General features: G+C 35.7%; 50 protein-coding genes. 28 read left to right on the top strand and 22 right to left on the bottom strand.

All coding sequences use genetic code 11. The annotated features are described in order from the left end of the window. The first annotated feature begins 76 nt into the window (after positions 1-76). From ACFFU9_RS04845 to nadB, 3 genes are all read left to right on the top strand, one after another. Complete coding sequence (locus tag ACFFU9_RS04845) at positions 77-1,900, top strand: hypothetical protein (protein WP_379860254.1); 1,824 nt, start codon at positions 77-79, stop codon at positions 1,898-1,900. A 334-nt stretch (positions 1,901-2,234) separates the two neighbouring features. Further along, positions 2,235-3,161: a quinolinate synthase NadA gene (gene nadA / locus ACFFU9_RS04840; RefSeq protein WP_379860253.1), complete on the top strand. Its 927-nt coding sequence runs from the start codon at positions 2,235-2,237 to the stop codon at positions 3,159-3,161. Position 3,162: 1 nt separating this feature from the next. Beyond that, on the top strand, positions 3,163-4,722 hold the full coding sequence (gene nadB, locus ACFFU9_RS04835; protein ID WP_379860252.1) for an L-aspartate oxidase: 1,560 nt from the start codon (positions 3,163-3,165) through the stop codon (positions 4,720-4,722). 13 nt (positions 4,723-4,735) lie between these two features. On the opposite strand, the gene ACFFU9_RS04830 is transcribed toward nadB, so the two are convergent. Together ACFFU9_RS04830 and ACFFU9_RS04825 are read right to left on the bottom strand one after the other, a co-directional pair. Beyond that, a complete protein-coding gene (locus ACFFU9_RS04830) occupies positions 4,736-7,099 on the bottom strand; it encodes a 7TM diverse intracellular signaling domain-containing protein (protein WP_379860251.1) in 2,364 nt (787 codons plus the stop codon). Positions 7,100-7,262: 163 nt separating this feature from the next. Further along, complete coding sequence (locus ACFFU9_RS04825) at positions 7,263-7,595, bottom strand: single-stranded DNA-binding protein (RefSeq protein ID WP_379860250.1); 333 nt, start codon at positions 7,593-7,595, stop codon at positions 7,263-7,265. Positions 7,596-7,780: 185 nt separating this feature from the next. Here ACFFU9_RS04825 and ACFFU9_RS04820 point away from each other — a divergent pair, with 185 nt between their 5' ends. Continuing rightward, positions 7,781-8,131 (top strand): hypothetical protein, encoded by a 351-nt coding sequence (locus ACFFU9_RS04820; RefSeq protein ID WP_379860249.1) that lies wholly within the window; start codon positions 7,781-7,783, stop codon positions 8,129-8,131. Positions 8,132-8,190: 59 nt separating this feature from the next. On the opposite strand, the gene ACFFU9_RS04815 is transcribed toward ACFFU9_RS04820, so the two are convergent. Next, a complete protein-coding gene (locus tag ACFFU9_RS04815; protein ID WP_379860248.1) occupies positions 8,191-8,655 on the bottom strand; it encodes a CBS domain-containing protein in 465 nt (154 codons plus the stop codon). A gap of 232 nt (positions 8,656-8,887) precedes the next feature. On the opposite strand from ACFFU9_RS04815, the gene ACFFU9_RS04810 reads away from it, so the two are divergent. Further along, a complete protein-coding gene (locus ACFFU9_RS04810) occupies positions 8,888-9,607 on the top strand; it encodes a tetratricopeptide repeat protein (protein ID WP_379860247.1) in 720 nt (239 codons plus the stop codon). A gap of 112 nt (positions 9,608-9,719) precedes the next feature. Here ACFFU9_RS04810 and ACFFU9_RS04805 read toward each other — a convergent pair whose 3' ends face one another. After that, a complete protein-coding gene (locus tag ACFFU9_RS04805) occupies positions 9,720-10,241 on the bottom strand; it encodes a hypothetical protein (protein ID WP_379860246.1) in 522 nt (173 codons plus the stop codon). Between the two features lie 150 nt (positions 10,242-10,391). On the opposite strand from ACFFU9_RS04805, the gene ACFFU9_RS04800 reads away from it, so the two are divergent. The 3 genes from ACFFU9_RS04800 to ACFFU9_RS04790 all read left to right on the top strand — a co-directional run bounded on the left by ACFFU9_RS04800 (position 10,392) and on the right by ACFFU9_RS04790 (position 13,127). Continuing rightward, a complete protein-coding gene (locus tag ACFFU9_RS04800; protein WP_379860244.1) occupies positions 10,392-10,982 on the top strand; it encodes a HupE/UreJ family protein in 591 nt (196 codons plus the stop codon). 115 nt (positions 10,983-11,097) lie between these two features. Beyond that, the gene (locus tag ACFFU9_RS04795) at positions 11,098-11,529 is read left to right on the top strand and encodes a deoxycytidylate deaminase (RefSeq protein ID WP_379860243.1); all 432 of its coding nucleotides are present in this window, start codon (positions 11,098-11,100) and stop codon (positions 11,527-11,529) included. Further along, positions 11,529-13,127, top strand: coding sequence for a S41 family peptidase (locus ACFFU9_RS04790; RefSeq protein WP_379860242.1), 1,599 nt, complete (start codon positions 11,529-11,531; stop codon positions 13,125-13,127). The genes ACFFU9_RS04795 and ACFFU9_RS04790 overlap by 1 nt, the downstream gene beginning before the upstream one ends. Positions 13,128-13,228: 101 nt before the next feature. Here ACFFU9_RS04790 and ACFFU9_RS04785 read toward each other — a convergent pair whose 3' ends face one another. The 3 genes from ACFFU9_RS04785 to ACFFU9_RS04775 are packed head-to-tail and all read right to left on the bottom strand — an operon-like array spanning position 13,229 to position 14,650. Then, on the bottom strand, positions 13,229-13,837 hold the full coding sequence (locus ACFFU9_RS04785; RefSeq protein ID WP_379860269.1) for an FAD-dependent oxidoreductase: 609 nt from the start codon (positions 13,835-13,837) through the stop codon (positions 13,229-13,231). Continuing rightward, positions 13,837-14,040, bottom strand: a complete 204-nt coding sequence (locus ACFFU9_RS04780) for a hypothetical protein (protein WP_379860241.1) — start codon at positions 14,038-14,040, stop codon at positions 13,837-13,839. Before ACFFU9_RS04780 ends, ACFFU9_RS04785 begins: the two co-directional genes overlap by 1 nt. A gap of 28 nt (positions 14,041-14,068) precedes the next feature. Further along, positions 14,069-14,650 (bottom strand): MarC family protein, encoded by a 582-nt coding sequence (locus ACFFU9_RS04775; RefSeq protein WP_379860240.1) that lies wholly within the window; start codon positions 14,648-14,650, stop codon positions 14,069-14,071. Between the two features lie 198 nt (positions 14,651-14,848). Between ACFFU9_RS04775 and ACFFU9_RS04770 the strand changes: the two genes are divergently transcribed. Next, entirely contained in the window at positions 14,849-15,418 is a 570-nt protein-coding gene (locus tag ACFFU9_RS04770) for a DUF3109 family protein (protein ID WP_379860239.1), read from the top strand. Positions 15,419-15,655: 237 nt separating this feature from the next. On the opposite strand, the gene ACFFU9_RS04765 is transcribed toward ACFFU9_RS04770, so the two are convergent. From ACFFU9_RS04765 to ACFFU9_RS04755, 3 genes are all read right to left on the bottom strand, one after another. Next, positions 15,656-16,696, bottom strand: coding sequence for an NADP(H)-dependent aldo-keto reductase (locus ACFFU9_RS04765; protein WP_379860238.1), 1,041 nt, complete (start codon positions 16,694-16,696; stop codon positions 15,656-15,658). A gap of 195 nt (positions 16,697-16,891) precedes the next feature. Next, positions 16,892-17,848, bottom strand: a complete 957-nt coding sequence (locus ACFFU9_RS04760; RefSeq protein WP_379860237.1) for an OmpA family protein — start codon at positions 17,846-17,848, stop codon at positions 16,892-16,894. 36 nt (positions 17,849-17,884) lie between these two features. Further along, positions 17,885-18,655 carry an exodeoxyribonuclease III gene (locus ACFFU9_RS04755; protein WP_379860236.1) on the bottom strand — a complete coding sequence of 257 codons (771 nt, stop codon included), beginning with the start codon at positions 18,653-18,655 and terminating at the stop codon, positions 17,885-17,887. A 252-nt stretch (positions 18,656-18,907) separates the two neighbouring features. Here ACFFU9_RS04755 and ACFFU9_RS04750 point away from each other — a divergent pair, with 252 nt between their 5' ends. The 4 genes from ACFFU9_RS04750 (at position 18,908) to ACFFU9_RS04735 (ending at position 28,309) form a co-directional block, all read left to right on the top strand. After that, entirely contained in the window at positions 18,908-22,327 is a 3,420-nt protein-coding gene (locus tag ACFFU9_RS04750) for a DUF8818 domain-containing protein (RefSeq protein ID WP_379860235.1), read from the top strand. 50 nt (positions 22,328-22,377) lie between these two features. Then, entirely contained in the window at positions 22,378-22,770 is a 393-nt protein-coding gene (locus ACFFU9_RS04745; protein ID WP_379860234.1) for a hypothetical protein, read from the top strand. Between the two features lie 77 nt (positions 22,771-22,847). Then, a complete protein-coding gene (locus ACFFU9_RS04740) occupies positions 22,848-27,161 on the top strand; it encodes a CusA/CzcA family heavy metal efflux RND transporter (RefSeq protein ID WP_379860233.1) in 4,314 nt (1,437 codons plus the stop codon). A gap of 2 nt (positions 27,162-27,163) precedes the next feature. Further along, positions 27,164-28,309 (top strand): efflux RND transporter periplasmic adaptor subunit, encoded by a 1,146-nt coding sequence (locus tag ACFFU9_RS04735; RefSeq protein WP_379860232.1) that lies wholly within the window; start codon positions 27,164-27,166, stop codon positions 28,307-28,309. Positions 28,310-28,352: 43 nt separating this feature from the next. Here the strand turns inward: ACFFU9_RS04735 and ACFFU9_RS04730 are convergent, their stop codons facing one another. From ACFFU9_RS04730 to ACFFU9_RS04710, 5 genes are all read right to left on the bottom strand, one after another. Continuing rightward, on the bottom strand, positions 28,353-29,276 hold the full coding sequence (locus ACFFU9_RS04730; RefSeq protein WP_379860231.1) for a M28 family peptidase: 924 nt from the start codon (positions 29,274-29,276) through the stop codon (positions 28,353-28,355). A gap of 83 nt (positions 29,277-29,359) precedes the next feature. Next, positions 29,360-30,103 (bottom strand): succinate dehydrogenase/fumarate reductase iron-sulfur subunit, encoded by a 744-nt coding sequence (locus tag ACFFU9_RS04725; RefSeq protein ID WP_379860230.1) that lies wholly within the window; start codon positions 30,101-30,103, stop codon positions 29,360-29,362. 15 nt (positions 30,104-30,118) lie between these two features. Further along, positions 30,119-32,134 carry a fumarate reductase/succinate dehydrogenase flavoprotein subunit gene (locus ACFFU9_RS04720; RefSeq protein ID WP_379860229.1) on the bottom strand — a complete coding sequence of 672 codons (2,016 nt, stop codon included), beginning with the start codon at positions 32,132-32,134 and terminating at the stop codon, positions 30,119-30,121. A 2-nt stretch (positions 32,135-32,136) separates the two neighbouring features. Further along, positions 32,137-32,817, bottom strand: a complete 681-nt coding sequence (locus tag ACFFU9_RS04715) for a succinate dehydrogenase cytochrome b subunit (RefSeq protein ID WP_379860228.1) — start codon at positions 32,815-32,817, stop codon at positions 32,137-32,139. 260 nt (positions 32,818-33,077) lie between these two features. Beyond that, on the bottom strand, positions 33,078-34,943 hold the full coding sequence (locus tag ACFFU9_RS04710; protein ID WP_379860227.1) for a T9SS type A sorting domain-containing protein: 1,866 nt from the start codon (positions 34,941-34,943) through the stop codon (positions 33,078-33,080). Positions 34,944-35,133: 190 nt separating this feature from the next. Here ACFFU9_RS04710 and ACFFU9_RS04705 point away from each other — a divergent pair, with 190 nt between their 5' ends. Then, positions 35,134-36,426 carry an aminopeptidase P N-terminal domain-containing protein gene (locus ACFFU9_RS04705; protein WP_379860226.1) on the top strand — a complete coding sequence of 431 codons (1,293 nt, stop codon included), beginning with the start codon at positions 35,134-35,136 and terminating at the stop codon, positions 36,424-36,426. Positions 36,427-36,490: 64 nt separating this feature from the next. Here the strand turns inward: ACFFU9_RS04705 and ACFFU9_RS04700 are convergent, their stop codons facing one another. Beyond that, the gene (locus tag ACFFU9_RS04700) at positions 36,491-37,813 is read right to left on the bottom strand and encodes an aspartate kinase (RefSeq protein WP_379860225.1); all 1,323 of its coding nucleotides are present in this window, start codon (positions 37,811-37,813) and stop codon (positions 36,491-36,493) included. Between the two features lie 109 nt (positions 37,814-37,922). On the opposite strand from ACFFU9_RS04700, the gene ACFFU9_RS04695 reads away from it, so the two are divergent. Next, a complete protein-coding gene (locus ACFFU9_RS04695; protein ID WP_379860224.1) occupies positions 37,923-38,579 on the top strand; it encodes a hypothetical protein in 657 nt (218 codons plus the stop codon). 62 nt (positions 38,580-38,641) lie between these two features. Here the strand turns inward: ACFFU9_RS04695 and ACFFU9_RS04690 are convergent, their stop codons facing one another. The 3 genes from ACFFU9_RS04690 to ACFFU9_RS04680 form a co-directional block, all read right to left on the bottom strand. Then, positions 38,642-39,004: a cupredoxin domain-containing protein gene (locus ACFFU9_RS04690; protein WP_379860223.1), complete on the bottom strand. Its 363-nt coding sequence runs from the start codon at positions 39,002-39,004 to the stop codon at positions 38,642-38,644. A 32-nt stretch (positions 39,005-39,036) separates the two neighbouring features. After that, positions 39,037-39,582, bottom strand: coding sequence for a carboxymuconolactone decarboxylase family protein (locus ACFFU9_RS04685; RefSeq protein WP_379860222.1), 546 nt, complete (start codon positions 39,580-39,582; stop codon positions 39,037-39,039). A 166-nt stretch (positions 39,583-39,748) separates the two neighbouring features. Next, entirely contained in the window at positions 39,749-40,588 is an 840-nt protein-coding gene (locus tag ACFFU9_RS04680) for a helix-turn-helix domain-containing protein (RefSeq protein WP_379860221.1), read from the bottom strand. Between the two features lie 107 nt (positions 40,589-40,695). Between ACFFU9_RS04680 and ACFFU9_RS04675 the strand changes: the two genes are divergently transcribed. Both ACFFU9_RS04675 and ACFFU9_RS04670 read left to right on the top strand, forming a co-directional pair. Further along, a complete protein-coding gene (locus ACFFU9_RS04675) occupies positions 40,696-41,508 on the top strand; it encodes an alpha/beta fold hydrolase (RefSeq protein WP_379860220.1) in 813 nt (270 codons plus the stop codon). Positions 41,509-41,566: 58 nt separating this feature from the next. Then, a complete protein-coding gene (locus ACFFU9_RS04670; RefSeq protein ID WP_379860219.1) occupies positions 41,567-41,833 on the top strand; it encodes a DUF1660 family phage protein in 267 nt (88 codons plus the stop codon). A 176-nt stretch (positions 41,834-42,009) separates the two neighbouring features. Here the strand turns inward: ACFFU9_RS04670 and thiL are convergent, their stop codons facing one another. Further along, the gene (gene thiL, locus ACFFU9_RS04665; protein WP_379860218.1) at positions 42,010-43,050 is read right to left on the bottom strand and encodes a thiamine-phosphate kinase; all 1,041 of its coding nucleotides are present in this window, start codon (positions 43,048-43,050) and stop codon (positions 42,010-42,012) included. A 538-nt stretch (positions 43,051-43,588) separates the two neighbouring features. Here thiL and ACFFU9_RS04660 point away from each other — a divergent pair. From ACFFU9_RS04660 to ACFFU9_RS04615, 10 genes are all read left to right on the top strand, one after another. Then, positions 43,589-43,918: a HesB/IscA family protein gene (locus ACFFU9_RS04660; RefSeq protein ID WP_379860217.1), complete on the top strand. Its 330-nt coding sequence runs from the start codon at positions 43,589-43,591 to the stop codon at positions 43,916-43,918. A 15-nt stretch (positions 43,919-43,933) separates the two neighbouring features. Then, positions 43,934-45,382: a Fe-S cluster assembly protein SufB gene (gene sufB / locus ACFFU9_RS04655; RefSeq protein ID WP_379860216.1), complete on the top strand. Its 1,449-nt coding sequence runs from the start codon at positions 43,934-43,936 to the stop codon at positions 45,380-45,382. A gap of 35 nt (positions 45,383-45,417) precedes the next feature. Beyond that, the gene (locus tag ACFFU9_RS04650; protein ID WP_379860215.1) at positions 45,418-45,795 is read left to right on the top strand and encodes a hypothetical protein; all 378 of its coding nucleotides are present in this window, start codon (positions 45,418-45,420) and stop codon (positions 45,793-45,795) included. 83 nt (positions 45,796-45,878) lie between these two features. After that, positions 45,879-46,637, top strand: a complete 759-nt coding sequence (gene sufC / locus ACFFU9_RS04645) for a Fe-S cluster assembly ATPase SufC (protein ID WP_379860214.1) — start codon at positions 45,879-45,881, stop codon at positions 46,635-46,637. Between the two features lie 132 nt (positions 46,638-46,769). Further along, positions 46,770-48,083, top strand: coding sequence for a Fe-S cluster assembly protein SufD (gene sufD, locus ACFFU9_RS04640; RefSeq protein WP_379860213.1), 1,314 nt, complete (start codon positions 46,770-46,772; stop codon positions 48,081-48,083). 145 nt (positions 48,084-48,228) lie between these two features. Beyond that, complete coding sequence (locus ACFFU9_RS04635; RefSeq protein ID WP_379860212.1) at positions 48,229-49,443, top strand: aminotransferase class V-fold PLP-dependent enzyme; 1,215 nt, start codon at positions 48,229-48,231, stop codon at positions 49,441-49,443. A 28-nt stretch (positions 49,444-49,471) separates the two neighbouring features. Beyond that, positions 49,472-49,894: a SufE family protein gene (locus ACFFU9_RS04630; protein ID WP_379860211.1), complete on the top strand. Its 423-nt coding sequence runs from the start codon at positions 49,472-49,474 to the stop codon at positions 49,892-49,894. A gap of 65 nt (positions 49,895-49,959) precedes the next feature. After that, entirely contained in the window at positions 49,960-50,283 is a 324-nt protein-coding gene (locus ACFFU9_RS04625) for an SUF system Fe-S cluster assembly protein (RefSeq protein WP_379860210.1), read from the top strand. A 116-nt stretch (positions 50,284-50,399) separates the two neighbouring features. Beyond that, on the top strand, positions 50,400-50,906 hold the full coding sequence (locus tag ACFFU9_RS04620; protein ID WP_379860209.1) for a DUF2480 family protein: 507 nt from the start codon (positions 50,400-50,402) through the stop codon (positions 50,904-50,906). Between the two features lie 101 nt (positions 50,907-51,007). After that, entirely contained in the window at positions 51,008-51,943 is a 936-nt protein-coding gene (locus tag ACFFU9_RS04615) for a DUF3078 domain-containing protein (protein WP_379860208.1), read from the top strand. A gap of 78 nt (positions 51,944-52,021) precedes the next feature. On the opposite strand, the gene ACFFU9_RS04610 is transcribed toward ACFFU9_RS04615, so the two are convergent. After that, positions 52,022-54,265, bottom strand: a complete 2,244-nt coding sequence (locus ACFFU9_RS04610) for a transglycosylase domain-containing protein (RefSeq protein ID WP_379860207.1) — start codon at positions 54,263-54,265, stop codon at positions 52,022-52,024. A 15-nt stretch (positions 54,266-54,280) separates the two neighbouring features. Then, entirely contained in the window at positions 54,281-55,495 is a 1,215-nt protein-coding gene (gene hflX, locus ACFFU9_RS04605) for a GTPase HflX (RefSeq protein WP_379860206.1), read from the bottom strand. A gap of 308 nt (positions 55,496-55,803) precedes the next feature. Between hflX and ACFFU9_RS04600 the strand changes: the two genes are divergently transcribed. Then, complete coding sequence (locus ACFFU9_RS04600) at positions 55,804-56,775, top strand: endonuclease/exonuclease/phosphatase family protein (RefSeq protein WP_379860205.1); 972 nt, start codon at positions 55,804-55,806, stop codon at positions 56,773-56,775. Positions 56,776-57,671: the final 896 nt, after the last annotated feature.

Here is a 57,671-nt window from a genome sequence, read left to right as displayed (position 1 = left end):
AGAGGTTTTAAAGTATGATAATTATCATATTCTAAAGCTCTAGCCCATTGTACTTTCGCAAATTAATTTAATAAGTATGGAAAAAATACATTCGTTTCACATTCCGGTAATGGGTATTGGTTTTACAATAGATACACCATTAAAGGTAGCGCAATTTGGTATGGATTCTGTTGTTTCTTTGGTTGATGATATTTTAATCGAGAAATTAAGGAAGATGTACAGTGAGAAATTCGAGAAACCTTATAACGAGATTACAGATAAAATAGATGATTTTAGAGCAAAAAGGATAACCTCTTATTTGAATTTGATAAATGAAGTGGTTCATGAGAAATTCGAATCATTAAAAAATGTAACCACAGAAAAAAGTGATGAACTTTTGGCATATATCAACATGTTGCCAAATGCTTCTAGCTTAAAAACAGACTTTAAAAATCTTACAGAAAGAGGTTTTGATGCTTCAGAAATAAAAAAGTGGGCTTCAAAAAACCTAAAAATGGGTAATATTGATGTTAATATTATGACCAAAGTAGACAAGGATAACTATATAAAAGATGAAAAGTTACCGGTGCAATATAATGATGCGCATGCTGCGCTTAGGGGTTTTGCAAAAAGCGTCTTGAATTCTTCTGTTGTGCTATCGGCAGGAATGAATCCGAGATTGTATGCATACATGGCAGAATTTGATGATTTTTATCCAGATGAAAATGGCGTGTTTAAAAAGAAAATTATTTTAAAGGTAAGCGATTATCGATCGGCATTAATTCAAGGGAAGTTTTTGGCAAAAAAAGGCCTATGGGTCTCAGAATATAGAATTGAATCTGGTCTTAATTGCGGCGGACATGCCTTTGCCACAGACGGCTATCTTTTAGGCCCTGTTTTAGCAGAGTTTAAAGAGAAACGTGAAGAACTGAGAAGTTCTATCGAAAGTATGATCTATCAGGAGCTGGAAAATCAAGGACGTGTCGTTCCTGATAAAGCTTTAACTTTAAAAATTTCTGCGCAAGGTGGTGTGGGTACTCAAGAAGAACATGACTTTTTAATGCAAGAATACCACCTAGATTCTATAGGGTGGGGGTCTCCTTTTTTATTGGTTCCTGAAGCTACAACAGTAGACGATTTAACACTTAGCAAGTTAGCAAAGGCTACAGAAAAGGATTTGTATTTAAGTGATATTTCCCCGCTTGGCGTTCCTTTTAATAACCTTAGAGACAATACTAAAGATCTTGAAAAAGAAGCCTTGATCAATAAAGGCAGGCCAGGGAGCTCTTGTCCTAAACGCTTTATTGCCCTTAACAAAGAATTTAAGGAGCAAGGTTTATGTACGGCGTCTAGAGAGTATCAATATTTAAAAATAAAAGAACTGGATACTCAAGAATTGGATTTGCCAGAGTATCAGGTTAAATTTAATAAAATTACAGAAAAATCATGTGCATGTGTAGGTTTAGGAACCTCTGCATTGTTGGCCTACGGCTTAGAAACTAAAAAAGAAGGTCCGGGTGTTTCTGTATGCCCTGGTCCTAATTTGGCTTATTTCTCAAAAGTGATGAGTTTGAAAAACATGACCGATCATATTTATGGCCGCGATAATGTAATAGCGCGTACAGATCGACCCAATTTATTTGTAAAAGAACTGTCTATCTATATTGATTTTTTAAAGAAGAAATTTGAAGAGACTAGTGCTGTTATGAGTAAAAAAGAAGAAAAATACTTCATTACTTTTGTCGCTAATATGAAAGAAGGTGTGGCTTACTACCGAGATATGTTTTCTAACGTGAAAGGCGCCTTTAATGAGATGAAAGAAACCGTATTAAAAGAGCTAGAGGCTGGAGAGCATGTGCTTGATCAAATGAGCTTAGATATTAAATGCCTTTTAGAACAACGCGAGCGTGTCGTGCTTTAAAAATATATTGGTATAAACATCATGGGCTAAGAAGAAGTTGGCCCATGAATTTAAATAAGAAACAAGGTGTTTGCCGCGAAGGTTAAGCACCTTGTTTTGTTAAACGTGTTTTTTTCTTCTGAAAAAGCAGACAAACATGCGTATCTTTATAAATGTAACATTTTATATGTTATTCTGATTGAGATTTTGATATAAAAAGATAGCTTTTCTGACTTTGTCTGTAATTTTTTAAACAAAAAAATAAACCAAAAAGTTATTTGTTAATTTTGCACGATATTTGCAGAGTCAAAAATTTGGAGGCCCTTTTTTTAGGATTTAATAATTTTAGTTTATTATGGATTTAGTTAAAGAAATAAAACGACTTAAAAAAGAAAAAAATGCGGTTATTTTAGCGCATTATTACCAAGTCGCAGAAATACAGGATATTGCTGATTATGTTGGCGATAGTTTACAGTTGTCGCAACAAGCGGCTGAAACGGATGCCGACATGATTGTTTTTGCTGGGGTTCACTTTATGGCAGAAACTGCTAAAATATTAAGCCCAGATAAAATTGTGGTGCTTCCTGATTTAAAAGCAGGTTGTTCGTTGGCAGACTCTTGTCCGCCAGAGGTTTTTGAGAAATTCACTAAAGCGCATCCAGACCATGTCGTTATCACTTATGTAAACTGTTCCGCAGAAATAAAAGCGTTAAGCGATATTGTTTGTACATCGTCTAATGCCATAAAAATTGTAAACTCTGTGCCAAAGGATACCCCCATCATATTTGCGCCAGATAAAAACTTAGGGAAATATATTATTAGCCAAACCGGTCGGGATATGTTGCTCTGGGATGGTAGTTGCATTGTACACGAAGCCTTTTCTATAGATAAGCTAATCGCCTTGCATAAAAAATATCCAGATTATAAAATCATTGCACATCCAGAATCGGAAACCCATATTCTAGATACAGCGGCTTATATTGGGTCTACATCGGGGATGATAAATTTCGTAAAGGCCCATCCAAAAGAGAAATTTATTGTGGCCACAGAAGCAGGGATTCTTCATAAAATGCAACAAGAAATGCCTCATACCGAACTGATTCCTGCGCCCGCTAAAGAAGATAATACTTGTGCGTGCAGTGAGTGCCATTTTATGAAAATGAATACGCTTCAAAAGCTATACGACTGTATGTTAAATGAATCGCCTCAAATTGATGTTCCCGAGGAGATAAGAAAAAAAGCATTAATTCCTATTGCGCGTATGTTAGAGTTATCAAAATAATATGATCGAAACAAATTATTTAGTAATAGGTTCAGGCATTGCAGGCCTTACTTTTTCTGTTAAAATTGCAGAACGTTTTCCAGAGAAAAAGGTCGTCATCATTACCAAATCGAATGAGGAGGAATCCAATACTAAATATGCCCAAGGCGGTATGGCAGTGGTTTTGGATGGCGGAAAAGATTCATTCAAAAAACATATCGAAGATACTTTAATCGCTGGCGACGGCCTTTGCGATGAAAAGGTAGTGAAAATGGTGGTTACCGAAGGGCCTAAGCGGTTGCGAGAGCTTATGGACTGGGGGGCTAGTTTTGATGTTGATAAAGGGGGGCACTTAGATTTAGGAAAGGAAGGCGGCCATTCTGAATATCGGATTGTTCACCATAAAGATATAACAGGTTACGAAATAGAGCGTGCATTGCTCAATCGCGCACATCAATTGCCTAATATTTCTATTTTACCCCATCATTTTGCTATTGATTTAGTAACTAATCATCATATAAAAGATAGCGAATCGCATCCGTTGACCTGTTATGGGGCTTATGTTCTCGACCAGATTACAGGAGATATTTTTACCATAAAAGCAAATAGTACACTGTTGGCTTCTGGGGGTATTGGTTGTGTTTATGGACATACTACAAATCCTATTATTGCAACTGGAGATGGTGTAGCTATGGCTTATAGAGCAAAAGCAATTATCCAAGACATGGAGTTTGTTCAATTTCATCCCACTGCTTTATATGAGGCTAAAGGGGAGTCTTCTTTTTTAATTTCGGAAGCGGTAAGAGGTTTTGGAGCTTATCTTCGAGATAAAAAAGGATACCGTTTTATGCCTGATTATGATAAACGTGCGGAATTGGCTTCTCGAGATATCGTATCGCAAAGTATTGATAATGAGTTAAAAAAATCGGGAGACACTCATGTGTATTTAGATTGTACTCATTTGGATATGGAAGCTTTTAAAAACCATTTTCCCAATATCTATAATAAATGTTTGGAGCACCATATCGACATTCGAACCGATTGGATACCTGTAATCCCGGCATCTCATTACTTGTGTGGTGGTATTCAAGTGGATATGGAAGGTAGAACAAGTATTGCAGATTTGTTCGCTTGTGGAGAATGTACACGAACAGGGCTGCATGGTGCCAACAGGTTGGCTTCCAACTCTCTTCTAGAGGCTTTGGTTTATGCCCATAATATTTTTAAGCACCTAAGCGAGAATGAGTACAACTACTTAGATGTTAATATACCTGATTGGAATGATGAAGGCACAACGATTGCCAAGGAGCATGTTTTAATACAACATAACCTTAAGCAAATGCAAGCTTTAATGCGGGATTATGTAGGTATTGTTAGAAGTAACAAACGGATGAGGAAAGGCATCAAGCATTTAGATTTAATTTATAGTGAGGTAGAAGATCTTTATAAAGAGTCTAAAATAACCACGTCGTTATGTGAGTTGAGAAATATGATTAACGTAGCGCATTTAATTATTAGGCAATCTCTGGAAAGAACAGAGAACAAGGGTGGCTATTTTAATGTAGATAATGTAAAGAATTAAAGTGTTTTTAAATTTATGAACTGAAACTATAATGCGGTTTATTAAAATTACACGTATGTATTTTTTTCAATAGAAGGTTTTTATTAACCGGTTTGGTAATATAATCATCCATTCCTAGTTTTAATACCCGTTGTTTGGTTTCTTGTAAGGCATCTGCTGTTACGGCAATTATGGGAACCTTACTAATGGTTTTTCCTAAGGTTCCGCTTCTAATAATTTTCGTGGCCTCATAGCCGTCCATAATGGGCATCTGCAAATCCATTAAAATAAGATGGTATGTGTCCTTTTGTAGAGCATCAATAGCTTCCTGTCCATTATTTGCTACAGTGAAGCTCATTTTTGAGAAACTCTTTAAAATTTTCTGCATAACCATTTGGTTTATTTTATTGTCTTCCACAATAAGGATATGTAGAGCTTTGTTTTTGTTTGTATCCAAAAGATCAATCAGGCCTGGTTCTGGAATATGGTTTTTTAATATTAAATCGATAAACACATCTGTACCTCTACCTGGTTTGCTTTCTACTTTCATAGAGCCTTCAAACAATTCAACAATGTGCTTTACAATAGATAAACCTAATCCAATACCTCCAAATTTTCTTTTGTGATTGTGTTTCATTTGACTGAAACTATCAAAAATGCTGTTTTGAGATTCTAAGGGAATCCCTATGCCTGTATCTGATATTTGGATAGAAAACCGATAGGAATCGTTAGGCTGTTTAAAACAATTTATTTTGAACAATACCCCTCCTTTCTCAGTGTATTTAATAGCATTTGACAATACGTTGTTTATTATTTGATTAAACCGTTCCCCGTCTGCAAATAGGCTTGTGGGCATTTGGGGGTCTACATCAAATCTGTAATCCAATCCTTTTTTTTCAGCTTCAATTTTCCAATTGTTGCTTATTTGGTCCAATATTTCGCAAGGATTGAAATCTTCAGCATTGAGTTCGAGTTTATTGTTTTCGATTTTCTCAAAATCTATAATATCATTGATGTTGCTTAATAAACTTAAAGATGCATTTTTTATAGTTTGGTAGGATTTACGTTCTTCATGGTTTTTTATAGTTTCAAGCTCGTGCTCCACAATTCCCATAATAGCATTTAAAGGAGTTCTTAATTCATGGCTCATATTAGACATGAAATAGGTTTTTATGGCACTGATTTCTTCAGATTTTTTTAAGGCTTCCAGTTGGGATTCTTCTTTTTCTAAACGGAATTGTTTTATAAGTTTTGTCATGGACAATGATAAAAAAACGACTTCCAGACCAGAGCCAATTTTAGCACTGTTCATGGTATAAAAATTACTGGGCAAGAGGCTTAGGTTATTCATAACAAAGGCTATAAAACCCGCAACTAAGCACAAAATCCCTAATAAAAAACAGGGGTCTATCTTAATTCGTTTATGCCACAAGATAAATATGGTACCAAGAATTAGCAGCAAAGTGATAAGACCGTTTAAATGGCTTAAGGGGTATGCTATTTCTAATGTTTTTTCATTTATAAAGAGCATTGTAAAAAGCATGATAATAGCTCCGTAAATTATGTAAACAGCTTTTTTAATTCGTTTTAAATGTATTTCTAATTTTAAAAAATGTTCACAATATTTAAGTAAAAAGAAGTTGGAGACCAATGCCGTTATCAACACAGCTCGCTCGTTAATATAGCCGCCATGGGGAAAAGCGTACTCATGCAAAAAACCATCTAGAGCTGCTTGCATAAAAACAATTGAGAACACATAAAGGCCATAGTACAAAAATGTCTTTTCCTTTAAGCTAGAATAGAAAAAAAGATATATAATTCCCCCTAAAAAGAGCAAGCCATAAAAGAACCCTAAAAACAGCTGGTGCTTGTAGTTTGCAAACCAAAAAGAAGATTCGTCGTAAAGTTTTAAAGGAAGATTAATGGTTTCGCCATCACTTTTAAGGTGTATGTATATGGTATGGGTAGTGTGGGGAGCTAAGGCTAATTTGAATATAGTGGATCTGTGTTTAACCTGTTTGGCGTTAAAAGATTGCTTGTCTCCGCTCTTAAGTTTTTGAATGTTACCATGGCTTATGTTGTATAAGTGTGCCATATCTGTTACAGGTCGTGCTGTTTCTAAATAATAGGTCGTGGGATGTTCTAGGCTATTAGTTAGTTTGAAACGGATCCAGTGGTGGTCTGACGTAAAACCGACATTATGGTTCTCAGATTTTAATGCTTTATATTTTAAATAAGGGCTATCAAGAATTTCTTCGATGGCAAACTCCGATTTTCCTACGTTGGTATATTCAGCATACTCATATAAATTGCCTTTGTTTTTTTGGGGGTCAAAAGCATCGTTTTGACTATATATATTTACAGTAAATATATATATTAGAAGTAAAATATGTTTCATTATGCTTGGTTGGTATATCCAAACATAAGGAAAAATTATGTTAAATTTAACTTATTAGTCGTAATAATACTACTTTAGTCTATTAAACGTGCGTTTTGTCGATTAAATTAAGATAAGAGAAGGGTGGTTCTCCTCTTATCTTAACGATTTGTTTAATAGCTTGTTATTTTCCAAGCATTAATAATTCATTACAAAGTATTTCCGTGGCATAGTGTTTATTGCCCTCTTTGTCTTCCCAACTTCTATTGGTAAGCTTGCCTTCAATGGCAATTTCTTTTCCTTTAGTCACGTAATTTTCAACAACATTAACTAGTCCCCCTTTTACAATAATGTTATGCCAATAGGTGCGCTCTACTTTATTTCCTTCTTTGTCTTTGTAGCTATCGTCTGTGGCAATCGAGAATTTAGCCATTTTATTACCGTCTTTAAAGTTTACAATTTCAGGATCTTGTCCTAATCTGCCAATCAACTGTACTTTGTTTCTAAGTGTGTTCATAATTTAAAAATATTTAATGTTAAACAGTTAATACTATTGAATATCATTTGGTCAATTCAACAGGGCAAAGATGCAGCAGCTTCTAAAAATTATTCGGTTATTACTTATTTAAAATCGTTTGTAAATGTTTGTAGTCGTTTGTAAACGTTTTTATTGTATATTTAACCATCTAAAAATCAGTTTTTATGGCTAAACAATGTTTAGAGTGTGAGGATAAAATTGTAGGGAGATTAGACAAGAAGTTTTGCAGTGATGCCTGTCGTAACGCCTACAATAACAACGTGAATAAAGACAGTAAAAACTTAATACGAAATACCAATAATAGGTTACGGAAAAACTATAGAATTTTAGAAGTTTTAAATCCAGAACAAAAAACAAAGACTTCTAGGGCAAAACTTATCGAGGCGGGATTCGATTTTAATTACTTTACAAGTATATATACAACTAAGGCTGGAACCGTGTACTATTTTGTGTATGATCAAGGGTATTTGCCTTTAGAAGGCGATTATTATGCCTTAGTAAAAAGAGAGCGTTAAATTTTAAACCAGGCACTATACGATAGAAAAGATATGGAATATTCGTGTAATATTAATGTTTACCACGTATGCCCTTTAAAATTCATAGCTGCTTTTAAAACATCTTTTTGGCTTATCTGGCCTACTAGTTTGCCATTTTCAACAATAGGGAAGCGTCTGTGTTTTGTTTCTAAAAATTTGCTGGCAGCATCAAAAATATTCATATTGCCATCAATAGTATCTACTTCTCTTACCATATAATTTTCTATGGTTTCGTTTTGCATAGGCATGTTGTAGTAACGGCTTTCGCTAATTTGTTTAATACAGTCCCCTTCAGAAATAATCCCGATTAATTCATTCTTGTCATTTACAACAGGGCCTCCAGAAATTCTGTTTTTAATTAAGGTTTCCATTACGCTGTCTATAGATTGGTCTGCAGTGAAGGTAATGAGTGTGGTGCACATGTAATCACTTACTTTTATAAGCTTTTCATCTCCTGGATTTATCTGTGCTCTTCGTGGTCCTTGAAAACTTTTTATTGCCATGGTTTTATTTTTTTAAGATTAATAATATAAGGAAAACCTGTTCAAAACTTAAGTAAACTATCTTGAAAGTACGCCCAAACTTCTAAATATAGTGTTTTTTTTCTGAATAAAAAAATTAGCAATGTTTTAAGATATTAAATGTTAATTTTCTTTAGCTTTAGCCTATTGTTAATAAATGGGGTTTAAGTGCTGCTCTTTCAGCTCATAATCCTTTTAAATAAATGTAAAATAAATGAAAAGATTTTTAGTGTTAGCTTTGTTGGTAAGCGGTTTTCAAATGGGGGCCCAAAACCATTCAGAATTGTTGAAGCATTTTGAGGCTTATTATAAACAAATGAATATGCAGGGAGATACGCAAGGGATTATAAACGGGTTAACCCATTTAATTGTATTGCAGCCTTCGCAAGCACGAAAAGACACCTTGTCTTATATTTATATGAGTGAAGGAAGAAATATAGAAGCTTTAAACGCCATAGGTAGTATCGAGAGCATGCCTACAGATTCTGATATCGCTGTACAAGTGAAGGCTGTGAGCCTAAAAGCGTTAAGGCAGCCGAAGCGGGCATTAGAGCATTTTGAAGAGCTTTTTAAAAGGGATTCCGATCCGTTAATAGCCTATGAGTTGGCCGAGCTTAATATGCAGCTCCAAGATTATGCTGAAGCCGAAAAACACGTAATCTACGGATTGGCAAATTCTAAAGCCGATATGAAAAAAGCATATTACGAACAACAACAACCTTATGAGGTGTCTTTAAAATCTGCTTTTATGTATTTGAATGCTTTAGTGGTATACAATAAAGATACGAAAGCTAATATTGATGCTGCTGTAGATATTTTAGATGCGGCACTAAAAGAGTCGCCTAATTTTAATCTAATTCAGATTACCAAAAGCGAATTGTTAAGGCAAAAACAGTTATTACAAGCCCCGGCCGCCCCGCAGCCTGAAAAATAAACCCACACTTTTTTAAGAGATGTGGCAATAAAAAAGCAAGTTTCTTTTATAAGAAAGCTTGCTTTTTTTTATAATATTTGTTTTCTGGAGGTAGACTTGTTTGAATGCTTAACTAGGGCTTTTCAATAGTCTGAGAATCTTTTTCCAGTTTTTTATTCATTTGAAGTGTAAGATTGGAGAAGGACACCAAAAATTCCTTAATGGTTTTGTTTAGCTCCTCTTCACTGGTAGTAGATAGGTTTGCAAAACTCTCCAGTTTATGTGTTTTAGTCTCTAAAGCCAAAATCCTTGCAGAGATGGCAGGAGTGTTTATCGTATCTGGAATAGCTTTTCTAAACGCAATAAAAAAATTTCTTATAGTGTTTTCCCTATCGCTATCATGAAAATAAGAGAGGTCCCCTTCTTTTACTTGGTGAATCACCTGTTCAAATTCCTGATATTTAAGCCAGCTCTCGGTGGCGGTTTTGGTTTTTGAATCTAAAACATATTCGGTGTAGTTTATTTTAGAAATATCCACTTCAGAAACAGGTTTGATAGTAATGTCTTGTGTGTCTTCTGTAGTGTTTTCTTCTGTTTTTTTACATGAAAACAGTAGGGATGATAGTAGTATAATGCTTAAAAGCCTTAAAGCCATTTTTAGTATTGTTTTTTATAGGATGATACAAATATATGGCAATAGTTGATTTGTTGTAATGGTTTTTTGGAAGAATAATTTTAGAAACGACTACATTAAAAGAATTTGATAAATTGTATATTTGGTGCAATCCCTAAACACTTAACAATTATGCTCGAAAATTTTTGGTTTAATGTAGAGTATGGCATGAACCATGTACTTGATATAAAGGCCTATGATCATGTTCTTTTTTTAATTGTACTAACAGTGCCTTATGTGTTTAAAGACTGGAAACGTGTGCTGTTATTGGTTACTCTTTTTACTTTAGGACATACTGTATCCCTTATTTTAGCAGCCTACCATGTGGTTAGTGTAAATGGCCAGTTAGTCGAGTTTTTAATTCCTGTTACTATTATGGTGGTAGCACTTTTTAATGTGCTTACGGCAGGAAAAGGGGCGCAAAAAGAACGTGTGGGGGTATTATTTTTCTCTACCTTGTTTTTTGGACTAGTGCACGGATTGGGTTTTGCCCGTGAGTTCCATATGTGGGCAGGGAAATCTAATAATAAGTTTTTATTATTGCTAGAGTTTGCTTTAGGCATAGAATTAGCACAAATTATAATTGTATTTATGGTGCTGTTTTTGGCCTATATTGTACAAACTATTTTCAGGTTTTCTAAGCGCGATTGGGTAATGGTCATTTCGGCCATTGTTGTAGGGTTAGTAATTCCCATGATTATTGAAAACAATTATATAAATTGAACAACGGGACATAAAGATGGGTTAAACTTAGGGGCTTCTACATCCCGCATGAAGCGATGGTTTGTGGCCTGTATTTTAGCTTGTTTTAAACACCCAAAAAGAATAATATATACGAATGCCAGATAAAAAACAATTAAAATACGATAAAGCTTATTTAAGAATTGCTGAAGAGTGGGGAAAACTATCTTATTGCGAACGCAAGCAAGTAGGTGCAGTAATTGTAAAAGATAGGATGATTATATCGGATGGCTATAATGGTACGCCCACAGGGTTTGAGAATTTTTGTGAAGATGAGGCAGGTTACACAAAGTGGTACGTGCTTCATGCCGAGGCTAACGCGATATTGAAAGTAGCGGCCTCTACACAGTCTTGTAAAGGTGCTACATTATATATTACACTGTCTCCTTGTAAAGAATGTAGTAAGTTGATACATCAAGCGGGAATTGTAAAAGTGGTATATCATCAAGCATATAAGGACGATTCTGGACTTCGCTTCTTGGAAAAAGCTGGAATTGAATTAAAGTTAATTGAAGATTTAAAAGCCTAATGCAAAACCTTAGAAAATATTTGCCACTTATTATAGGTGTTGCTATGGCGATGGGCATATTTATTGGGAGCAAGTTGAATTTTGCAGATGCTTCGGATAGATTGTTCTCTAAAAATAGTAATAAAGATAAATTAAACAGGCTAATTGATTATATCAACTACGAGTATGTCGATGATGTAAATACCGATAATATCGTAGATGTTACGGTTAATGCCATATTGGAAAATTTAGATCCACATTCGGTATATATCCCCCAAGCCGATATGGGGCGCGTTGCAGAGAATATGAAAGGTGATTTTGTGGGCATTGGCGTTAGTTTTTACACCTACAAAGATACTATTGCCGTTATTAGAGCCATTGAAAATGGTCCGAGCGACAAAGCGGGGATAAAAGGAGGTGATAGGATTATTATGGCAGACAACGATTCGCTTTTAGGAAGTAACCTGGCCGATGAGCAGGTTGTAGAGAAACTTAAAGGGCTTATTGATACCCAAGTTAAGCTGAAAATTTATAGAAAAGGAACTCCAGAGCTTTTAGAGTTTACGGTAAAGCGTGCGCACATCCCCATTAAGAGCGTAGATGCAGCATATATGCTTACCGATAAGTTGGGTTATATAAAGATAAATCGTTTTGCCGAGAGTTCTTATAGAGAGTTTAAAGAAGGCCTACGAAATTTAATTAACCTAGGAGCTACAGAATTAGTGTTAGATTTACGTGATAACCCTGGCGGATTCTTAACTATAGCCGAACAAATTGTGGATGAGTTTTTGGAAGATGAAAAGCTTATTTTGTTTACAAAGAACAAGCGAGGCAATATTGAGAAAAGCTACGCGACTAGTAAAGGGGATTTTGAAGATGGGGCCATATTTGTGCTTATAAATGAGAATTCGGCTTCTGCGAGCGAAATTGTAGCTGGAGCACTTCAAGATAATGACAAGGGGACTATTATTGGCAGAAGGTCTTACGGGAAAGGATTGGTACAGCGCGAAATGGGTTTGGGAGATGGTAGTGCCGTGCGATTAACCGTATCTCGCTATTATACACCCACAGGAAGATCTATTCAACGCTCTTATCAGCATGGAGACAATAAAGATTATTTTGACGATTATTTTCATAGATTGGAAAGTGGGGAGCTTTTAGACCCTGATAAAATTGAAGTAGCCGATTCCTTAAAATTTACAACCCCAAAAGGGAAAGTTGTATACGGCGGTGGAGGCATTATTCCAGACGTGTTTGTGCCTATAGATACCAGTGTACAAAATGAAACCTTGTCCTATTTACTTCGACGGGGCTTTATCGGGTTTTTTGTTTTTGAAATCTTGGAAAGAGGCCGTGCAAACTATGATGGCATTTCAAAACAAGCGTTTATAGACGATTTTATAGTAGATGACCGATTGGTTCTGGAGTTTCAAGACTTTTTGAATATAAGAGCAGATTCCCAAGTAACTTTCGTCGCGTATCACGATGTTATAAAACACTATATAAAAGCAACTCTTGGCGATCAGCTTTTTGGAAGTGGTGCTTTTGAAGAAATTTTAAATCAAAGTGATATCATGATCGATGAAGTTATTAAGCTTAGCGAAAAAACAGATTTTTAATAATAAATTTTTATGCAGTTCGGCTTAATAGAATCCTGTCAAATTAATGCGTATTAAATCAAAAAAAGCCTAAACTCATTCATGTTTAATTTTAAAAGCGGTTATACCTCTATTTTATCGTGTACTTTAGTGTCTTTGCCATTGTTCCATAAGGTCAAGATATCGGTAGCGACATGCGCACCGCTTCCCGATGCTATAGCAAATTGACTGCGCCAACCGGCTAATGTGCCTGCAACATACAATCCGTTCTTGATAAGGTGATCTTGGTTTTTAAGCCAAATCCGTTCTTTATCTATTGGCGATTTGGGATGTGGTTCAATATAAGGTTCTAGTCCGTTAATAGTTAGTAGATTAGTGTAGCCTACAGCGATTACAACCAATTTGCTGCTATATGTATTTTTATTGGTAACCACCTTAAAGCCCTCTTCTAGTTCTAAAACTTCTTGAACTTTCTCATATTCAACTTGCTCAACGTGCGGATATAGTGCTTTTAATTGTGCTTTGCCACTTTTTAAAACGGAAGCACCTGTTGTGCCTGGCGTTAAGCCTAGTACATTATTGAATAAAGCCGTTTGTAAGTGCGATGTCTTTTGATGTGTTATAATACCAATACGCTTATTTTTGGCAAAAGGCTTATCTTTGGCAGAACCTAAAACCAAAGCACAAGACATCCCTGCAGCACCACCTCCAATAATTAAAATATCAAACATCATGGTCTTTGTTTTGTTTTTTGCTCAATACGTTTCGAGATTATTAAAATTAACATCATCAAAATAACACAAAGGGACGCTACTATAGTAATAAAAGCAATCATACTGTCTCCAGTAAAAAGAGCGTTAGGATCTATATTTGTACTATTAAAAGCGATTAGAGCTATAGCAATGGCTATAAATACAAAGGATACTATTTTCATGAGGATTTAGTTGTAAAAATTAGAGGTTTCAAATAAATAAATCTTTAATATTATGGGTGAATAGCTTTACTGCTATAGCGAGTAATATAACACCAAAAACTTTTCGGATAATGCTAATACCGTTCGGGCCTAAAAAACGTTCGATTTTCGAAGAGGTTTTTAATACTACAAAAATAAGGATAACGTTTAGAATAATAGCAACAATAATGTTTTCCACTTTAAACTCTGCTCGCAAAGCAAGTAATGTCGTTAAGCTTCCTGGACCTGCTATTAAAGGAAAAGCCAAAGGGAACACAGAAGCGGTTTGGGCCGTTTGTTCTTCTTGTTTATAAAGGGTAATCCCTAAAATCATTTCCAAAGCAATAAAAAACAAAATTAAAGAGCCTGCAACAGCAAAAGAGCTTACATCTATACCAATAAGCTTTAAGATGCTATTTCCCAAAAACAAGAAAAGTATCAAGATGATGCCTGAAATAATAGACGCTTTTCCACTTTCAATTTGGCCTACTTTTTTTCTTAAATCTATAACAATAGGAATGTTTCCAACAATATCTATCACGGCAAATAACACCATGAAAACGGTAAAGATTTCTTTAAAATTAAATTTCATGTTAATGGCGGACTAAAAGTTACTACAAAGTTCGGTATTAAATTTAAAACAAAATAACCAATGATGGCTAGTTTTTCTTTTGCTTATATAATATTACATTTAAAACATAAAGTTTAACTATTTTTGCAAATTCTAACAAAGCCGATTTTAATGCGTTCTTTTTATTAGAACAACGTATCTGGCACTTTACCACATTTTATGTTTCAAATAGGAAAAACCATTGTATCTGAAGATATTATCGAAAAAGACTTTTTGTGTAACCTGTCTGCATGCAAAGGCGCATGTTGTATTGATGGGGATGCAGGGGCTCCAATTGATAAAAATGAAATTGAGATTTTGGAAGCTATTTACCCCAAGGTGAAACCCTTTTTGCGAAAAGAGGGCATCGAAGCTATAGAGAAACAAGGACTTTATACGACCAATGATTATGGCGATTTCGAAACACCTCTTATTAACGGCGCAGACTGTGCTTTTGTTATTTTTGATGATAAGAAAACGGCGCTTTGTGGGATAGAAGAAGCTTATAATCAAGGTGAAATTGCATGGAAAAAACCAGTTTCATGCCATTTATATCCTGTTAGAATTCAAGAATACTCTGAGTTTGTTGGCGTGAATTATGAGAAATGGGATATTTGCGATGATGCCTGTACCCTTGGTAGAGAACTTCAGGTGCCTATTTATAAATTTGTAAAAGAAGCATTAATTCGGAAATTTGGTGAAGAGTGGTATGCAGAATTGGAAACGGTTGCAAAAGGTATGAACCGTTAAACATCACTAATATAAGGCTCTAGAACACGCTTGTAACTGTGGTTTACTCCGTTGGATTAAAAAAAACAATTCCAGTGTTACGATAAGTTTGACCTAGTAGTTTTAAAGCTGTTTTTGTTGAAATCAAGCTTTAAGCGCCTTTAGGACAAGACGCTTATGCTTGATAGTTAGCTGTTATTTTTTATTCAATAATAAACATGTTCACAGGAGTAACTCTATATTAAACAGGGGTGTAAACTAAGGTGCTGGATTAGGTATTGCAGCATGTACTTGATTAATTTGTTCCAAAACATCATCACCTAAAGTTATGTGAATGCTATCTATGTTTTCTTTTAATTGCTCTAAGTTTGTTGCTCCAATAATGGTGCTGGTTACAAAAGCTTGTTGATTTACAAAAGCCAATGCCATTTGGGCCAACGCCATATTATGTTGTTCAGCAATTTTTAAATACTGTTTTGTGGCCTCGGTAGCTTGTTTGCTACTGTACCGTACAAACCTTGAAAATAAATTAAGGCGTGCATTATCAGCAGCTGTGCCACGGATATACTTTCCAGAAAGCACACCAAACGCCATAGGAGAATAGGCCAGTAAGCCTATGTTTTCTCTTATGGAAATTTCTGCCATGTCACCTTCAAAAATCCTATTTATTAAGGAGTAAGCATTTTGTATGGTTGCCATTCTAGGTAAGGCATTTTTATTAGACTCTTCTATAAAACGCATAGCGCCCCATGCCTTCTCATTGGACAGCCCAATGTGTCTTATTTTTCCAGCCTGTATCTGAGATTCCAAAGCATGTAGCACCTCGTTAAAGTTATCGGTCCATTTATCGTTTGGATCGTGTTTGTAATCTCGGATCCCAAACGTGTTGGTTTCGCGTTCTGGCCAATGTATTTGGTATAAATCAATATAATCGGTTTGTAAGCGCTTCAATTCTTTGTCAACGGCTTCGCTTACAGAGGCAGCGTTAAGTCCTGTTTTTCTAATATGTGCGGTGTAATCACTAGAACGGCCAATAATTTTGCTGGCCACAACAACCTTATCTCTGTTTTTTGTTTTATGTAGCCAAGTACCTATTATATTGCTGGTTTTACCTTGTGTTTCCGGACTTGCAGGTACGGGATACATTTCGGCAGTATCTATAAAATTAACACCTTGATCAAGGGCATAGTCCAACTGGGCATGGCCTTCTTGCTCAGTGTTCTGGTTGCCCCAAGTCATAGAACCTAAACATATTTTACTAATTTTTATATCCGTATTGGGTAAGGTCGTATATATCATATGTGTGTATGTGTTTAAAAAGCCCTAAAATTATATGGCTTTTTGCTAAATAAAAAAAACCGTTTATTATAGGTGCTTCATTTTTTAAGACTAGCAGACTTTTTAAATTAAAGCATAAATGTAAAAACCTTCCAGAGTGCGTTAGACCTTGAAAGGTTTTTAATAAATTTTAGATTCTTTTATAACAAGCTGTTTTTATTCGTTTAAAAGCTTAGAAAGTTCATCTAATTTAGGGGTTAAAATAACCTCGATACGTCTGTTTTTTGCTTTGCCTTGAACCGTTTCATTGGATGCGATGGGTGCGAATTCTCCACGACCTGCAGCCGTTAAGTTTTCTGGACTTATATTAGAGTTTTCTCTTAAGATGTTAACAATGGCAGTGGCGCGTTTCGTTGATAGGTCCCAGTTGTCGCTTAACTGTCCGCTACCTTGGTAAGGAACATTATCGGTATGACCTTCAATTAAAACAGCGATATCTGGATTCACTCCAAGTACACTGCCTAATTGCTCAACCGCTCTACGTCCTTCCGATCCTACTGCCCAACTTCCAGAGCCAAACAATAGCTTGTTCTCCATAGAAACATATACTTTGCCGTCCCGTTGTTCAACAGTTAATCCTTTGCCCTCAAAATCGGTTAAGGCTTTAGATATGGCGTCTTTTAAGGCCGTCATAGCGGCATCTTTTGAGGCAATAACACTCTCAAGTTCTGCAACACGGTTAGACCTATCTTCCAGTTCTTTTTTAAGATTCTCTAAGCGGGCATTTTCTGCGGCCAATGCTTGTTCTTTAGCTTCTAATTGTGCCAATAATTCTCTGTTTTTTTTAGAGTTTTCTGCGATAGAAGCGGAGCTGTTTTTTTCTAAAGCACTGTAAGATGCTTTTAAATTTTCTAAATTGGCTAAAGCAGCATCATAGTCACCCTGGAGTTTGTTTGTATTGGCCAATGCTTCGTCGTACTTCTTTTGGAGAGCGTTTAATTCATTTTGTATTTTTGTTTTAGCATCTGCTAACGTTCTGTTTTCATCAGTAATTTTTCGGTTTTCGTCTTTTAATTCAATGTATTTGTTTTCTAAATCTTTATAGACTTTTGGAGAAACACAGGATGCTACAAGTATTAGCATCATAGCGGAGAATGTGAGTTTTTTAATCATTTTTTTTGAATTCTGTTGTTATTTATTGTTTTCGTTCTATACTAATTTATCAAGTTCTAGTAAAATAGGACAATGGTCGCTATGTACGGCATCTTGCAATATAACGGCCCTTTTTATTTTATCTTGCAATGGCTTTGACACCATGGCATAATCTAATCGCCATCCCTTATTGTTGGCACGTGCATTTGCACGATAGCTCCACCAGCTATATTGTTGTTTTTCAGCATTTAAATATCTAAAAGAATCAATAAAACCGCTATCGATAAAAGTGCCGAGCCAGTCCCGTTCTATAGGTAAAAACCCAGAGGTTTTACTTAAGCCTTTTGGGTTATGAATATCTATTTCTTCGTGGCAAATATTGTAATCCCCACAAATAATAAGGTTGGGGATATCATTTTTAAGCGTATTTATATAATCTTGAAACATATCCATGTACTCCAATTTATGATCTAGCCGCAAGTCGTTCGTTCCCGATGGTAAATATAAGCTCATTACAGAAAAGCCATCGAAATCGGCACGCAGATTTCTGCCTTCAAAATCCATAGATGCAATTCCTGTGCCATATTCTACATATTTAGGTTCTATTTTGCTTAAAATGGCAACACCACTATAGCCTTTTTTTTGGGCACTAAACCAATAGTGGTATTTATAGCCGGCTTCCTCGAAAAGATTTAAATCCAACTGTTCTTTTAAAGCTTTTATTTCTTGTAAACAGATAATGTCTGGATTGGCACTTTTTAACCAGTCTAAAAATCCTTTATTAATAGCCGCACGTATGCCATTCACATTGTATGATATAATTTTCATTTTTTTTATATAAATTGATTTTTAAATTGGTAGCGTTTTGTTATTTCGTTTCTTGAAATTTTTTTATAATTCCAGAGTTACATATTTTAAATGATTTTGTGTAGGAAACACGAAATAGATCCAGTTATACGCTTGTTTTATTAAAACTTTAGCTAAAATAAATAATACCTTACTTTTACACTATTATTTTATGTGTGTTTTAACAAAAACTATCAACAAAATATTTTAAACTATTTACAGTTTAAGACTCTAATGAAGTACTTTTTTTCTATTCTTATAAGTTTTATTTGTTTTTCGGCAATGGCCCAAAAGCACACATCCAACTATAGGATTAAGAAAGTTGCCTTAAAAGACACTATTTTTGTTGAAAATGTGAGTATTAATTCTAGTTTTTTTAAGATACAAAGAAAAGACCAATCTGTAGTAGACACAACACTTTATACTATCGATTTCTCAAAAGCCATCTTAACTTTTAAAAAAAACGTGGCAAGTGATTCTATTCTTATCCATTATTTGCGTTTTCCAGATTTTCTTACAAAAACCTATCAGCAATTAGACGAGACTATTATTGTAGATAACACCAGTAATACTCAAAATTTATATAAGTTATCACAACCTAATATTTCAAAAAACACGATTCCTTTTGATGGATTAACAACTTCTGGAAGCATTTCCAGAGGGGTGACGGTGGGTAATAATCAAAACTCCGTATTAAACAGTGAGTTGGATTTACAGATTACAGGGAAATTAAATGATAGGGTATCGTTAAGAGCGTCTATACAAGACGCGAACATTCCTTTGCAAGAAAGTGGTTATAGCCAACGTTTAGATGAGTTCGACCAGGTTTTTATTGAACTATTTAGTGATAAGTGGAGTGTTCGTGCCGGGGATATCGATTTGGAAAACAAAGCCTCTTACTTTGCTGGTTTTTCAAAACGTGTTCAAGGGTTATCTATAAACACTCAGTTTGGAGCTGAAGATGCTCAAACTAATTTATTTGCAGCTGGTGCTTTAGTACGTGGACAATTCACTACCAGTCAATTTACCGCTCAAGAAGGCAATCAAGGCCCTTATAAATTACAAGGCCCTAATGGGGAGCTTTTTGTGCTTATTGTTTCGGGCAGCGAAACAGTATATGTTAATGGTGTGGCGGTTCAACGTGGGGAGGATAAGGATTATAGTATCGATTATAATGCGGGAGAGCTTATTTTTAATCCCACGTATCCTATTACTTCTGAAATGCGTATAACGGTCGATTATCAATTTAGTGAACGTAATTATTCTCGACTTGTCGCTTTTGGGGGCGGCCAATTTGAAAGTGAAAAATTTAATATGGGGATTTCGGTTTATTCTGAAAACGATTCTAAAAATCAACCTTTACAGCAAAATCTCTCTGAGGAGCAAGTACAAATATTAGCAAATGCAGGCGATGATAAAGCCCTAATGATGGCCCCCTCTGCTGTTCAAGATTCGTATAGCGAAAACAGGATCCTCTATAAAAAGGAGATTATTGGAGGTGGGGAAGTTTTTGTGTTTTCCAATAATCCAGAAGACGAATTGTATCGCGTAAGCTTTACACAAGTAGGACTTAATGAGGGCGATTATAACTTAAGCAGCGTTAATGCCATTAATAATATTTATGAATATGCAGGGGTAGGTTTAGGGCGTTATTTGCCTATAACCCAATTGGTCGCCCCCACAAAACTTCAGATAGCGGTGTTGAATGGAAGCTATAGGCCTACTGAAAAAACACATATCGATTTTGAAATTGCAGGAAGTAAAAATGATTTAAACTTGTTTTCAAATAAGGATCAAGAGGATAATGATGGATTCGCAACCAAGCTGAAAATAGAGCAAACATGGATTAAGAATGATAGTCTTTGGAATTTAGATGCCTTTGTAGATGGCGACTTTATTCAAAACAACTTTAAAACCATAGAGCGTTTGTATCGTGCGGAATTTTCTCGGGATTGGAACCTGGAACAATCTGTAGAAGATCAAAATGCTAATTTAGGGAATCAGCTTTTGGCGCAAACAGGCGTGCGCTTATACCATCATAAAAAGGGATCGGCTACCTATCAATTGGAGTATTTGGATTACTCTAAAAGTTTTACTGGAAAGAGGCATGTAAGCAGTATTAACCTGTTGTTGGATAAATTCAATATCCTTTCACATTCAAGTTTCTTAAGTGCAACATCTCGGGTAAATACATCCAGATTTCTAAGGTCCTATAATAACGTTATCTACAATATGAAAAAGAGTTGGGTGGGGGCGAAATTTGCTATGGAAGATAATGAACAGAAAAACGCGGACACTCAAATGTTAACCCCCTTAAGTCAGAAATACAAATCTTACGAAGTGTTCACGGGGATTGGAGATAGTACCCGTGTTTTTGCAGAGCTTGGATTTAAACACAGGGTTAATGATAGTATTCGTGATAACCGATTGCAAAGAGTAAACAGCTCGAATACGTTTTACTTAGATTCCCGAATTATTCAAAATAACCACACTAATTTGTCTTTTTATGTAAATTATAGAACATTAAAAAGTACAGATACCGATGTTGAAAAGGAGCACTCTATAAATTCCAGACTGCAATTCCGACAAAAATTTTTAAAACAAATGATCCAATGGAACACTGTTTTTGAAACCAATTCTGGCACTTTGCCACAACAAGATTTTACTTATGTAGAAGTGGAGCCGGGCCAAGGAAATTATACTTGGATTGACTATAATAATAACACCATACAAGAACTTGAAGAGTTCGAGATTGCGCTATTTCAAGACCAAGGGAAATATATTCGGGTTTTGTTGCCCAATCGGGTTTTTATAAAAACACATCAGAATAGATTAAGTCAAACTTTAACGATTAACCCCGCACAATGGTCGGTTTCAGAAAACCAAGCAGAAAAGTTGTGGTCACATTTTTACAATCAAACCAGTTATTTGGTAGATAGAAAAACGAAGCGTGAAGGCAGTGCTTTTAACATCAATCCTTTTGAAAATGATATCCAAAACCAATTGGGCTTACAGTTGAGTTTTAAAAATGTGTTATTTTTTAATAGAGGGCGGCAGCATTATACAGCTTCTTATACGACGTTGACCAATAGGACTCGACATATTTTAAGCATTGGCTTTATCGAAAATAATTTAAAAAGCCATCAGCTAAATTTTAATCATAAATTTGAAGAAAGTTGGTTGGTTACTTTAGAATCTGCTTTAAATTCAAATGAAAGCATTAGTGAAAATTTTAGTAGTAAAAATTACAATTTTGATGAAACCCGGTTCCACCCAAAGCTGTCTTATCTCTTAAATGATAACACGCGCTTTGACGTTTTTTATCAATACACAACAAAAGACAATACTATAGGGAGTTTGGAAAAGTTGAGGCAACAAAAATATGGGGCATCTTTTTCTTTAGCGAACACCCAAAACAGTGCTATAACTGGAGAAGTAAACTTTTTTTCCAATACATTCCATGGGAACTCTAATACACCAGTGGGCTACCAAATGCTAGAAGGGTTGCAGCCGGGTAAAAATTTCACATGGAGCCTTTTAGCCCAAAAAAAACTTACTACGTTTTTAGATTTAAACATGAGTTATTTTGGTAGAAAAACAGAAACGAGCCGAACCATCCACACGGGAACGGTACAGTTAAAAGCTTATTTTTAACAAATTAGTAGCCATGTCTTTGGCTTTGTTTTTGTAATTTTGTTACTCATATGAGTAAGTTGATTGTCATATTTTATTCTTTTTTGATTCTTGTTCAAAGTTTCAATATTAACCTTGAAGATTTTTCAAAGTTCAATGCCTTATTGGAGCATGCCCACTATCATCAAGACATGTATGGCGATAATATTTTCGAATTTATATCAGAACATTACGGAGCACAAATGGTTTCTCACGAGAGCAAACATGAAGAACACGAGGGTTTACCTTTTAAAGATGAACATCATGTATTTACCCATATAAACACGGTGTTTACGTTGTTTTCTACGATTGCTTTTACGGTGCATGCTCAAGTTTTAACAGAAATTCCACTTAACTTTTTTTACAAAGAGTCCATATCTTTATTTGAAAAACCTTCTGTTTTTCAACCTCCCCAATTCGCATAATTTTTTCGATTTTTTATTAAACTATTCAGAACAGGTGTTTTTGAATGGGATTAAGTAATCTGTTATTAAAATAAATTATGCTAGAAAACATAATAAAATTCAGCTTAAAGAATAAAGCTATTGTGCTTTTGTTTATTGCATTTGTAATTGGATTCGGAATAGTGTCTTTAACCCGTATTCCTATTGGTGCTGTTCCAGATATCACCAACAATCAAGTACAAGTGATTACCACATCTAAAAATCTGTCTACGCAAGATGTGGAGCAGTTCATTACCTATCCGATTGAGCTTGAAATGGCGAACCTTCCGGGTGTAGAAGAAATCCGTTCGGTGTCAAAATTTGGCTTATCTGTAGTGACCATTGTTTTTGAAGATGATTTTGGAACATATTTGCCCCGACAGCTAATTGCTGAAAAAATAAAATCGGCTACCGAAAAAATTCCAGAAGGTTTTGGGGTGCCAGAAATGGGGCCTATTACTACAGGTCTTGGTGAAATTTACCAATATATTTTAGATGTAAAACCAGAATTTGAAACCCGCTATTCGGTAGCCGAGCTTCGAACCATTCAAGATTGGATTATTAAACGCCAACTTTCTGGAATTCCTGGAGTTGTGGAAATAAACACTTGGGGCGGTTATCTAAAACAGTATGAGATTGCCCTAAACCCACAAAAACTAAACGCCATGAATATAGCTTATGCCGATATTCTTAATGCTTTAGAAAAAAACAATAGTATTGCAGGCGGTGGTTATATTGAAAAAGGCAATCAGGCTTTTTTTATCCGTGGTGAAGGTTTGGTAAACTCTTTAAAAGATATAGAGAACATTGTGGTTAAGCACGACGGTGTGCCGATTTTTATAAAGGATATAGCAACTGTAGATTTTGGTAGTGCAACACGCTTTGGTGCCATAACAGGAAATGGTGAGGGCGAAAAAGTGCTCGGCCAGATTATGATGTTAAAAGATGGAGACTCAAAAAAAGTTATCGATGCGGTTAAAGAACGCATCGCATCCATTCAAAACACTTTGCCAGAAGGCGTTTATATCAATGGTTTTCTAGAACGCAGTGAGCTTATAGAGAAAACAACATTTACAATTGCAGAAAATTTAATATTGGGATCCCTCATCGTTATATTTGTAGTGGTGCTGCTTTTAGGTAATTTAAGATCAGGACTTGTGGTGGCTTCGGTAATTCCTTTAAGCTTGTTGTTTGCCATTTCTGCCATGAATATTTTTGGTATTGATGCCAATTTAATGAGCTTAGGTGCTATCGATTTTGGTATTATCATTGATGGTGCTGTTATTATAGTGGAGTATATAGCGTTTCAAATCACTGCGCAAAGTTTAAAAATTAAAGCATCTTCTAAAGGGGAGCAGCAGTCTCAAATTGATACGATTACATTAAAAAGTTCATCTAAAATGATGAATTCTGCCATATTTGGACAACTTATAATTCTTATCGTTTTTATTCCTATTCTCTCATTAAGCGGTGTGGAAGGAAAAATGTTTAGACCCATGGCATTAACCTTTAGTTTTGCCTTGGTTGGGGCTATGATTTTTTGCTTAACCTATGTGCCAGTAGTTTCATCGATGTTTTTAAAGCCTAATAAGCAGAGCGATAAAAACATCTCGGTTAGGATAATGCGCTTTTTTACCAAACTTTATAATCCTATTATTGACTGGGCTTTAGAACGTAAAAAAATAGTAGTTGCATTTTCAGGTTTTTTACTGGCTTTAAGCGTTTGGGTATTTAGTGTAATGGGGGGAGAGTTTGTGCCGACCTTAGATGAAGGCGATTTTGTGATCCAACCGGTTTTGAAAACAGGGACGTCCTTAGGGAAAACTATAGAAATTACGACGAAAATAGAAAAAATACTTTTAGATAACTTTCCAGAGGTAGAGCAAGTGGTGAGTAGAATTGGGGCTGCTGAAGTGCCAACGGACCCCATGTCTATGGAAGAAAGTGATGTGATTATTAAATTAAGACCTAAAAAAGAATGGGTATCTGCAGATAGTAAAAATGAATTGGCAGATAAGTTTAAAGAAGCATTGGCCGTTATTCCAGGAATGGAAGTGGAATTTACCCAACCCATAGAGATGCGTTTTAATGAGTTGATAACTGGGGTAAGAGCCGATGTAGCTATCAAGATATTTGGGGAAGATTTGTCGGTTTTAGCCCATAAAGCGAATGAGATAAAACTGCTCATCCAAGATGTAGAAGGAGCTTCAGATATTATTGTAGAGAAAATAGAGGGTTTGCCACAAATGAGCGTTACCTTCAATAGAAATAAAATAGCCCGTTATGGGCTTAATATTTCAGATGTAAACCAATTGATTTCTATGGGGTTTGCGGGAGCCGCGGTAGGGACTGTTTTTGAAGGAGAAAAGCGTTTTGATATGGTGCTGAGATTGGACAAAGCACATCGTTCTAATATAGAAAACCTCCAGAACTTATATGTAGATATCCCAAACGGCGCAAAGATTCCTTTAAGTGAATTGGCCGAAATAAAATATACTACAGGACCGGCGCAAATATCAAGGGACGATACGAAACGAAGAATTGTAGTGGGGGTAAATGTTAGAAATCGAGACTTACAATCTGTAGTTGATGAGGTGCAAGATATTATTAAAAACAACCTAATATTACCTTCGGGCTACAGTATTACGTATGGTGGCCAATTTGAAAATCTTCAAAGCGCCAAAGACCGTTTGTTGGTCGCAGTGCCTGTGGCACTTGTCCTTATCTTCATCCTGCTCCATTTTGCCTTGGGCTCTGTTAAAGAGGCGCTTATGGTGTATTCTGCTATTCCGCTTGCCGCAGTAGGGGGTGTGTTTCTATTGTGGTTTCGTGACATGCCGTTTAGTATTTCTGCTGGTGTTGGGTTTATCGCCCTTTTTGGTATCGCCGTTCTTAATGGCATTGTGTTAATTGAACACTTTAAAGAACTTAAAAGGGAAGGTGTATTAAATATAAATGAACGCGTAAAAAGAGGGGCAACAGAACGGTTGAGGCCCGTTTTATTAACGGCTTCTGCTGCGGCTCTAGGTTTCTTGCCCATGGCCATTTCTACAAATGCAGGCGCCGAGGTACAACGTCCCCTAGCAACAGTGGTTATTGGGGGCTTGGTAACAGCAACGGTCTTAACACTGGTGGTGTTGCCTGTTTTATACGCTTGGTTTGAGAAAAAAACTGAAATTAAAATGCATAAAAAAACACTCGTTTCATTAGTTGTTATTTTGTTTTCATTAAACATGAATGCGCAAAATAAACCTTTAACCGTTGAGGAGACTATAGATTTGGCTATTGAGAATAATGCCCATTTAAAAGCGAATCGGCTTAAGTCGGATGAAGCTAGTGCCTTAATAAACAGTGCCTTTAATTTCGATAAAACTGCGGTTTATTATAATTATGACGAAAGTAATCTAGCCATAAACGGAAAACCATTGCAGGTGTTTGGGATTTCACAGGATTTTAGATTTCCCACGGTTTATTTTGCTGATAAAAAGGTGAGTAAAACGAAATTTAATCTTCAAAAATCTAATTACAACATGGAGTTGCAAACGTTAAAACGTGATGTTTATGCTGCATACTTTAACCTTGTTTATGCCAGAAATAAAATGAAGATGCTTTATGCCCTAGATCGTTTATATTCCAATTTCTCTAACGCAGCCGAACGCCGTTTCGAGTTGGGCGAAACCAATTATTTGGAAATGATAAGTGCTAAATCTAAACAAAAGCAATTGGAAACGGTTTACAAACAATCTCAGCAAGATGTTGTTTTAGCAGAAACAGTGCTTCAAAAATTAGTACAAATAGAAGCTTTATCGATTGTGGATGTGCCTTTAAAAAAATTGGAACTAAAAACGATTTCAATAGAAAACAATTTGGGGATGCAGTATTATGAAAACTCAAAAAACTACTATAAAGCCCTGCATCAACAAGAAAAACAGAGTCTCTTGCCCGACATAAGTCTGGAGTACTTTCAGGGAACAAATAACACCTTAAATGCGCATATAAACGGCTATCAATTAGGGTTAAAAATCCCCTTATTTTTTAGTGGTCATGCCTCTAAAATAAAGGCCTCAAATATAGCGCAGGATATGGTAGAGGTTCAGCAACAAGATTATAAAATAAAACTACATGCCGAGCATCAGGCGCTATTAGCAAAACTTCAGCAATACGATGAAGCGATCAACTATTATGAGGCTCAAGGCAGAAATCTTTCAGAAGAAATTATAAAAACGGCAGAACGTAGTTTTAAATCCGGAGAAATTGACTTCTTTCAATACATTCAAAGCATTGAAACAGCTAAAGAGATTCAGCTTAGTTATTTAGACCAACTCAACCAGTACAACCAAACGGTAATCCGCATCAACTATTTAATTTTATAAAAATGAAAAAGATATATATGTTATTATTTTCAATGGTTTTAATAGCCTGTGGAAATTCAGAAAAAACAGAGGAGAGTGTTATCGAAACCGATACTCATACCGATAAAATAGTTATAAGTCAAGCACAATTTGAAGGGGAGCAGATGGCTCTTGGCAGTTTAACAGCATTCGATTTCAACACCATTATAAAAGCTAGCGGCATGATTGATGTGCCGCCACATAGCAAATCTAGTATTGCGACCATGGTTGGCGGGTATATTTCTAAAACACCTTTGTTAATTGGTGATAGAGTAAAAAAAGGACAGCTTTTAGTGACGCTTAAAAACATTGAATATATAGAAATTCAACAAAATTATTTAGAAGTAGCAGAGCAGTTGCATTATTTGAAGTCTGAATTTGAGCGACAGAAAACCTTGTTTGAGGAAAAAATCACTTCAGAGAAAAGTTATTTAAAAGCAGAAAGTGTTTATAAAAGCAACTTGGCACATTATAATGGCTTACGTAAAAAGTTGCAGATGATGCATCTTGATCCCATAAATGTTGAACAGGGAAACATCTCTTCAACTATTAATATTTATGCGGCTATCGATGGTTTTGTAACCAAAATGAATGTAAGTAATGGCAGTTATGTGTCGCCAAGTGATGTGATTTTAGAGCTGGTGGATACGGCTCATATCCATTTAGAATTGTCTGTTTTTGAAAAAGATATTTTAAAAATTAAAAAAGGTCAAAAGATTCAGTTTAAGATTCCAGAATCTTCTAAGGAAACTTATAATGCCGAAGTGCATTTAGTAGGAACGACTATAGATGAACAGAGTAGAAGGGTGAAAATACACGGTCATGTAGACACTAATGAGGCTCATTTTATATTGGGTATGTTTGTAGAGGCAGACATTATAATAGATAGTGCTAAAGTTTTAGGCCTTCCAAAAGAAGCTGTTATAGCGCTAGAGGATGATTTTTTCGTTATAGTTCAAGAGGAAGCAGATGCTTCAGGATTTCATTTTAGAAAAATTAAGGTTGAAACAGGAAGAGAGAATGAAAATTTTGTAGAAGTTTTAAATGCAGAAGCATTAAAGGAACACCAAATATTAATAAGAGGTACTAGTATGTTATTAAATGATAGTGAAGGAGGGCATGGCCACTAATATTAACACATTTTATGTAAAATCCTTTTTTTTTAATGCTGTATTATAGCGTGGAATTATCTATATTTTTAAAGACTTCAATAATAGTTTTTACCGCATTAATATAAAAATCGGGCTGGATGTTTTCGTAATCATCCGTTGGTTTATGGTAATCTTTATGGTCTTCTACCCCAAAATATAAAAAAGGAATGTTTTTTTTATGAAAAGAACTATGGTCTGAGGCATGTGTCCAATTTTCTTGGACATCTGCCCCATCATGGCCCGTAGCCAGTATGATGTTTTCTGGTGTTTGTGTGTTTTTAACGATTTCTTTTAGTAACGTATTATAATGTGTTCCTACGGCAAATAAAATATGGTTGTCGCTTCGACTAATCATATCCATATTCAGGTTAACTATCAAGTTTTTTAAAGGCACTATAGGATTTTTTATAAAAAATTTAGAACCTTGTAAGTCCAATTCCTCACCATCAAAAGCGGCTAGAATTACGGAGTGTTTTGGGGGATGGCTCTTAAAATATTCAGCAAAACTGAACAGGGCGCTTACTCCCGAAGCATTGTCGTCTGCTCCATTATATATGTGTCCATTTTTTATCCCTTCATGGTCAAAATGAGCACTAATAACAATATATTTTTCGGGTAGGGTTGTGCCTTTAATATATCCAAGAATATTGGTAGCGTGGTAGGTTTTTCTTTTGTCAACGAACTTAAAGGGTTGCTCGTAGCTTTTTCCTAATGGGAGTACTTGTAAGTCAATAAATTGGTCGATGATGTGTTTTTGAGCCTTAATCCCTCCGTTAGAGCCGGTGCGCCTGCCTTCAAACTGATCGGATGATAATAGCTCAATATGTTTTAATAAATTGGTAGCACTAAATAGGCTATCGCCAATAACAGGGTTTTGTGCACTAGCTTTATTTATATTTAAAGAAAGACATACTAACAAGAGTATGTAGCTATAACATGTGTTCATTTCGAAAATTTGATTGCTAAATTAAAACAAAAAACCTAAGCTAGAGCTTAGGTTTTTATGCTTTATAAAATAAGGCCGTTTCGTTACGATAAACTAGCTTTCATTAATTCTCGGTTCATTCTTGCAATGTTATCTAAAGAAATGCCTTTAGGACATTCTACTTCACAAGCTCCGGTATTGGTGCAATTACCAAAGCCTTCTAAATCCATTTGTGCGACCATATTTTTTACACGATCTGCGGCTTCAATTTGTCCTTGTGGTAATAATGCAAATTGCGAAACTTTAGCACTAACAAACAACATAGCAGAGGAGTTTTTACAACTTGCTACACAGGCGCCACATCCTATACAGGCCGCAGCATCCATCGCTTCGTCTGCGTTGTGTTTTGAAATGGGAATTGCGTTAGCGTCTTGTGTATTTCCAGAGGTGTTTACAGAAATGTACCCGCCTGCTTGCTGTATACGTTCAAAAGCCATGCGGTCTACTATTAAATCTTTAATAACAGGGAACGCGGCTGCTCTCCATGGCTCAATAGTAATAGTATCGCCATCCTTAAACGAACGCATGTGCAACTGGCAAGTGGTAATGCCCCTGTCGGGACCATGAGCTTCTCCATTAATATGAAGCGAGCACATGCCACAAATACCTTCACGACAATCATGATCAAAAGCAATAGGTTCTTGGTCGCTATTAACTAATTGTTCGTTCAAAACATCCATCATTTCAAGAAAAGACATATGTTCTGAAATATCAGTTACTTTGTAATCGACCATTTGACCCTTTGTATTTGAGTCTTTTTGTCTCCAAATTTTAAGTGTTAAATTCATAATGTCAATCTTATCTTATTTGTATGAACGTTGTTTCAGCTCAATATCTTTAAATTCTAATTCTTCTTTATGTAAAACAGCATCTGCAGGTTCACCTTTATATTCCCAAGCAGAGACAAATGCGAAATCGGCATCATTACGCTTTGCTTCGCCTTTTTGAGGGCCATCTGTTTCGGCAGATTCTTCTCTAAAATGTCCGCCACAAGATTCTTCTCTTACTAAAGCATCTTTAGCGAATAGTTCTCCTAGCTCTAAGAAGTCTGCCACTCGTCCCGCTTTTTCAAGCTCTGGGTTCATCTCATTAGCAGAACCTGGCACTTTCACATCTTTCCAGAACTCTTCACGAATGGCTTTAATCTCTGCCATAGCTTCGGTGAGTCCTTTTGCGTTTCTAGCCATTCCTACTTTGTCCCACATCACTTTTCCAAGTTTTTTATGGAAGTAGTCTACTGTTTTGGTTCCTTTATTATTAATGAAGAAATCAATACGGTCTTTAACCTCTTTTTCAACCTCATCAAACTCTTTAGTGTCTGTTGGGATTTTCCCAGTTCTAATATCATTAGATAAATAATCTCCAATGGTATATGGCAGTATAAAGTACCCGTCGGCCAAACCTTGCATTAGAGCTGAGGCTCCAAGTCGGTTAGCGCCATGGTCGGAGAAGTTAGCTTCACCTATACAGTATAGACCATCCACTGTAGTCATTAAATTATAATCGACCCAAATACCGCCCATAGTATAATGCGTTGCAGGGTAAATCATCATAGGGGTTTCGTATGGGTTTTGGTCGACGATTTTCTCGTACATTTGGAATAAGTTTCCATATTTCTCTTCAACGATAGCTTTCCCTAAAGCATATATTTTTTCTTTTGAAGCATTTGTAATATTATGGACTTTAGCTTCTATTTTGCCGTAGCGTTCAATAGCGTTAGCAAAATCTAGATAGACAGCTTCTCCAGTAGCATTTACTCCAAAGCCAGCGTCGCAACGTTCTTTAGCGGCTCTAGAAGCCACATCACGTGGCACTAGGTTACCAAAAGCAGGGTAGCGACGTTCTAGGAAATAATCTCTGTCTTCTTCAGCTATTTGCGTGGGTTTTAATTTATTTTGTTGAATGGCTTTAGCATCTTCTATTTTTGCAGGTACCCAAATACGGCCATCGTTTCGCAAAGATTCAGACATTAGTGTTAGTTTAGACTGGTAATCTCCAGATCTAGGAATACACGTGGGGTGAATTTGAGTAAAACAAGGGTTTGCGAAAAAGGCGCCTTTTTTATGTATTTTCCAAGCAGCAGTAGCGTTGCTACCCATTGCATTTGTAGAAAGGAAATACACGTTTCCGTACCCTCCAGTTGCAATTACAACAGCATGGGCCGAGTGACGTTCAATTTCTCCCGTAATTAAGTCACGGGCAATAATACCTCTAGCTTTTCCGTCAATTTTAACAACATCAAGCATTTCGTGACGGTTAAACATCTCGATTTTACCACGAGCAATTTGACGGTTCATGGCAGAGTAACATCCTAATAAAAGCTGTTGCCCTGTTTGTCCCTTGGCATAAAAAGTTCGAGAGACCAATACACCACCAAATGAACGGTTATCTAGCAATCCACCATAATCACGAGCAAAAGGAACCCCTTGAGCCACACATTGATCAATAATATTTGCAGATACTTCAGCTAAACGATAAACGTTGGCTTCACGAGAGCGGTAATCGCCACCTTTTACGGTATCATAAAATAAACGATATGTTGAATCGCCATCACCTTGGTAATTTTTAGCGGCATTGATACCGCCTTGCGCCGCAATAGAGTGTGCGCGACGTGGCGAATCTTGATAAGCGAATGCTTTTACGTTATAGCCTAACTCAGCCAAAGTTGCAGCAGCAGCACCACCAGCCAAGCCAGTACCTACTACAATAATGTCTATATGACGCTTATTTGCAGGGTTAACTAAATTGATGTGATTCTTATAATCGGTCCATTTATTTTCAATGGAACCTTCCGGTACTTTTGAGTCTAACATTGCCATATCTATGATAAAACGTATTTTAAATGATGAAAAAGCGCAATAATAATAAACCCTAACGGGATTAAAATGGAATAGGCTTTTCCTATAGTTTTTAATGTTTTCTTTCTGCCTGCGGTAATTCCCATAGACTGAAAAGCAGAATTAAAACCATGCACTAAATGCAGGCCTAATAAGATAAATGAAACTACATAAGCAATAGTTCTAAGGTGGCTATGGAATTTGGCTACCATCTCTGGGAAATATCTAAATTCACCATCGTGCATTCCAGACATATCTCCAGCGACATATTTGGTGTTAATTTCTGGAATCCAGAAATCTATGAAGTGAAGCACAAGAAATGCTAAAATTACCAGTCCACTGTAAATCATGTTCCTGCTCATCCAAGTGGAATTTGCCGCGCCATTGTTTTTTACATAAGCAATGTTTCTGGCTTTTTGATTTCTAATTTCCAATATAAAGCCCATCACAAAATGGAATATAACACCAAATATCAAAACAGGCTGCAAAGCAAACTGTACTAACGGATTTGTGCCCATAAAGTGTGATAATTCGTTAAACAAATCTTCACTAAATAATGATGTGATGTTTACCGCTAAATGGATAATTAAGAAAAACATAAGGAAAAAAGCCGAAAGCGCCATGGCTACTTTTCTTCCAATCGAAGATTTAAAAAATCCGCTCATTTTTTTGTAGTTATTTTAAGATTACTACAAAGGTAGGACAGGAAGAGGTTATAGACAACTAACAAATGTCATGTTTTTGCTATTTAGAATGACTTTAAAGAAGTTGTGTGGTCGGTTTGTATCTGTCTGTTTTTGATTTGGTTTTGTTGTAAGTCGCTTGTTAATAGGTGTTAATGGGCGAGTTAGAGGGGGTTTTAATTATAAAACCCGAAGACATTTTATGTGCTCGGATTTTATGCTATTGAGTTCTTGTATAAAGATCACTCTAAAATAATTTTTTTGGTGATAAAAGTCGCTTCCGATTGGAACTTTATAAAATAAATCCCTTTTGTAAAGTTGTTTAAATGAAGTGTATGTAAAGGGGCTTGGTTTGGAAGGTTTTGTTTAGACATAAGTCTTCCGCTCACATCGTAAATAAATATGTTTTTGATGGTGATGGTGCTAGGACTGCTTATAAATAGTTCGCCTTTAGTCGGATTTGGATAGATTTCTATAATATCCTTCAATGTGCTTTCATCTAAACCTAAAGTGCAACTCGCCGAATAGTTAATCATTAACGGGAGGTTGCAGACTTTAGTTGTTGTGCTCCTGTTTTGGATCCCGCTTGCAGCCGAAATATTGATGTTGGCTAAAACACGCTGATCTTCTTTAAACTGTAAGGCGTAATGCATAACATCGTTACTGTTGTCGTTTATAGGATTTGTATCAATAACATGTGCCAACTGGTGCGCATGGCCGAGTTCATGAAGTGCAATGCTTTCAAAATCATAATTTCCAGAAGATTGGATGGTGCTCTGGGGGCCGAAATTCCAATTAACATTATCATTGAAAACCAAGTCCATCTCTGCAACATACCAAACAAATGTACCATTGCTTAACTCACAGCCTTTATACCAAGAATAGCATTGGCCAAGAATACTGTTGTCCAATTCATCACCATTATCAAATCTAACAATATTAATAGACTGGGCTTGTTGCGCCTGCCTACTTTCAAAAGTAACCTCGTCTACTGGTGTTACAGGGCCTAAGGTCCAATTAATCCTTGTGGTACAGCGCCAGGATTCTAGGGCTTTCTCAAATGCAGCTTTAGCTTCTGTATTGGCATCGAAGCGTGTGTTCATTTGAAAGGTGTAACCTCCATTACCGTTTTCGTTAATATGTTGGACTCTGTAGGCTCTTGCTGGCAATGCGCCGTTGCTCCCACCAATTTCAGTTTGGTCGTCTGGGTCGTATACTACGTTTTCTTCTGCAAAGGTTATAATTAAGTTGGTGTTAGAAACACTCATGGTATTATCGGCATTTTTAACAAGTACTTTACCCGTTCCGGCATTGGAAGGTACTTCTACGGTTATAGCAGTATTAGACCATGATGTTATTTGGGTATTTAGGGCATCAATATAATCAAGTCCGCCATTATCGGCATTTTCAAAAGACACTTTGCCTTTAATGTTACCGAAACCTGTTCCTGTGTTTCTTGGTGGGATGGTTATCGTGAGAATAGATTTAGTGCCTGCAGAGATAGAGGTTGGACTAAAAATAATGGCACTGGGTGCTAATGTGTTTTTGCTTTGGGCTAACTTAGATTGTATGGTTTTGACATTAAAAACGGAAGTTTCCGTAAACCCAGATTTGGTGTGGGTCATGATTTCACGATAAAAGGAATCTGTAATACCTTGTTTGGTGTGGAAAGGATTTACGGCAACATCATCATATAAATTGTACTTGTAAAACCCTTGAACAGCAGCATGGGGCTTGTATTTTGTCGTACTGGATTTTTGAGCTGTAGCCGTATGGTTTAACGTAAAAACACCAATATCTCCAATATTTAGCGTTAAGCTAGAGGATACCTTTAGAGCTTGAAGGCCAACAGTGCCGCCTAGGGTTAATACATCTACAGTTTTAGGGGCTTGGCCTTTAAAAGTTTTGTAAACCTCTACGGTGTTTGCTGTGTAAATAACATGATTAGACCAGAAAGACTTTTTGGAAATGACCCGACCTTCCAGTACTAGGTTAGCATTTTCAATTTGTTCTTTTAAAGAGAGTTCCTTTAAAGCCACTTGGGCAGAGGTTGTAGAAGTTGTAAAAAGCAAAACGGCAAAAAGGACTATGAGGGTAGTGTTTTTCATGAGAGTTTTTTTTTAATGGATTAATAAATTGAGAGTAAAAAAAAGTAACACAGATGGAAATGAGGCAGGATAGTTTGGGGAATATTTGGATTGTTTTTCTTTGAAAAAAAGCAATTCTATCAAATATAATAAATTATAATATAAGTTTATTTAGATTTAGTACTTTTATGAGTCTTAAAATATAAGCATCATGAAATACCATTTAATAGACCGTTCTCTTTTTATAAAAAATAGGGGGGCGTTTTGTAGTAAAATGAAAGCCAATAGTTTAGCTGTTTTTAATTCCAACGATATTTATCCAACAGGCGCCGATAGTACGATGCCTTTTGAGCAGCATCGTGATATTTTTTATCTTAGTGGAGTTGATCAAGAAGAGAGTGTTTTAGTACTGTTTCCTGATTGTCCAAATGAAAAACACCGAGAAATTCTTTTTTTAAAAGAAACCAATGCGCATATTGCTATTTGGGAAGGAGAAAAGCTAACGAAGGAAAAGGCCTTTGAGACTTCAGGTATTAAAACCGTGTATTGGTTAACAGATATGAATAAAGTATTTCATGAGATTATGTCGCAATGTGATACGGTCTTTATTAATACTAACGAGCATTACAGAGCGAATATAGAAACTGAAACTAGGGAAGATCGTTTTGTTAAATGGTTGAAAAAAACTTATCCTGCACATGCGGTTGCTAAAAGCAATCCTATTTTACAACGACTGCGCGCTGTGAAAAATCCTCTTGAAATTGATTTGATACAGCAGGCGTGTGATATTACTGAAAAAGGATTTCGTAGAATTTTAGATTTTGTAAAACCTAATGTTTGGGAGTATGAAATTGAAGCGGAGTTTATTCACGAGTTTATAAAAAACCGCTCTAGAAAGTTTGCGTATACGCCTATAATTGCTTCGGGTAATAATGCCAATGTGTTGCATTACGTTGAAAACAACAAGCAATGTAAAGCCGGTGATTTGATTTTAATGGACCTTGCCGCAGAATATGCAAACTATTCTAGTGACATGACGCGTACCATTCCTGTTTCGGGGCGTTTTAGCGAAAGACAAAAGGAGGTTTATAATGCTGTAAATAGGGTTAAAAAAGAGGCTGCGAAAATGTTGGTTCCTGGCAACGATTTGCCAACATATCATGCAGAGGTTGGTAAAATTATGACTTCTGAATTATTGGGTCTTAACCTGCTTGATAAAGCAGATGTCCAAAACGAGAACCCAGATTGGCCTGCCTATAAAAAGTACTTTATGCACGGCACAAGTCATCATCTTGGTTTGGATACTCACGATTATGGCATAATTACAGAGCCAATGCAAGCGAATATGGTGTTTACGATAGAGCCTGCAATTTATATTCCCCAGGAAGGATTTGGTATTCGTTTGGAGGACGATGTTGTGGTTCAAGAAACGGGAGAGCCTTTTAATTTAATGCGGAATATTCCTATTGAAATAGAAGAGATAGAAACCCTTATGAATGCATAAAATCAATAAGGGGCGTTTTTTTAAAATCGCCCCTTATTGATTGCCTTTATGAAAAGTAACTGATTTATTGGTGAGCTAATTCAAATATATAATCATTTAGTTTTTGTAAGGTCTCGATTTTGTTTTTTGAATCTACCAATAGTGAAATATTGTTTTTGCTTCCGCCATACGAAATCATTCTGATTTTTACATCTTTCAAGATTTGAAACAATTTATAGGTTTCGTCATGGTTTACAATGGCGTGGCCTACTAGGCATATAATGCTTTGATTTTTGTCCACTTCAATAGTGGCGAATGCCTCTAGTGCAGCAATTATCTTATCTAGGTTCTTTTCGTCATCAATAGTTACCGAAACAGCAACTTCCGAGGTGGTGATCATGTCTATGGAGGTCTCGTAGGTTTCAAATATTTCAAATATTTTTTTCAGGAAACCATGTGCTAGAAGCATGCGGCCAGATTTGATTTTTATGGCGGTAATGCCGTCTTTTGCAGCAATTGCCTTGATGCCATTTTCTGTAGCATCACTAGTAATGCGGGTGCCGTAGCACTCTGGATTCATAGTGTTTTTTAAGCGTACCGGAATATGGTCTTCTCTAACTGGTAATACGGTTTGTGGATGCAGTATTTTAGCGCCAAAATAAGCTAACTCTGCCGCTTCATCATAGCACAGGTCAGAAATGGGGTTTGTGTTGTTTACATATCTAGGATCGTTATTGTGCATCCCGTCAATATCTGTCCAAATCTGTACCTCTTCTGCTTTAATGGCGGCGCCTATAATTGTGGCTGTATAATCGCTTCCACCACGTTGTAGGTTGGATATGTTCCCTTTATCGTCTAAACAAATAAATCCTTGTGTAATATATATGGTAGCCTCTGGTACACGATCCATAACCTCTTTAAGGTTTCTTTTGATGCTTTCCATGTCTGGCTCTTTCACTTTATTGATACGCATAAAATCTAATGCAGGCAATAATGTAGAATCTATGCCTTCTTGCTTTAGATACGCATTAAACATATATGTAGACATTAATTCGCCCTGGGCAACAATTTCATTGTTAAGTAAAGCAGAAGGTGCTTTATGTGTATGTGTTGTTAAAAGATTAAAAACAGAGCTAATGTAGTCTTTGGTTTGCTTATTTAAATGGTCATGCACTAAAAGCTCATCTATAACCGTAAAATATGTGTCGTGTAAGGTGTTTATTTTTTCGGTTGCTTCATTTGTGTTTTTATTAGTGATGCTTTCTGCAATTGAGAGTAAAGCATTTGTTGTGCCCGACATGGCAGAAAGAACAATCACTTTTTTAGAACCATCATGGATGATGTTTTTTACATTAGCCATGTTTTTTACAGAGCCCACTGAGGTGCCACCAAATTTTAATACTTTCATATATCGAATTTATATAAATAATAAGATGGTAAAATTATGTTAGATTATTGGAATAATGATATTTATTAAAAAAAAAGATTATTTTTGCACAAATTGTTAAATATTTAACATGAGAACCGTATCAAATTGTGTCGAAGATATTTTAATTTCACAACCTTTTTTAGAAGAAGCATTATCTCGCAATATTATTAATTATAGCGCATTGGCTTTGGAGCTTACCGAGCCTATTAGTAAAATGCTTAAAAAAGATGTGAAACCTGGAGCTATAATGATGGCTTTAAGGCGCTATAGTCCGCCACCCACCTTATCAAATTCTGTTAAAATGAAAAAAGCCATCCAGAATTTGGGCGATATTACGTTGCGATCTAATTTAACCGATTATACCGTTAAAAACTCGGATACGCTTATAGCCAATCATTCCGAAATTTTAAAAATGATTAATAATGAACCTAAACTGTTTTATACGTTTACAAGAGGTGTTCATGAGAGCAATATTATTGTGTCTAGTAGTTTAAGTGGCTTTATAGACGCGCATTTAAAAAGTGAGACCTTTATCGCCGTGCAAAATGGGCTATCTGCGATTACTATAAATTTACCCGAAAACAATTCTAAGATTGCGGGGTTGTATTATCATTTTTTTAAACGTTTGGCTTGGGAAGGTGTAGTGCTTTACGAGGTGTTATCTACCACGAATGAGTTTACTATTTTAGTGGAGGAAGAGTATGTTGATAAGGCGTTTACAGCAATAAAACGAGTGAAAGTTTAACTAAATAAAAAGGTAAGCGAGCAACATGCCAGCTTACCTCAGTATTGTGTTAAAAAAACGTGTTACTTAACGATTAACGTGTATTCTGGTGTTGGGTTTAAAGGACAGAAATAAATATACTCTCCTTTTTTCAGTGTCACTTCTTTTGATTTTTCTTTTGAATTTGTAGCGACTGTTTTCGTTACATATGCATCTTTAATATGATGTGCTTCTTCTGGTTTTCCTTTAGGAGCTAATACAAAACCAATGTCATGGCCTACATTTTTATTGGCGATTTCAAAGACATAGGTTCCTTCTTCTAAAGTAAGTGATTCTTGTACAAATGCACCTTTTGTTTGTTCTAAGGAAATTGTTTTTACTTCTTGTGCTTGTGCAGAAAAATTAATTCCAACAACTAATAGTACTACGGCAATTGCTTTTTTCATTTTTAATATGATTTATGGTTAATAATTTGATTTTAAAATGTACCTGCTTCAACATTAGGGAAATCTACTTCGGTTTGGGCAATATGGTTTACATAATTGGTAAGCGTGTTAGAAACAACATGTAATACAATCTCTAAGATATCGCTATCGTTATATCCAGCAGCTTTAATGGTTTTTATGTCATCATCAGATACTTGTCCTCTATTTGCTGTAATAATTTTTGCGAATTCTAATCCAGTCTGTGCTTTTGCGTCGTCTGCTAAACCTCTTCTGCTTTGTTTTATTTGTTCTTCGGTTAAGCCGTTCATTTTTCCAATAGCAGTATGTGCAGATAGACAGTAGTTGCACTTGTTTTCTTCTGCTATAGCGAGTGCCAGTTGTTCTCTATATTTATTGCTGAAATTGCCACTTGCAGTAAGGTCGCTTAATGATAAATAGGTCTGTAGTGTGGCTGGTGAGTTTCCTAGAACTTTTATTAAATTAGGAATGAAACCCAACTTTTTTTGAACGGAGTCAAATAATTCTTTAGATGGCCCGCTAGTTGTTTCTGGGTTTAAAGTTTTAATTCGTGTACTCATAGTTGATAATTTTTAATTATACTTTCTTGTTTGCTATGCAAAGATGCGTGCTAACGTGCCTTAAAAAAATGGACAAAGGTTCCTAATGATTGGATAGCGTACTTTATCCTGTATTAGAAACTGTGGAGAGTGCTAAAAGAAGTAGAGCAATATGATGTTGTTTGCTTTATTGTTCTTTTTTGAATAGAAGTGGCGATTTGGACGTTAATTTAGTGAAGAAACGCGTAAAGTATGCGGCATCATTAAAGCCTAAGCTGTAAGCAATGCTTTTTACAGAGTCACTACTGTATAAAAGTTGACGCTTTGCTTCTAAAATAATCCTTTTTTTTATATAGTTACTAGGAGTCCCTTTGCCTGCCTTTTTGAAATGTTTCGACAGGGTTTTTGGCGAAACCCCCAATCGTAAAGCGTAATCTGAAACGGCGTGCATAGTTTTGTAATTCATCTCCACCAAAGTGCTGAAGTCTTTAAAAAGTTTGGTTTCAGTATCGTCTTTAACAACTTTAAAATTGCTGTTTATTCTAACGGCATAAATGATAAATTGCTTTAAATAGGTCTGTAGCATATCGTATTGGGCAGCTTCGTCATTATTAAACTCTTCTATAAGATTTTTGATAATAGCATTTAGCTTTCTGGAATCTTGTTCATTGGGTTTTATAGAAGGTGTTTGGTAAACATTATTAAATAGTAGTCCATTGCAAGCCACTTCTTTGTCATGCGTTTGAATACAGTAAAAATCTGATGTGAATGAGAGCTTGTATGCAGATTTAATTTTTTCAGAATTTACTAAAAACACTTGTCCTGGTGATAAAAAGAATAAAACTTGACCATCGAAAGTATAGCTTTCAAAATCGATACTATAAGTCCCTTTTCCGTCTTTTATCCAATAGATGCTATAGGTGTCTATTTGTTCAGGTTTACTAATCGTACATGCTTTTTCAAAATCAATCACGCTTAAAGAAAAAACATTATTATAGGTTAGTGATGAGATGTGTTGTTCTGCCATTTCTTAAACTAGAATTTAAGCTTTAGTCGGAAACATTCATTGAAAATTATGAGTATGATCAAAATCTATTAAATCTTAGAAATTGATTTGTTTAGTTTATTAAAACTATGCTTATATCTTTGTACCTCAATTCTAGTTTTATGATTTTACCATATAAGGGCATCGATATTTTTTTTACCGATAGAGGCAAAGGGAAGGCTGTCGTTTTTTTGCATGGTTTTTTAGAGACTTCAAGAATATGGGAGCCTTTTATTTCTGAAATCTCAAAACGTAATCGTGTTGTTTGTGTGGATTTATTAGGGCATGGCCAGACGGGGTGTTTGGGCAATATCCACACGATGGAATTGATGGCCGATGCCGTAGAAGCTGTTCTGGAACACTTAACGATTTCTAAGTCTATATGTATTGGGCATTCTATGGGGGGGTATGTGGCGCTCGCGTATGCAGAAAAATATCCTTATAAAGTAATGGGGCTCTGTTTGCTTAATTCTACCTCTAGGGCAGATAGCGAAGCTCGAAGGCAAAATCGTGAGAGGGCCATTTTAGCTGTGAAACAGAATCATAAAATGTTTATCAGACTGGCTATTGCTAATTTATTTAGACCTAAGAATAGGCGATTTTTTTCTAAAGAAATCGAGTTATTGAAAAATGAAGCGTTAAAGATGTCTTTGCAGGGTGTTCTTGCAGCATTGGAAGGCATGAAAATAAGAACGGATAGAGGTTTTGTTTTGGATACACCTAATTGTGAGAAAGTAATGATGGTGGGTAAAAAAGATCCGATTTTATCTTTTGAGGATTTGGTAGATGAGGTCGGGCATAAAGATGTGGGGTTCGTAGAGTTTCCTGATGGGCATATGAGCCATATAGAGAACAAGGATAGGTTTGCACGAAATATAATGCATTTCATCGAAAAAATATAGCTTTTTGTCGTGTTTATAAATAAAACATGTATGTTTATACGACATTAAACCAACCACAATGAAAAATACTACTAAAAAACCTGCTTTTATCCCTGCTATGTATTGTAGTCTCTTAGGGCATGATTATCAGGTTACAAAAAAAGTGACCAATCATGTCAAGGAGTATACATGTAAAAACTGTAAAAAACAACTTACAACAAATAGCAACGGAGACCTTATTGAACTTACATCTAAGTTTAAGGAAATCAATGCTACGTTAGAGCGTGTTTATAATAAGAAAATGGAACGTGCCAACGAAAAGGTGATGTCTAATTCAGTGTATTAAAAGCAACGCCCTATACCGATGGATGCCTTTTTTGGATCTATATTGGAGTCCTCTTATGGGTTCGCTCCACTTATCTCAACACTTAAAGGGCTTAAATGTGTTATGACGCAGCTGAATTGGTCTTGTTCTGCTTTTGAAGAAAAAGCTTCAGTCAAGTGACTTTAGGATGTTATGAGTTAGGATTCAAAATTTTTCCATCCTTGGGCTTTTATAGGGATTTTTGTGTTTGCTCGTGTGATTAAATGCAGACCTTCCGAAGCTTCTTTCATGTGTCCGATTATCGAGACGTTAGGATTTCCTTTAATTTTAGGGAAATCCTCTTGAGGAATTGTAAATAGGAGCTCGTAATCCTCTCCTCCATTTAAGGCTACGGTGGTGCTATCGATATTGAACTCTTCGCAGGTAGAAATAACTTGGGGGTCTAGAGGTATTTTGTCTTCGTATAAGTCACAACCTACTTGGCTCTGTTTGCAAATGTGGATAATCTCAGAAGAAAGGCCGTCGCTAATATCAATCATGGCGGTAGGTTTTACATCTAGATCTTTTAGTAATTTCACTATATCCTGGCGGGCCTCAGGTTTTAATTGGCGTTCTATAATATAAGTGTAGGGTTCAAGGTCTGGCTGATTGTTAGGGTTTACTTTGTAAACTTCTTTTTCTCGTTTTAGTACTTGCAGTCCCATAAAGGCAGCTCCTAAATCTCCAGTAACCACTAATAGATCCCCTGGCTTTGCAGTAGAGCGGTACACTTCATGGTCTGTTTCTCCAATGGCGGTAACCGAAATCAATAAGCCTGTGGTAGACGATGTGGTGTCGCCACCTACTACATCAACATTGTATAGTTTAGCGGCGGTTTCAATACCTTCATATAAAGCTTCTAAGGCCTCCAGGGGGAAGCGATTGGATACGGCGATAGAAACCGTTACATGGGTAGCTTTTGCATTCATGGCGTAAACATCAGATAGATTTACGATTATAGCCTTGTAGCCCAAATGTTTTAAAGGCATGTAGCTCAAATCAAAGTGTACGCCTTCTACAAGCATGTCTGTAGTGACCACTATTTTTTTGTTGTTAAACTTGAGTACTGCTGCATCATCTCCAATCCCTTTAATGGTGGAGTCGTGTGTTATTTGAAGGTTTTTGGTTAAGTGGTCGATAAGGCCAAACTCACCTAAATCACTTAAATCTGTACGGGATTGATTTTTATCTTCTATCATGCTGCAAAAATAAGAAGCTATTTTTGTTTTAGCTAACGAGTTTGCATAAGAATTGTTATGTTTTTAGTGTCGCTTCAGTTTTTGCTAAAGCAGTAAGGTTTACGGTTGTTATAATGAGGTTAAAGCATCATGAAGAATGAGTCTGTGTTTTTTTTTTTTTGAATGAATTTTGATAAAGAACTAAGTAATCTACCTTGGTACATTTGTTTGTCAAGTCTGATATGAATTAAAAATTACAAGCTTTTTTTTTTCATTTTTAAACTAGTGAAGTATGTTGTATTTTAAAAAGGCATAAAAATTTGCTTAAAATTACTCAATACTGGCCTGTTTTTTTACAATATTCCCTCTCTTTGACGAAAAAAAGTCTGTTTTAATGTGATTTAATCAAATTTATCGATAGCAAAAAGCTATAATGGTATATGCTAATTTAATGTAAGGTTCTATGGTAATGCATGACTTATATTGTATATTTGTATCCTATTTAGAAACTGTCTTAATAAAAAATAATTAAGCCATAACTAAATTTAATTAAAAAAATATGATAAAAGTTTCTGAAACAGCTAAAAAAAAAGTTATTGAGCTTATGAAAGACGATGGCTATGACCCTACTGCCGACTTTGTACGTGTTGGTGTAAAAAGTGGTGGTTGCTCTGGCTTGTCTTATGAATTAAAGTTTGATAAAGGAAATCAAGAAGAAGATAAAGTTTTTGAGGACAATGGCATAAAAATTATTGTGGACAAAAAAAGTTTTTTATATTTATTAGGAACCACCCTCGAATATTCGGGAGGATTAAACGGGACAGGTTTCGTTTTTAATAATCCAAACGCCAATCGTACTTGCGGTTGTGGCGAATCGTTTTCATTATAAAAATAAGAAAGAATTATGTCGAAGTATACCGAGGATGACTTACGTGAAGAATTAAAAACCAAAGAATACGAATATGGTTTTTATACAGATATAGAATCAGATACGTTCCCAAATGGTTTGAGTGAAGATGTTGTGCGTGCTATTTCCAAAAAGAAAGAGGAACCACAATGGATGACGGACTGGAGACTGGAGGCCTATCGGGCCTGGCTGGAAATGGAGGAACCGGAATGGGCAAATGTGAATTATAAAAAACCAGATTTTCAAGGAATTTCATATTATTCTGCTCCCAACTCAAAGCCTAAATATGATAGCCTTGATGAGGTTGACCCCGAATTGTTAGCCACTTTTGCTAAATTAGGGATTTCAATGGATGAACAAAAAAAGTTAGCAGGTGTGGCTATGGACGTCGTAATTGACTCTGTTTCGGTTGCTACAACTTTTAAGAAAACACTTGGGGAGAAAGGAATTATTTTTATGAGTATCTCTGAAGCTATAAAAAAGCATCCAGACCTCGTTAAAAAATACTTAGGGACCGTAGTGCCTCAAAAAGATAATTTTTATGCCGCATTGAATTCTGCCGTATTTAGTGATGGGTCTTTTTGTTACATTCCTAAAGGGGTGCGTTGCCCTATGGAACTGTCTACTTACTTTAGGATTAACCAAGCTGGAACGGGTCAGTTTGAAAGAACCTTGGTTATTGCCGATGAAGGAAGCTATGTAAGTTACCTTGAAGGATGTACGGCACCAAGCCGAGATGAAAACCAATTGCATGCTGCTGTGGTAGAGCTTATCGCTTTAGATGATGCCGAGATTAAGTATTCTACGGTTCAAAACTGGTTTCCAGGAAATTCAGAAGGAACCGGTGGCGTTTTTAATTTTGTGACAAAAAGAGGGATATGCGAGAAAAATGCAAAAATATCTTGGACACAGGTGGAAACGGGTTCTGCGGTAACATGGAAATACCCAAGTTGTATCCTAAAAGGCGATAACTCGGTAGGCGAGTTTTATTCTATAGCCGTAACCAATAATTATCAGCAAGCCGATACAGGTACGAAAATGATACATTTGGGAAAAAACACGAAATCAACAATTATCTCAAAAGGGATTTCTGCAGGGAAATCGCAAAATAGCTATCGTGGTTTAGTTCAAATTAGCGCGAGAGCAGAAAATGCACGTAATTTTTCACAATGTGATAGTTTGTTAATGGGTAACGAATGTGGAGCGCACACCTTTCCATATATTGAAGCAAAAAACAAAACAGCCATAATAGAGCACGAGGCTACCACCAGTAAAATTGGAGAAGACCAAATATTTTACTGTAATCAGCGTGGTATCGATACAGAGAAAGCTATCGCATTAATTGTTAACGGCTTTAGTAAAGAGGTGTTGAACAAACTTCCTATGGAGTTTGCTGCAGAAGCCCAAAAGCTGTTGGAAATAAGTTTAGAAGGAAGTGTTGGATAGAAATGGTTAAAGAAAAATAAACTCGAATTTTAAAAATGAAAAAAACACTTTTTATAGCATTCGTTTTTATGGCATTTATAGGCTGTAAAAATAAAGATAAAGCTGTAGAGGTAGCACAGCAAAAAGATGAGTTAACGCTTTTGAAGGGCGAGTTTATATATTATTCAGATGCTGCTGTTTTACAAACGAATTCCGAGATTTATGGCGTGATAGTCGATGAGAACATGCATAAACTGGAGCAAGAAGTACAGCGCTATAAAAAAGAAGCAACCGATATGGTTCCTGTGGAAATTCGAGGACACATTGTTTCGAAACCAGACCATGAAGAAGGCTGGCCATTTCGAGTTGAAATAAAAGAAATTGTAAAGGTGTCCGAACCCAAAAGGCAGGAGGCATACAAGGTACAGAAGTAAATAATTGAGCAACCAAAAAACGAGTTCCATTTTTTACGAGTATTGGAATTAGGTATTTTAATATTGAGATTTAAATAAGAAGTATGTTAAAAATTGATAATTTACACGCAAGTGTTGAAGATAAAGCTATTTTAAGAGGCATAAATCTTGAGATAAAAGCTGGAGAAGTACATGCCATAATGGGACCAAACGGTTCTGGTAAAAGTACGTTGGCATCTGTTATAGCTGGAAAAGAAGAGTACGAAGTAACTGCAGGAAGTATTCAATTCAACGAGGAAATCATTGATGAGCTAGCGGCGGAAGAACGTGCCCATAAAGGGGTGTTTTTGTCGTTTCAGTATCCTGTGGAGATTCCTGGTGTTTCTGTAACTAACTTTATTAAAACAGCCATTAACGCGACCCGTAAAGCAAAAGGTTTAGAAGATATGCCAGCTAAGGATATGCTTAAAATGATTCGTGAGAAATCGGAATTATTGGAAATTGACAGAAAGTTTTTGTCCAGATCCATAAACGAGGGCTTCTCGGGCGGTGAGAAAAAACGAAATGAGATTTTTCAGATGGCCATGCTAGAGCCGAAATTAGCGATTCTAGATGAAACAGATTCTGGGTTGGATATCGATGCGCTTCGTATCGTTGCAAATGGTGTGAATAAACTAAAAAGCAAAGATAATGCCGTGTTAATAATTACGCATTACCAACGTTTGTTAGATTATATCGTTCCAGATTTTGTACATGTTTTGCATAACGGACGTATTGTAAAGTCTGGCGGAAAAGAATTAGCTCACGAGCTTGAAGAAAAAGGGTATGATTGGGTTAAAGAAGAAGCTGAAGCTGGCCAATAATGCTGGTTTTTAATAGGGGTGACAAAAAGCTCACTCAAAACAAAAGATTCTAAAGTTTAATAAAGAGTACACAGTTCACTCCTCATAGTTCATTTATGTGAAGACTGAGATTATAACTGAAAACGGAACAAAATGGATTTAAAAGAAAAATTAGTATCATCCTTTATGGCGTTTGAGAATAACGTCGAAGTAGACACGTATATTCACGGTGTTAGGTCGAATGCTATGAAAATATTTGAAGAAAAAGGCTTTCCTACTAGAAAAGATGAAGCTTGGAAGTATACGTCTTTAAATAGTGTTTTAAAACAAGATTATAGCATATTCCCAAAAAAAGAGAATAATATAGAGTACCGAGATGTTAAAAAATATTTTATACATGATATCGACACCTATAATATTGTGTTTATTGATGGAAAATATGCATCACACTTATCTAAAACCACACATGATGGTTTAGATGTTTGTTTGATGTCTTCGGCATTGAATAAACCAAAATACCGTTTGATTATTGAAAACTATTTCAATAAAGTAGCAACTAAAGATAGTGTAACGTCCCTAAATACTGCATTTTCAAGTGAGGGCGCTTACATTCATATACCCAAAAATAAGCTGGTAGATAAACCTATTCAAATTCTTCATTTTTCAACAGGAAATGAAGCTGCAACCCTGTTGCAGCCACGTAATTTAATTGTGGTTGGAGAGAATAGCCATGTGCAAATTATTGAGCGTCATCAAAGTTTAACAGAAAATCCAGTGCTCACGAATAGTGTCACCGAGATTTATACAAATAAACGTGCTATCGTAGATTATTATAAAATCCAAAACGACCAGTACAATGCGTCATTGATAGACAATACTTTTGTTGAACAAAAACAAGAAAGTTTTGCATCGGTGCATACGTTTTCTTTTGGAGGTAAATTAACACGAAACAATCTTAATTTTTATCAAAATGGAGAGCGTATCGATTCAACCTTAAAAGGAGTAACAATTATTGGTGGTAAACAACATGTTGATCATAATACATTGGTTCACCATATCGAGCCAAATTGTGAAAGCCATCAGGATTACAAGGGTATTTTTAATGATAGTGCTTCAGGCGTTTTCAACGGTAAAATTCTAGTAGAAAAATTGGCACAGAAAACAAATGCTTTTCAAGCGAATAATAATATTTTGTTAAGTGATAAAGCTTCTTTAAATACTAAGCCCCAATTGGAAATATTTGCAGATGATGTGAAATGTTCTCATGGGTGTACCATTGGTCAATTAGATGAAACCGCTATGTTTTACATGCGGTCTAGAGGGATTCCTGAAAAAGAAGCCAAAGCGCTTTTAATGTACGCCTTCAGTAATAATGTTTTAAGCTCGGTTAAAATACCAGAGATTAAACAACGTATTACTAATATTATAGCTAAGAAGTTAGGCGTTAATATTGGGTTCGACCTTTAAATATTAGCGTAATTAGAAGTTAAAAAATATTATTTGAAGCTAATCCCGCTATCCGCTATTTTATTTGTTTGGTAAAAACACAAAAAAGGATAGAATGTATCAAGAGCGGAGTCGAAAGACAATTATCGGGGCTAAACATACTGTTATGTTCAACCTAGAAAACATTAGAAAAGACTTTCCCATTCTCTCTCGAAAAGTAAATGGGAAGTCTTTAATATATTTTGATAATGCCGCAACTTCTCAAACGCCAAAACAGGTAATAGATGTTATTGTCGCATATTATTCAAACTACAATGCCAATATTCATCGTGGCGTACACACGTTAAGCCAAGAAGCTACAGATTTATACGAGCAAGCACGTGAAAAAATACGACGTCATTTTAATGCTAAACATGCGCATGAAATTATTTTCACATCAGGGACAACCCATGGCATCAATTTAGTAGCAAATGGGTTTTCATCGCTATTGAAAAAAGGGGATGAGATTATCGTTTCGGCTTTAGAGCATCATAGTAATATTGTGCCTTGGCAAATGCTATGTGAGCGTACAGGAGCTGTTTTAAGAGTTATTCCCATGAATGACGACGGTGAACTGGTAATGTCGGAATTTGATAAGTTGCTATCAGAAAAGACGAAACTGGTTTTTGTAAACCACATTTCAAATGCGCTAGGTACTATTAATCCCATTGAGTATATCATAGAAAAAGCGCATCAAGTAGGTGCCGCAGTTTTAATTGATGGCGCACAATCTAGTCCCCATATAAAAGCAGATGTTCAAAAGTTGGATGCCGATTTTTATGTGGTTTCGGCCCACAAAATGTGTGGTCCAACAGGCGTAGGAGTGCTTTATGGAAAAGAAGCTTGGTTAAAGAAATTACCGCCCTATCAGGGTGGTGGTGAAATGATCGCAGAAGTTACATTTGAAAAGACAACTTATGCCGATTTACCCCATAAATTTGAAGCTGGAACGCCTAATATATGTGGCGGAATCGCTTTTGGAGCAGCCATTGATTATATGAACCGTATAGGCTTTAAAGCCATCGAAAAACAAGAGCGTGAACTCCTGCAGTACGGAACAGAAAAGCTTTTGGAAATTGAAGGGTTGAAAATTTACGGAACTTCAGAACATAAAACATCTGTAATTTCATTTAATTTAGAAGGCATTCACCCGTATGATGTAGGAACCATCTTAGATAAAATGGGCATTGCGGTAAGAACAGGACATCATTGTGCACAACCTATTATGGATTATTTTAAAATTCCAGGTACGGTACGTGCGTCTTTTGCGTTTTATAATACCAAAGCCGAAATCGATAGTTTGGTAGAAGGTGTGAAAAAAGCAAAAATGATGCTGTCTTAAATTTGTAATTTTGTATAAAACGAAACTTGTGAGTATAGAAGAAATCCAAAACGAAATAATAGAAGAGTTCTCAATGTTTGAAGATTGGGAAGAGCGTTACCAATATATGATTGACTTAGGTAAAGATTTGCCTTTAATTGAAGAGCAATATAAAACCCAAAGCAACATTATAAAGGGGTGCCAAAGTAGGGTGTGGGTACACGCCGAAATGGAAGATAATAAAATAGTATTTACTGCCGATAGTGATGCTATTATAACCAAAGGTATTATTGCTATTTTAATTCGTGTATTTTCAAATCAACCTCCTAAGGCCATTATTGACTCAGATACCGATTTTATTGATGAAATAGGCCTTAAAGAACACTTGTCGCCAACACGTGCAAACGGATTGGTAAGTATGATAAGACAATTGAAAATGTATGCCATTGCATACCAAACACAACTTAACTAGTGGGGTATTTTCCGTTTAGTTGATGATGAAATTTTAAACGTATACCTCTATAAATATTAAATAAAATGAGCGACACAATAGATATTGCCGAATTAGGAGAAAAGATAGTAAACGTTATTAAAACGATTTATGATCCAGAAATCCCTGTGGATATTTACGAACTCGGATTGATTTATGATGTATTCGTAAATGAAGACCGTGAAGTAAAGATATTAATGACTTTAACCACACCCAATTGTCCGGTAGCAGAAACCTTACCCATGGAAGTGGAAGAAAAGGTAAAATCCTTGGACGAGGTTAAAAATGCTGAAGTTGAAATTACTTTCGACCCCCCATGGACGCAAGAGCTTATGAGCGAAGAAGCGAAATTGGAACTGGGAATGCTTTAAGTTTTAAAGCGTTTTTATATAAAAATATAGACGTTCTATAAATGCTTTTGTTTAAAATATCATAACAGAAACGGCTATACTTACCTCTAATAATGCTCTTATAATAGTTTTAAAAAATGGCAGACGATATTGTAAATCGCGTAGCGAATAGCAAACTGGTAACGGTAAACCTTGAAGATTACTACCCAAAAGGACAACGGGTACTGTTTGATATTAAAGATTGGCTTTATGAAGGCTTTGTGCTCCGTGAAAAAGAATTTAGGGTTCAAGTAGCAGATTATAATTGGGCGCAATATCAAGATGGCTATGTGGCATTAACCTGTAGCACAGATGCCATTATACCTGGATGGGCCTTTATGCTTATTAGTATGCATTTAGAGCCTTTTGCAAAAAAAATAGTTGTAGGTGATTTAGAGGTTTTGGAAACGTCTATTTACCAAGATGTGTTAAACGATTTGGATATTTCTGAATTTGCCGATAAACCTATTATTATAAAAGGCTGTTCTAAAAAGCCAGTACCACAGAACGCTTATATTATGCTAGCCAATAAGCTGAGGCCTACTGTAAAATCTATCATGTATGGTGAAGCTTGTTCTTCTGTGCCGCTTTATAAAAGCAAATAGGTTTTATTTATAATAAAATATAGCATTTTGGTGCTCTTTCTTGAATGTTTTATTAAAAACTAAAATAGTGTATATTTGCGCGCATTTTAAAAAATTAATAAATGAGAAAAGTAATATTATTATTAACATTGTGCTTTGGTACTGTTTTGGTTCAAGCACAAACTTTAGAAGAATTAAAGAGCACTTTAGCTGTTCAGAAGGATTCGCTTAAGGCCGCTAAAAGCCGTGTTGATAACACACAGGGAAAAATTGATGCCTTTCCAGGTTGGAAAAAAGGGGCTTTTGGAACCATAGGTGGGAGTTTTTCTAACTTTAACAATTGGTACGCTCAAAAATCACCAAACAATAGATCAGGAAATATTGGCTTTACAGCAAATGCATTTGCTAACTTAGATACTGAAAATTTCTTTTGGAGAAATGCAGGAAACATTAATCTGTCTTGGGTTAAGTTTGATGATAAAGATGTCGCAGATAATTCTGAATGGAGAGAAGCAACCGATGTGTTTACTGTCTCTTCTTTATATGGCCAAAAGTTAAGTGAAACTTTTGCTATTTCTGGATTAGGGGAATATAGAACCACGATTTTGAATAATTTTAACAATCCGGGATATTTAGATGTTGGTATTGGTGCTACCTGGACACCGCTTACAGATTTAGTAGTTGTGGTACACCCCTTAAACTACAACATGATATTTAGTAGAAATGATGCGGTTTTCGATTCGTCGTTAGGAACAAAGATTCTTGTAGATTATACGAGACAAATACAAGCTATAAGCTTTAAAACAAATTTGTCGATGTTCCAAAGTTACAAGAGCAGTGACCTGTCCAATTGGACTTGGAACAACTCTTTTAGTTACACGCTTTGGAAAATGATTGGTGTTGGTTTTGACTTTGGCTTAAGAAGTAATAAGCAAGAAGCATTGAAGTACAATATTGATAATTTTGATAATACTAGTGGCGACCCAGCACCAACATTTGGTAATATTAAAAATAAATTACAGAGTTATTATACTCTAGGGTTAAGCTACAAATTTTAAGACGATAAGTTTTAATAAAGTTTATAAAAAAAATGCGCTTCTTTTGAAAGCGCATTTTTTAGTTAAAGTGTTTTTGTATTAAAACTTCTTTTTTTTATGTTTTCTTCCAAAAATTCTTTTAAGAAGGCCATCACGCTTTTCTGGATTGCAATCTAAATCGGCTAGTACTTTTTGCGAAGGATTTTCAAAACGACTTTTTGTAATGTTATCAAAATGGGAGTCGGCATTTAATTTCTGATAAAACTTAGCGAAAATAGGTAATGCAGAATTGGCACCTTGTCCAATACCTGTGGTTTTAAAACCGATACTATGATTGTCATTGCCAACCCAGGTAACCGTAACCAAGTTTGGAGTAATACCAACAAACCAGCCATCCTTATTGTTTTGGGTTGTACCTGTTTTTCCAGCTATTGCGTTAGTAAGGCCGTAAGTACTGCGCAATCTGGAAGCTGTTCCACTATTTACAGTAGACTGCATAATTTCTAGTAATACTTGTCTTGTATAATCACTATACGCAGGTGATTGTGTTGTTTTTGGTTTAAAATTGATAAGTGTATTGCCTTCTTTATCCTCAATTCTGGTTATGGCATATGGTTTTATTGCTTTGCTGTTGTTAACATAGCTAGCATAAGCTCCTGTGAGCTCTTTAAGGTTGATTTCCGACACACCTAAGGCTAGTGATGGCTGTCTAGGCATCTCCTTGGTAATACCTAGTTTTTCGACCTGCTTTATAACATGGTCAAGACCTACTTCGTTTAAAACCTTTACCGCTATCGTATTTATGGAATTGCTCAAAGCCATCTCTAAATTATAATTAAGATGTGGATCTTCTTCACTTCTGCCAGAATTGCTGGGTGTCCAATTATCAAAATTGGTATACGTAACTTCTTGTAATGAGAAATATGTACAGGGTTTCATCCCGTTTTCAATAGCTGCGGTGTACACAAAAGGTTTAAACGTAGAGCCTATTTGGCGTTCGCTTTGCGAGACATGGTCGTATTTGAAAAACCGATAATCAATACCACCAATATATGTTTTTATGGCCCCTGTTTTGGGTTCTATAGAAAGCATTCCAGTATTTAAAAATTTTAAATAATGTTGTAAGCTATCTATAGCCGATACTTGTTGAATGGTGTCTCCGCTCCAATTAAATAATTCCGTTTTTTGCTTTAGTGAAAGTGAGTCTATAATTTGGTCCTCCGTTAATCCTGATTTTTTATAGGATTTGTATCTAGGTAGGTTTTTAATAGCTGTTTGTATTAGGGCTTTATTAGTAACCCAAGGTGCCGATTTACCAAAAGATTCTTCATGAGCCTGCTGTAAAACGGTAAGGTGCTCTTGCATGGCTATTTCTGCAAGAGATTGCATGGTTGAGTCTAGTGTAGTATGAACGATTAAACCATCCATATATAAATTATAAGCACTACCATCGGGCTTTTTTATGCTATCTAATATAACCGCTAATTCCTTTTTTACTTGGGCTCTAAAATAAGGAGCCAAACCCACATCGTGATTAAAGGACTTATAATTTAAAACAACATCTTGTTCGGTTACAAGCTTTAAGGAGTCTTGTGAAATATAGCCGTATTTAAGCATTTGCTGAAAAACCACATCTCGTCGCGATTGGCTGCGTTCTAAATTAAGCCTGGGATTAAAATAAGTGGTTGCTTTTAGAGTTCCTACTAATGTGGCGGCTTCAGAATAGTTTAATTTTGAGGCGGGCTTGTTGAAAAATTTGCGAGCAGCGCTTTCGATGCCATAAGTATTATCGGGAAAAGGAACGGTGTTTAAATAAAGTGTTAAGATGTCTTTTTTAGAATAAATAGCTTCAATACGGGTCGCAATTATAGATTCTTTAAACTTATTGATCAACATGCTAAAGGCAACATAATCTTTCCTTCCAAACAAGTTCTTGGCCAATTGTAATGTAATAGTACTGCCACCACCTGCAGATTTGTTTTGTAAAATAATGTTTTTGATAAACACCCGCATTAGGCTTATATTATCGATACCGTCGTGTTCATAAAAGCGAACATCTTCGGTAGCGACAAGTGCATCAATAAGATGTTTAGGGAAGTCTTCAAAATCTAAAGGTTGTCTATCATAAATATAATATTTACCAATTAATTTTCCGCTACTATCAAGTACTTGTGTGGCTTCAGCTTGTTTTATAAAGCTTAAGTCTTCTTTTGTAGGTAGTTTTCCGAAAACTCCCAAAAACACACTAATATAAATAGTGAGAAAAAAAACAACAACAGCAGCGCCTGCAATTAGACTCCACTTTATCCATTTTTTCTTCCATACAGATCTTATCCAATTCATTTTAGGCGGTATCAATTATACTTCAGAATCGTCGTAATCTGGGTAAAGAAAATTATTATAAGGAAAACGTGTTACGTGAATATCACGAACTTCGTCGTACACACGTTTTTTAAAGTGTTCTATATTTTCTTTATTTAAGGCTGAAATGAATAAAGCATTATTGCCCACTTTGTGCATCCATGTTTTTTTCCATTCCTCTAAAGTATAATGTTCCGAGCTTCGTTCTGTTTCTAAATCATCTTCTTTATAAGGCTCGGGCTGATAAGCATCAATTTTGTTAAAAACCATGATGGTAGGTTTGTCTGAACTTTTAATTTCACCTAGTACTTTATTAACAGACTCAATATGTTCTTCAAAATTATGATGTGAAATATCAACCACATGCAACAGTAAATCGGCTTCTCTTACTTCATCCAGTGTGCCTTTAAAGCTATCTACCAATTGCGTAGGTAGTTTTCGGATAAAACCAACGGTGTCAGATAATAAAAAGGGAAGGTTTTGAATCACTACTTTTCTAACAGTGGTATCTAAGGTCGCAAACAATTTGTTTTCAGCAAACACATCACTTTTGCTAATCACGTTCATTAAAGTAGATTTCCCCACATTGGTGTAGCCTACCAGTGCAACACGTACCATGGCACCGCGATTACCACGTTGTGTAGACAATTGTTTGTCAATAGCTTTAATTTTTGCCTTTAATAAGGCTATTCGGTCTCGAACAATACGTCTGTCTGTTTCAATTTCAGTTTCTCCAGGGCCACGCATGCCAATTCCTCCTTTTTGACGCTCAAGGTGGGTCCACATACCACGTAATCTAGGCAATAAATATTCGCATTGTGCCAATTCTACCTGAGTACGGGCATAACTGGTTTGGGCGCGTTGGGCAAAAATATCAAGGATTAAATTGGTTCTGTCTAAAACCTTAACATTTAATATTTTGCTAATGTTGCGTTCTTGTGCTGCCGATAATTCATCATCGAAGATAGCAGTATTAACATCGTTTTCTTCAATATAACGACGTACATCTTCCATTTTACCAGTTCCGATAAACGTTTTTGGATTTGGCATTTCCATTTTTTGTGTAAAACGTTTTAATACGTCCCCACCAGCAGTATAGGTTAAAAACTCCAGTTCATCTAAGTACTCTTTAGATTTTTCCTCGTCTTGATCTTTTGTTATAACTCCTATTAAAACAGCTTTTTCTAAGCTAACATCTTTTTTTTCTAACATATAATGGTTTAAAGTTCAAAGTTACATAATTGGAAGCATTCTATTTCAAAAAGTATTGATCCGATACCATAGTATAGCGGTTTAATTTAAAAACAGCAGCCTTTCTTAGCATAAAAAAACAAAAACGGCTACACCAATAGAACTAAAGATGTGGGCATGGCATTGTGTATGGAACCATACAAAATACGACATATTTTATCGAACGCGACTTGTACGGCTTATTTGTTTTTGAAGGCTATTTTGGGTTTTTTAATTAACATTAGAGCATCTCATTATGGTAAGCCTTATATTTACACTATTTTTGATGTATGACCGATGATATTCCTGACGACATTCTTGTCCGACACGATTTGCAAACCGTAGCTTTTTATAACGTTGAGAATTTATTTGATATTCATGACAACAAACGTACCCATGATAATGATTATTTACCCGCTTCGGTAAAAAGATGGACGTATAAGCGCTATCAAAATAAACTTCGGAAATTAGGTTTTGCCATTTCTAATATTGGAAAAAATGAAACGGGAAAACATCCTGCTATTGTTGGATTAGCGGAGGTTGAAAGTGCAGTAGCTATCAAAGATCTGTTGTCATCTAAACATTTGGAACATCTTAATTACGGGTATGTGCATTATGATTCTTTAGATGAACGCGGTATCGATGTGGCTTTGCTTTATGATAAAAATGCTTTTAAACTCCAGCATTCCGAGAGTTTTAGGGTGTATTTGGCAAATGAAAATGGAACTCCCGATTATACACGGGATATTTTACTGGTTTCTGGCTGGCTTGATGGTGAGAAAATCCATGTAATTGTAAACCATTGGTCGTCTAGGCATGAAGGTTTAGAAGAAACAGAGCCCAAACGTCTTGCAGCTGCAGATAAGGTGAGTGAGATTATGAATACGTTAGCACAAACGTGCGAAGACCCAAAGATAATTGTGATTGGCGATTTTAATGATGATCCTTCGAGTAATAGTATTAGAAAATTAGTAAAGACGCAGAACTTATACAATCCTATGGATGTGTTGCATACCTATTCTCGAGGTACGTCTACACATCGATTTAAATGGAACTTATTCGATCAGATCTTATTTACTACTAATTTTTTTGAAGCCACTCCAAATACTTTGAGTTTTGATAAAGCCGAAATATTTGATGATGATTTTTTAAAGCTGTCTCATGGAAAACATAAAGGAAAGCCCTTTAGAACGTATATAGGGCCCAAGTATCAGGGCGGGTATAGCGATCATTTTCCTGTATATGCTATTTTTAAGAAGTAAGAGTTGTGAAAATATATTATTTGAACAGAATTGCTATGGCTTAAAATGCTTAAAAAAAACCATATACTAAAATGATAATGGCCACGGGTAAAAACCATAGTACCCAAATGTTATAGGGTGTTGTTTTCTTTTTAACCATTTTTGCATGTATCATCATGCGGCGTTTACCTGTGTATTGCATCCAGTTCTTGAAGCACAGAAAAATTGATATTAAAAGAAACAGTATCCAAGCATTTTCCTTCGACATAGCATCTATATGCATTTTTCTAAAGAAAACAGAAAAGAAAACACCCAAAAGCAATATAAGTAAGCACTGTAAAACTGAAATATAAAGTGTTGCAATGGTAACAGCTCTTTGTTTAAAAATAGTTTTGTAATACGAAAAGACGTTATAGTATAGGAGGTCGAATATGGTCATGATAATTTTTAAAAGTTTGCTAATGTAGTGAACTTAATTTTTATGTATTGATACTATTGTGTATCTAATGGTGTAATGTTTTTAATAAAAATAGATTATTTTAAAAGTTGTAATTATTACATTTTGTTTTCTTGCCTGGCATGACCCAAAAAACGACATATCAACTTTATGTATTACATGGTCTTTATTTAGAAGATATAAGCTTTTTTGGTCTAGGGCAGTGCGTTAGGGATTGCAGCGGCATCCTTTTTAAAAAACACAAAAGGGCACATTGGATATTTAGCACTTAAAACTAAAAGAACGCCAGATCTTACTGCTTCACTATAATATTTTAAAAAGATATAGCGTAAAGCCCGACCCCTTTTCGGGGGGGTAACGGGTCAACGCAAAAAGTTGTGGAGTAACTAAAAAAGAAAGAACTTTGGAGCAAAAATTTCTATGTCCTCTGATTCACTTTTATCTATTGCCAATTTATTAC

Source organism: Mariniflexile ostreae, from assembly GCF_042427585.1.
Lineage (GTDB): Bacteria > Bacteroidota > Bacteroidia > Flavobacteriales > Flavobacteriaceae > Pseudalgibacter > Pseudalgibacter ostreae.
Note: the sequence above shows the minus strand (reverse complement) of the source record. Positions and strands in the feature narration are given on the sequence as shown.

What these genes read in the sequence shown, in the direction of transcription:
- ACFFU9_RS04845 (WP_379860254.1), top strand. Translation starts at nt 77, where the DNA reads ATGGAAAAAATACATTCGTTTCACATTCCGGTAATGGGTATTGGTTTT.
- nadA (WP_379860253.1), top strand. Translation starts at nt 2,235, where the DNA reads ATGGATTTAGTTAAAGAAATAAAACGACTTAAAAAAGAAAAAAATGCG.
- nadB (WP_379860252.1), top strand. Translation starts at nt 3,163, where the DNA reads ATGATCGAAACAAATTATTTAGTAATAGGTTCAGGCATTGCAGGCCTT.
- ACFFU9_RS04830 (WP_379860251.1), bottom strand. Translation starts at nt 7,099, where the DNA reads ATGAAACATATTTTACTTCTAATATATATATTTACTGTAAATATATAT.
- ACFFU9_RS04825 (WP_379860250.1), bottom strand. Translation starts at nt 7,595, where the DNA reads ATGAACACACTTAGAAACAAAGTACAGTTGATTGGCAGATTAGGACAA.
- ACFFU9_RS04820 (WP_379860249.1), top strand. Translation starts at nt 7,781, where the DNA reads ATGGCTAAACAATGTTTAGAGTGTGAGGATAAAATTGTAGGGAGATTA.
- ACFFU9_RS04815 (WP_379860248.1), bottom strand. Translation starts at nt 8,655, where the DNA reads ATGGCAATAAAAAGTTTTCAAGGACCACGAAGAGCACAGATAAATCCA.
- ACFFU9_RS04810 (WP_379860247.1), top strand. Translation starts at nt 8,888, where the DNA reads ATGAAAAGATTTTTAGTGTTAGCTTTGTTGGTAAGCGGTTTTCAAATG.
- ACFFU9_RS04805 (WP_379860246.1), bottom strand. Translation starts at nt 10,241, where the DNA reads ATGGCTTTAAGGCTTTTAAGCATTATACTACTATCATCCCTACTGTTT.
- ACFFU9_RS04800 (WP_379860244.1), top strand. Translation starts at nt 10,392, where the DNA reads ATGCTCGAAAATTTTTGGTTTAATGTAGAGTATGGCATGAACCATGTA.
- ACFFU9_RS04795 (WP_379860243.1), top strand. Translation starts at nt 11,098, where the DNA reads ATGCCAGATAAAAAACAATTAAAATACGATAAAGCTTATTTAAGAATT.
- ACFFU9_RS04790 (WP_379860242.1), top strand. Translation starts at nt 11,529, where the DNA reads ATGCAAAACCTTAGAAAATATTTGCCACTTATTATAGGTGTTGCTATG.
- ACFFU9_RS04785 (WP_379860269.1), bottom strand. Translation starts at nt 13,837, where the DNA reads ATGTTTGATATTTTAATTATTGGAGGTGGTGCTGCAGGGATGTCTTGT.
- ACFFU9_RS04780 (WP_379860241.1), bottom strand. Translation starts at nt 14,040, where the DNA reads ATGAAAATAGTATCCTTTGTATTTATAGCCATTGCTATAGCTCTAATC.
- ACFFU9_RS04775 (WP_379860240.1), bottom strand. Translation starts at nt 14,650, where the DNA reads ATGAAATTTAATTTTAAAGAAATCTTTACCGTTTTCATGGTGTTATTT.
- ACFFU9_RS04770 (WP_379860239.1), top strand. Translation starts at nt 14,849, where the DNA reads ATGTTTCAAATAGGAAAAACCATTGTATCTGAAGATATTATCGAAAAA.
- ACFFU9_RS04765 (WP_379860238.1), bottom strand. Translation starts at nt 16,696, where the DNA reads ATGATATATACGACCTTACCCAATACGGATATAAAAATTAGTAAAATA.
- ACFFU9_RS04760 (WP_379860237.1), bottom strand. Translation starts at nt 17,848, where the DNA reads ATGATTAAAAAACTCACATTCTCCGCTATGATGCTAATACTTGTAGCA.
- ACFFU9_RS04755 (WP_379860236.1), bottom strand. Translation starts at nt 18,655, where the DNA reads ATGAAAATTATATCATACAATGTGAATGGCATACGTGCGGCTATTAAT.
- ACFFU9_RS04750 (WP_379860235.1), top strand. Translation starts at nt 18,908, where the DNA reads ATGAAGTACTTTTTTTCTATTCTTATAAGTTTTATTTGTTTTTCGGCA.
- ACFFU9_RS04745 (WP_379860234.1), top strand. Translation starts at nt 22,378, where the DNA reads ATGAGTAAGTTGATTGTCATATTTTATTCTTTTTTGATTCTTGTTCAA.
- ACFFU9_RS04740 (WP_379860233.1), top strand. Translation starts at nt 22,848, where the DNA reads ATGCTAGAAAACATAATAAAATTCAGCTTAAAGAATAAAGCTATTGTG.
- ACFFU9_RS04735 (WP_379860232.1), top strand. Translation starts at nt 27,164, where the DNA reads ATGAAAAAGATATATATGTTATTATTTTCAATGGTTTTAATAGCCTGT.
- ACFFU9_RS04730 (WP_379860231.1), bottom strand. Translation starts at nt 29,276, where the DNA reads ATGAACACATGTTATAGCTACATACTCTTGTTAGTATGTCTTTCTTTA.
- ACFFU9_RS04725 (WP_379860230.1), bottom strand. Translation starts at nt 30,103, where the DNA reads ATGAATTTAACACTTAAAATTTGGAGACAAAAAGACTCAAATACAAAG.
- ACFFU9_RS04720 (WP_379860229.1), bottom strand. Translation starts at nt 32,134, where the DNA reads ATGGCAATGTTAGACTCAAAAGTACCGGAAGGTTCCATTGAAAATAAA.
- ACFFU9_RS04715 (WP_379860228.1), bottom strand. Translation starts at nt 32,817, where the DNA reads ATGAGCGGATTTTTTAAATCTTCGATTGGAAGAAAAGTAGCCATGGCG.
- ACFFU9_RS04710 (WP_379860227.1), bottom strand. Translation starts at nt 34,943, where the DNA reads ATGAAAAACACTACCCTCATAGTCCTTTTTGCCGTTTTGCTTTTTACA.
- ACFFU9_RS04705 (WP_379860226.1), top strand. Translation starts at nt 35,134, where the DNA reads ATGAAATACCATTTAATAGACCGTTCTCTTTTTATAAAAAATAGGGGG.
- ACFFU9_RS04700 (WP_379860225.1), bottom strand. Translation starts at nt 37,813, where the DNA reads ATGAAAGTATTAAAATTTGGTGGCACCTCAGTGGGCTCTGTAAAAAAC.
- ACFFU9_RS04695 (WP_379860224.1), top strand. Translation starts at nt 37,923, where the DNA reads ATGAGAACCGTATCAAATTGTGTCGAAGATATTTTAATTTCACAACCT.
- ACFFU9_RS04690 (WP_379860223.1), bottom strand. Translation starts at nt 39,004, where the DNA reads ATGAAAAAAGCAATTGCCGTAGTACTATTAGTTGTTGGAATTAATTTT.
- ACFFU9_RS04685 (WP_379860222.1), bottom strand. Translation starts at nt 39,582, where the DNA reads ATGAGTACACGAATTAAAACTTTAAACCCAGAAACAACTAGCGGGCCA.
- ACFFU9_RS04680 (WP_379860221.1), bottom strand. Translation starts at nt 40,588, where the DNA reads ATGGCAGAACAACACATCTCATCACTAACCTATAATAATGTTTTTTCT.
- ACFFU9_RS04675 (WP_379860220.1), top strand. Translation starts at nt 40,696, where the DNA reads ATGCTTATATCTTTGTACCTCAATTCTAGTTTTATGATTTTACCATAT.
- ACFFU9_RS04670 (WP_379860219.1), top strand. Translation starts at nt 41,567, where the DNA reads ATGAAAAATACTACTAAAAAACCTGCTTTTATCCCTGCTATGTATTGT.
- thiL (WP_379860218.1), bottom strand. Translation starts at nt 43,050, where the DNA reads ATGATAGAAGATAAAAATCAATCCCGTACAGATTTAAGTGATTTAGGT.
- ACFFU9_RS04660 (WP_379860217.1), top strand. Translation starts at nt 43,589, where the DNA reads ATGATAAAAGTTTCTGAAACAGCTAAAAAAAAAGTTATTGAGCTTATG.
- sufB (WP_379860216.1), top strand. Translation starts at nt 43,934, where the DNA reads ATGTCGAAGTATACCGAGGATGACTTACGTGAAGAATTAAAAACCAAA.
- ACFFU9_RS04650 (WP_379860215.1), top strand. Translation starts at nt 45,418, where the DNA reads ATGAAAAAAACACTTTTTATAGCATTCGTTTTTATGGCATTTATAGGC.
- sufC (WP_379860214.1), top strand. Translation starts at nt 45,879, where the DNA reads ATGTTAAAAATTGATAATTTACACGCAAGTGTTGAAGATAAAGCTATT.
- sufD (WP_379860213.1), top strand. Translation starts at nt 46,770, where the DNA reads ATGGATTTAAAAGAAAAATTAGTATCATCCTTTATGGCGTTTGAGAAT.
- ACFFU9_RS04635 (WP_379860212.1), top strand. Translation starts at nt 48,229, where the DNA reads ATGTTCAACCTAGAAAACATTAGAAAAGACTTTCCCATTCTCTCTCGA.
- ACFFU9_RS04625 (WP_379860210.1), top strand. Translation starts at nt 49,960, where the DNA reads ATGAGCGACACAATAGATATTGCCGAATTAGGAGAAAAGATAGTAAAC.
- ACFFU9_RS04620 (WP_379860209.1), top strand. Translation starts at nt 50,400, where the DNA reads ATGGCAGACGATATTGTAAATCGCGTAGCGAATAGCAAACTGGTAACG.
- ACFFU9_RS04615 (WP_379860208.1), top strand. Translation starts at nt 51,008, where the DNA reads ATGAGAAAAGTAATATTATTATTAACATTGTGCTTTGGTACTGTTTTG.
- ACFFU9_RS04610 (WP_379860207.1), bottom strand. Translation starts at nt 54,265, where the DNA reads ATGAATTGGATAAGATCTGTATGGAAGAAAAAATGGATAAAGTGGAGT.
- hflX (WP_379860206.1), bottom strand. Translation starts at nt 55,495, where the DNA reads ATGTTAGAAAAAAAAGATGTTAGCTTAGAAAAAGCTGTTTTAATAGGA.
- ACFFU9_RS04600 (WP_379860205.1), top strand. Translation starts at nt 55,804, where the DNA reads ATGACCGATGATATTCCTGACGACATTCTTGTCCGACACGATTTGCAA.